Genomic DNA, 57,671 nt, shown 5'->3' with positions numbered 1-57,671 from the left:
AGTAGCCGAAATTATACACGAAAATCCTAAAGCTACGTTTCAAGGCATTAACAAAAAACAAACAGATCAGTTAAAAATTAATACCCAAGGCAATCATAGATCTGTAATCTCTCTTACTTCTAATAATATCAAGTTACAAAGTAATTCTCGTTTTGCTGCCTTTGTAAAACAAAATAATGGAATCACGATGTCATTAGAAAATCAAATAAGAAATAAATATCCTTTATTAAAAGTTGATATTTCTTCAACACAAAAAAACAATTCTTTACTTACAAACATAGAAACACGCGGTGTAATTATTAGAACTTCTAATATTGATGGAACACAAGTACAAAGTGATCCGGAAGTAATTACTTTTGATAAAATCAACGATAGTTTTTATTTCGATACCAAAAATCTGGAAGAAGGTGTATACAGCTTGTTTCTAAATTCAGAAAGTACAGGTAATTTTAAAAGAAGTATTATCTCTGGTTTTGTAGTAGGAGATATTAATAAGGCTTTGACTTTTAATACGGAAGTAAATAAGCCTTTAGATAAAAACGAAAAATCAATAAAATTATCACCAAATTCGGTAAAAAATTATGCTTTACTATCACTACAAGAATATTCTATATCCGATAAAATATCTTTAGCAGTTTACGATATAACTGGCAAAAAAATGAAGAGTTTTGAAGTGAAAGTAACCCAAAATTCAGAATATAATATTTCAGAAAAATTAGAGCAATTATCATCTGGGATATACCTTTTACAGGTAAATCACGAAAAAACAATAAAATTCGTTAAGGAATAGTTTTATAAATATCTAGAAGAAAGGCTGTTGCTAAAATGACACTATTTTGATTTTATCCGTTAATAAAAAACAGATCAAAACTAAGTATCACATTGGCAATGGCATCATTATTTTGTACTTTCGTGCGGTTACAAAACACATCCTATGAAGAAGATTCAAATGGTTGACTTAAAGGGTCAATACGAACAAATAAAAGAACGTGTAGACTCCTCTATTCTAGACGTTATTTCATCTGCTGCATTTATTAATGGCCCTGAAGTACATAGTTTTCAGAAAGAATTAGAGGAATATCTTGATGTAAAGCATGTGATTCCGTGTGCGAATGGAACAGACGCTTTACAAATAGCAATGATGGGATTAAATTTGAAACCAGGAGACGAAGTAATTACTGCAGATTTTACTTTTGCTGCGACAGTAGAAGTAATCGCGTTATTACAGTTAACTCCGGTACTTGTGGATGTAGAAAAAGATTCTTTTAATATTGATCCCGATGCTATACGTAAGGCAATTACTCCTAATACAAAAGCAATCGTACCTGTTCATTTATTTGGCCAGGCTGCCAATATGGATGAAATTATGAAAATAGCAAAAGAACATGATCTATATGTAATAGAAGATAATGCTCAAGGAATTGGTGGTAGTTATAAATTTAATGATGGTAAAGTTGCTAAAACGGGAACTATTGGTCATGTATCTTCTACTTCATTTTTTCCTTCTAAAAACTTAGGATGCTATGGTGATGGTGGAGCTATTTTTACGAATGATGATGATCTAGCACATACCATTCGTGGTATTGTAAATCACGGAATGTATAAAAGATACCATCACGATGTGGTTGGTGTAAATTCTCGTTTAGACTCTATTCAGGCTACAGTACTTAGAGCAAAATTACCTAATCTGGATACTTATAATAATGCTAGAAGAACAGCGGCCAGAAAATATAATAAAGCTTTTGAAGGAATTGAGAATATTATCACCCCAAAAGTGAAAGGAAATAGTTGTGACACTAATGAGAATATAATTTGTGACACTTGCGATTGTCACGTATTTCATCAATATACATTGCGTGTTGTCAATACAGATAGAGACGCGTTAGTACAACACCTTAATGATCAAGGAATTCCTTGTGGTGTATATTATCCAATACCCTTACATAAACAAAAGGCTTATCAAGATGATCGCTATGATGAAGCAAATTTCACAATTACTAATCAGCTTATAAAAGAAGTGATTTCATTACCAATGCATACTGAATTAGATAATGAGCAAATTGATTTTATTACAAAAAATGTTATCGATTTTGTAACGAAATAGACAAAAAAGCTAGTAAAATTAGGTTAGAAAATAATTTTAATCTCTTTTACATATATATAAATAACCCCGTAGTTAATAACTAAATACAACCAATAAATACCCACAATGGATTCACTTTGCATCTGTTATAACCTAGTTGACCATAATAATTTACCTGGAATCCCTCCATTACCAGAAGCGTATATTGTACCTGTTACAAATGACCGATTAGGATATGTAGAAAAACAGGCTACTCCAGCAACATTAAAAAGTTTTGAGATACCATATTTAGAAACAGCTCATGAACAATTGCTAGAAATATGTTCCAGTTTAAAAACAGCTGTTTTAGAACAACAGTTTAGACCCGCTAAAAAAAGAAAAACATTCGGTTTAGCAGACATTCTAAAGGATCCTAAAATTAAAGATGTTGTTATTAATTATGTAAACAATAAACTTTCTGACTTTTATGAGTTAGTTATAAAAAACGAATACTCTGTAATACATAATGCGCAGAGAAAAGATCCGTTTGAAGTACATAGATTATCGATTGGAAAAAGTATCCTCAACCCTATTCTAGAATTTACAAAAACTGATGAAGGAATTGATTATGCCTTTTCGTTAAAAGATGAAGAAAAGGTAATAATCCCTCAAAATCATAGTATTCAAATTTTATTAAACGAACCGTCTTGGATTGTTGTAGACAAATCCATACATCATATTAACAACTTGAATGCCAATAAACTAAAACCTTTCTTTAGCAAAGAAAAGATTACCATTGCTAAGAAACACATTAAAACATATCTAGATAAAGTAATTATTCCTGTTATCAAAAATGTAGATGTAATTGCTAATGGCTTCGAAATTGTGATTCATAAAAACATAGCATCCTACAAACTAGAAATTATCCAAGATTTTATAAAGGAAAATTATGTTGCCAAGGTAATTTTTAATTACGGAGAAGCTAGTTTTGATTACAATAGCAATAAAAAAACATCTTCTGATGTACATTTTGGAGATAACGAAGAAATCCAGATCACCCAAATAAAAAGAGATCCAAAGGCTGAAAAAGAAATAATAGATTTACTAGAGTCTAAAGATTTAAAGGTAAATGCAAACCTTTTATTAGAAACTACAACTTCTAATGATCCTTTAGCAATTTTTAACTGGGTACAGAATCACCATAAAGATCTTGAAAAAGAAGGTGTCGAAATCATCCTTCCAGATTTAGATAATAAATCTGTAAATCTTGATTCACACGAAATCGAGATAAAAAATAAAAAAAAAATGACTGGTTCGATGTCAAAGGAATAGTACAAATTGGTACAAAAGAAATTCCTTTTTCGAAATTTATTAAATACATAAAAGATAATAATCGCTTCTTTCCAATGGATGATGAAACCATTTTCATTATTCCATTGGAATGGATGACTCGTTATAAAAAATTAGCAAATTTCGGAAAAGTAAAAGAAGATAGTATCCTTGTTAACAAAGGAAATTACACACTACTTAAAGAAATCGTTGACCCAGAAGAACTAGAAATAAAGGATACAATTGATTTAAAATATCAATCATCTTCTAAACTAAAAGCTACATTAAGACCATATCAAGAAGAAGGCGTAAAGTGGTTAGTAAAACACCAAGGAAATCATCTGGGAGCTTGTCTTGCTGATGATATGGGACTTGGAAAAACATTACAAACTATTGCAACTCTTGTTTTTTCAAAAGAACAACTAAAAACAGAACAATCAACTCCAAAAACCGTTCGACTAGATCTATTTAGCGATCCCCTAGAAATAAAAACGTATTTAAAAGCTCTAATTGTTTTACCCTCTTCTCTTATTTTTAATTGGGCGCAGGAAATACTAAAATTTGCTCCGCACCTTACTATTACAAAGTACATCGGGAGTGATCGAAAAAAAATAGCTCCTTATTTAGAAACCTATGACATCATACTGACCACCTATACCACTTTAGCTAAGGATATTTCTATTTTACAAAAAACAACATTCACCTATTTAATAACAGACGAAAGTCAGCAGATTAAGAATAAAGAATCTAAAATATTTAAAGCTATTAATGATATTAATGCAACTCATAAAATTTCGCTAAGCGGAACTCCTATAGAAAATTCATTATCTGATCTTTGGTCCCAAATGGAGTTTATCAATCCAGGAATGTTGGGAAGTTTTCCGTTTTTTAAAGATCATTTTAAAATTCCGATTGAGAAATATCAGAACGAAGAACGCATTAAAGAACTAAAAACACTCATAGAACCTTTTATATTAAGAAGAACCAAAGAACAAGTTGCAAAAGACCTTCCTGAGTTATCTGAGCAAATTATCTACACAGAAATGCTTAATGAACAAGAAAAAGCATACGAATCTCAAAAATCAGCTGCAAGAAATCTATTACTAGGTATTGATCCTATTGCCACTAATAAAATACATGTTTTAAACACCTTAACTAAATTAAGACAACTAGCCAACCACCCTAAACTATTAGATTCCACAACAGAAGATTCTTCGTGTAAATTCAAGGATGTTACTTCTTATCTAGAGACCTTAGCTAAATCCCATAAAAAAGCCCTAGTATTCAGCTCTTTTGTATCTCATTTAGAGATCTATCAAACTTGGTGCAAAGCACAAAACATATCCTTTGTTAGTCTTACTGGTCAAACAAAAAACGCTGATAGAGAAAAAATAGTTAATGAGTTTCAGAAAAATGATTCCATCTCTTTATTCTTTATTTCACTAAAAGCTGGTGGAGTTGGTCTTAATCTAACCAAAGCTTCTTATGTTGTTTTATTAGACCCTTGGTGGAACCCATTTATAGAAAAACAAGCTATTGCTCGGGCCCATCGTATTGGACAAAACAACAATGTTATGGTTACTCGTTTCATCACTAAAAATACGATAGAAGAAAAGATTCTTCAATTACAAGAAAGAAAACAGCATCTTTCTGATGAAATCATAGATATCGATACTATACCTGACTATATAGAAAATGATCTAGTAGAATTATTAAGGTAACATTTTACACACACTTAACTTTTTGTAATATCTATACAGGTTAAGTGTCCTTAAAAAAAAGTAAACAAATGAAACGATTTTTTTTAGTTCTCTTAATTATTATAAATCTTTACTCATGTTCATCTCAGGAATCTATAATTCTAGAGAAAAAGAAAATTGATTGGCAACTTTATCCTAAGGTATTTACAGATTCTTCTAAAACTAAATTTAAAGATAGATTTCGTTATTCCGAAAATGTAGACATGTTCGAAATCACTTATCTAAGTGATGGGCTAAAAATTCAGTCTTTCGCTTCAGTTCCCAAAGGAGACGAGAAATATCCAGTTATTATCTACAACAGAGGAGGGAATAGAGATTTTGGTAATTTAAATGTATCCTGGGCGGCCATAAGGTTTTCAAAATTAGCAAGTGAAGGTTATATTGTAATTGGCTGTAATTATAGAGGATCAGGTAAAAGTGAAGGAATGGAAGAATTTGGAGGAAATGATATAAATGATGTCTTAAATTTATCTAAAGTAATTAAAGAGCTACCAAAGGCAGATACAACACGTATTGGGATGTATGGTTGGAGTCGAGGCGGAATGATGACATATATTGCTCTTACCAAAATGAACAATATAAAAGCGGCTTTTACCGGAGGCGCAAAGTCTGATCTGAGAACAATCGATAGACCTAATATGGAAAAGGGTGTTTATGCTGAGTTAATTCCCAATTATCATCAAAACAAACAAGCTGAACTAGAAAAAAGATCAGCAATAGTATGGGCAGATAAATTCTCTACTAAAGTTCCTATTTTATTATTACATGGTAATGCAGATTGGAGAGTAAAATCAACCAATTCCTTAAAACTAGCTTTAGAATTTGAAAAACATCGAATACCTTATAGATTAAAAATCTATGAAGGAGCAGATCATGGTATCAGTCAGTTTAAAGAAGAAAGAGATCAAGATATAATCGATTGGTTTAATAAATATTTAAAAGGCAACGCAGCATTACCTGATATGAAATTTCATGGTAAATAGCCATTATTACCAACCTATATTTCTAAAAGAAATCATAATCTATTAATCAATTAGATTAATTTATTTTAAATTGTTCATCTGATAATATACACAAACAATTTCACTCAATTTATTAGCTTATGAAATTCTTTTACACTTTACTTTTTGTTTTAACGAGCATTACAATTACTGCACAAGACACATATCTGCATTGCGGAAAATTAATTGATAGTAAAACTGGAAAAATTCTTCCTGAAAGAACCATTGTGGTTTCTGGAAACAAAATAAGCAAGGTAGAAATCGGTTATACAGAGGGAGATAGCAATGATATAATTGTTGATCTCAAAGACAAAACAGTTATGCCGGGACTTATCGATATGCATGTTCATATGGAGAGTGAATCCAATCCGAAGGCATATTTAGAACGTTACACCCATAATGATGCAGATGTTGCCTACAACTCTGTAGGATTTGCCGAAGCTACTTTGTTGGCAGGATTTACTACTGTAAGAGATCTTGGAGGAAGCGGTGTAAACATCTCTTTAAAAAAAGCAATTGCTCAGGAAAAAATAATAGGTCCACGAATTTTTACGGCCGGAAAAATTATTTCTAGTACTGGAGGACATGGAGATCCCACTAATGGAAGTAAAAAATCTATTATAGGAGATCCAGGACCTAAAGATGGTGTTGTAAACGGCGTAGAAGATGCTAAAAAAGCTGTAAGACAACGTTACAAAAACGGAGCAGATCTTATTAAAATAACTGCCACAGGAGGTGTATTAAGTGTTGCTAAAAGTGGTTCTAACCCTCAATTCAAACTAGAAGAAATAAAAGCAATTTGCGAAGCCGCTAAAGACTATGGATTTCATGTTGCGGCTCACGCACATGGTGATGAGGGTATGCAACGTGCTTTAAATGGTGGAGTAACGACCATAGAACATGGGACTCTAATGAGTACTAAAACAATGGATCTAATGAAAAAAAAGAAAGCTTATTTAGTACCTACGATTACCGCTGGTAAAGAAGTAACCGAAAAAGCAACAATTGATGGGTATTATCCAGCCATTATTGTTCCCAAAGCATTAGAAATAGGTCCAAAAATTCAAAATACATTTAAAAAAGCTTATAAACGAGGAGTACGAATTGCATTTGGTACCGACGCAGGAGTTTTTAAACACGGCCAAAATGGAAAAGAATTTGGATATATGGTTGAAGCCGGAATGCCAGCTATAACAGCTATACAATGTGCAACTATCGTTAATGCAAAAGTATTAAACATGAGTAAAGAATTAGGGCAAATAGCTCCAGATTTTATAGCGGATATAGTTGCAGTAGACAAAGATCCTAGAGATGACATCAAAACTATGGAAAATGTAGTTTTCGTTATGAAGAATGGTAAAATCTATAAGCAATAGTTCTTTACAACTATAAATTATTAAAAAAGATATATCTCAAATAAAAGTGAAAAAAATATCACAGTACATTATTCTAGGAATTATTGTCTTATTTGGGGTATTCTATTTATATACAAAATTTTCGGCAGCAGAAAAAGGAGATTTAGCTCCAGATTTTGAAACGACTCTTATTGATGGCACTCCTTTAAATTATCAAATCTACAAGGAAAATATGTACTGTTGGATTTTTGGGGTTCTTGGTGCGGTCCCTGTCTTAAAGAAAGTCCTGAACTGGTCGCAATCTATAAAAAACATGATAACCAACTTACTATAGTTACGGTTGCTCTTGAAAAGAATCTAAAGTCTTGGAAAAAAGTGGCTGATAAATTTGGGTATACATGGAAGAACCAAATTGTAAATCAAAATCGTTTTGTTTTATTATCTGATATTGCAAGAAAATATGGTGTTTCAGAAATTCCAGCTAAATTTTTGATCTCCCCAAAAGGGGAGCTTATGGGAACTTATACATTTGAACAAATTGATTATTTATTATCAAACTCCATTAACAATTAATACAACTATTTTTAACCTCTTATCTATTAATATAAAAATATCCCGCTCTATCTTTTGCTCCAGTTATGTTCAATACATAATAATAGGTCCCCTCAGGCAGTTCTGATTTTTGAGAAATTGTGACTCTACCTTCAGAAATACCAGCAAAGTTTTGATTTTCATGATATGCTTTCTTCTGAAAAACTAATACTCCCCATCGATTATATATAAATAATTCGTTATCCGGAAAATTTGATAATCCCTGAATCTTAAAGGTATCATTCATTCCATCTCCATTAGGTGATACAGCAGTAAAAATTTCTAAATCTCCATCTAATAATCTATTTGATGATCCAAAAGTTAATACTTCATAATCATCCGGGATAATTGCTTTAGAAGAAATTTCACCTTTGTTTACATCACCAAACACTGAGGTATTTCCTAAATTAACCCACTTACGAAGTTCTTTACTCCAACCTACCACTCTTAAATCGTTAAGATCTCCAACTAATGTAGGTATATTACTATTACTATCCCATGTTAGAGTAACTCTAGTTTCATTACTACCATCTAAATCCCAAAATTCGAAAATACTTACACCAAATAATAAATCTTCATACATCTCAGTATCAAAGCTATCAACAAAAAAATTTGGCGTATTAGGGTTTTCAAAAAAGTACGCAGCTCTGGAGCCATTACTAGCAGCTTCATTCTCAATTTTTATAGGTCTTAACCTAAAATCATCACCTACAGGAAAAGAAAAATCTAAGTTTCCATTTAAAGTAGCATACCCATCGACATACCTATCATCATGTTCTCCTAAATATGGAGCATCATTTATATAGTCTAATGAAACACTTTTCTCATCTCTATCAGTTATTACTCTACCATTTACAAATTCTTGAAAGTTAGTAACCCCTACGCCGATTTCTAAAACCAAATCATCTTTAACATCGATTTCTAAATCATGAAATACTGGTTCGTTATTTCCAGAAACTGTTAAACTATTATCGTTATAAAATCCTGTCTTTCCTGCGTTATTGTCAAACTCTCCATTATTCATAACATTTATATGAAAACCTATCTGAGCGGTTGAATGAATTTGAACATTACCGAAATTATGAAAAGCCTCTTGAGTAAATCCAGAAAAGCCAATTAAAGTGATTATTATAATTCTTAAATACGACATTTACTTTGGGTTTTTGTATTCGTTACCGTAAATATAATTTGAGAAGTCCCATAAAAACCTTGGAGCCAGATAGGATGACATTTTATACCCGCGAATGGAAAAATACCTCTGTTAAGTCGTTATATGTTCGTTAAAACGGAATAAGTATCGTTCAATGGAAGTTATTAACCGATGAATAGAACTGTGAAGTAAAAAGTATTATTTTAAATTAGCAGAATAGAACTTTTAATAGATAAAAAAGCTCTATTCATTCAGTATTAAATTATTATTGTATGCAATGTAACATTATCAAACTAGCAGTCATTTTTTTTTCGTTTATTAAACTAATATCTGCTCAAGAATCAAATCTTGTCGTTTTCGAAAACCTGATTGATAAAGAATGGAAAGCTATTGGTACTTGGGGAGATGGAACGGCATTTAAACAAGAAACGATATTTAAATTTGATCTTAACCGTACAATTGTCATAGCAAAATCAAAAGGATTTACAGATAAAAAACAAACTAAATATGGTTCGCGAAATCATGGGATACGAAAATTTGATCAGGAAACCAATACCATTAAATTTTGGGAGTTCGATATCTTCGGAGGTGTTACTAAAGGAATTGTTATAGTTGATGGAAAAAATATTTTATACCAGTATCAATATGGGAGTTCATTGGTAACTGATATGTGGGAATATGTAGATAATAACACTTATAATTTTAAAGTCGGAAATTATGTAGACGGGAGCTGGAAACAGATATATCTAGAGACTCAATTTAGAACCGAAAAAATCAAAAAAAAGTAACTAAAAACAATTTTTAAATTAAGTATTATCAATAAAAAACCTCGAAAACTATTTAAATTTTCGAGGCTTTCTTATAATTCTTTTATATTAAATAGATGCAGAAATAGTTTCCATAGATCTATCTACTTTTTTCACTAATCCCGATAGTACTTTTCCTGGACCAACCTCTGTAAATGATGTTGCTCCATCTTTCATCATATTCTGCACACTTTGTGTCCATTTTACAGGAGCAGTTAACTGAGCAATCAAATTCTTTTTGATTTCCTCAGGATCAGTCACTGCAGTTGTAGTCACATTTTGATATATAGGGCAGTTTGGTGTATTGAAAGTTGTTTCTTCTATTGCTGCTGCTAACTCTTCTCTAGCAGGTTCCATTAAAGGTGAATGAAAAGCACCTCCAACCGGTAATACTAAAGCTCTACGAGCACCTTTTTCTTTCATAAGCTCACAAGCCTTTTCTATAGCTTCTACTTCTCCAGAAATAACTAACTGACCAGGGCAATTATAATTTGCAGCCACTACAATACCATCAATTTCTTCACATCCATTTTCTACTACCTCATCATCTAACCCTAAAACGGCAGCCATTGTAGAAGGTTTTAATTCACAAGCGCTTTGCATCGCTAATGCTCTCTTAGAAACTAATCTAAGTGCATCTTCAAAATTTAATGTTCCGTTAGCCACTAAAGCAGAAAACTCACCAAGAGAATGACCTGCTACCATATCTGGTTTAAAACTATCTCCTAATACTTTACTTAAAATTACCGAATGTAAAAATATCGCCGGCTGAGTAACTTTTGTTTCCTTTAACTCATCAGCAGTACCTTCAAACATGATTTTAGTTATTTCAAAACCTAAAATATCATTGGCTTTATGAAAAAGTTCTTTTGCAATTTCTGAATTCTCATATAAGTCCAGTCCCATTCCTGAAAATTGAGCCCCTTGACCTGGAAAAACATATGCGTTCATGTACTGTGTCTTTTAAAATTTTAACAAAAGTAAGTATAAATACCAAGAGTAATTAACTTAAAAAATGTTTTTAAATAGCCTATTTGATTTTAAAACTTCTAAAGAAATCTACTTTCCTGGTTTTAGAAATGGATAACTTTTTTCCATCGTCCATTACGACAAACCCTCCATCAGACTTACTAATACGAGTGATGTGATCTTTATTGATTAAACTAGAGTTGTGTATCCTTAAAAAACCAAAACTCTCCAGCAAATACTCATAATATTTTAAATTCTGCGAAGCCAAAATATGTTTATTATTATTTAGTGTCAATTGAGTATAACTTCCATCTGCTAAACAATATAAAATCGAACTTATGGAAACAATTTCATAGCCATCAAAGGTGGGAATAGATATTTTATTAAACTTATCTTTTTCTAACTTAAGTTGCTCTATCAGTTCTTTTGCATTATTAGCAAAATATCTTCTCTCCAAGCCTTCTAAAAGTCTATTGATAGCTTTTTTAAAGTCATCAATATCGATAGGTTTTAAAAGATAATCTAGTGCCATATACTTAAAAGCTTCTAGCGCATGATTATGTGCAGACATGAAAATTATCTCAAAATCAATTCTTGTAAACTTTTCTAAAAACTCGAAAATACTTCTAGTACCAATCTGAATGTCTAAAAATGCTACATCAATTGTATATGATTTCAATAGAGTCTGGGCCTCTTCGAACGTTTGTGCAGTACCTATAATTTCAATTTGCGGATAGAATGTTACTAGTAAAGATTGTAAATTTTCTATACCGTTCAATTCATCATCTACTATAATGGCATTAATTATTTTTGTCATACATATTCTTTAATGGCAGAATTAATATACTTCTAGTTCCTTTTACCTCATTATTTTTATCACAGAGATCTTCAAAATAATATCTAGCATCCTTATACCCTGATTTTACCAGTATGTCTATTCGTTGTTTTGTATTAATCGAAGTAATTCCGATAAAACCTTTTGGCTTAGACATTTTTATTTTTTGAGCTTCTTTTCTTCCAATTCCATTATCTTGTACAATAATTTTTAAGTTACTATTAAATGGTTCTATTGTTAAAGAAACATGGCCTCCATCTGGTTTATTACTAATACCATGAATTATGGAATTTTCTATGATAGGTTGTAAAATCATTGCAGGAATATAGGGGTTCTGTTCTTCGATATTGCAATCTACCTTTAATGTAAAATCCAGTTTATTTCTGAATCTTATTTTTTCTAAATCTACATACACTCTAATAAGGTCTAATTCCTTTTGTAACCTGATAAACGAATCATTCGAATTATCAAGAATTAACCTAATTGATTGAGAGAACTTACTTAGGTAGTTATATGCACTAAACTTATCTGATTTTAATATCGAGTTTTGCACTCCATTTATCGTATTAAAAATAAAATGAGGGTTCATTTGAGATCTCAAAGCGAATAATTTCATCATAGAAATCTGCTTCTGCTTTTCTACCAAATACACTCTATTGCGATATACATATACTACAATCATTCCTATAATTGCTATTAAAACAATACTTACTATCCAAATGATTCTTTCTATATCCGATTCGAATTCTTTTTTATCTTCTGCTTTCTCTTTTGATAAAGAAGCATAAGCAACATCTTTTTGTTCAATTACTTTAGAAGATTCTATTTTTGAAATTTGTTCAGAAAAATTCTCATCTAATAATTTAGATTCGAGTGAATTAAACTTTTCATAATACAAAAGTGCTTCCTTATAGTTTTCCGTTTTTTTATGATATCTACATAAGTCTTTATAGGCATCAATAATCGCTGTCTTTATTTCGTACTCTTCTGCAATTGACAAAGCTTTATTAAGATTATATTCTGCTTTCTTATAAGCTCCTATATCAAGATACACATTGCCTAAAGTACGATAGGTTTGTCCTACTCTACTATCAAACAATTTATCTGGTTTAATTGCTAAAGATTTTTTGGCATAGACAAGACTAGAGTCATACGCTTTTACTTTATAATAGTTAAATGCTAGATTGTTATAACATGTCCGTCTTTGATTATAATACGTCAGATTATCGTCTAGAATTTCACTTAATATCTTCTTATACAATACAATTGCATTTTCAAAATTTTCTAATTGAGTTTCTATTACTGCTAAATTTATATAACTAGTAATTTCTCTATCTTTTTCACCCAATAATATTGCAACTTCTAATGCTTCAGAGAATATATCTACTGATCTATCATTTTTATTTAGCTTAGAGTATAAAATTCCCAATCTATTTAATGACTTATGTTTTTCTACAGAAGGTTCTTCATCTTTAAAAAAGTAATATGCTTCCATTAGATTGCTCAATGATTCTTTATAATCACTTTTTCTTTGAAATAATAACCCAATGTCTGATTGAATATCTGCAATTAAAAAATAATCCTTCTCATCATTTGCAATACGTTTAGCTCTATTAAAATAATTATACGCTAAATCCGCATCTTCCGAATACATATAAATGACACCTAATCGTTTTAGACTACGCGCATATAAACCATAATCCTTATGTTCTAAGGATAATCTCTTAGAAACTTCTGCATATTGTAAGGAAGTATCCATATCTACATCCTTGTAATACAAACTAAGATGATAAGATGCTCTAGCCTGTTCAACATCTTCACAAATGGTATAAATAGTTAACAAACTATCTTTTATCCCACCATTTTTATTAGTTTGGGTTTGCGATACTGTTACTAACCTAAAAAGTAAAAAAAACCAACATATATTTTTATTATACAATTTCAACTTGATAGCATAAGTTTTTCATCCATAACTGTGTTTTTTTTGAATACTACTTTAAAATAGATAAAGCAGATAATTTTAGTAATTACCTGCTTGATTAACTGTATTTTGGTTAAATCTATTGCGAATGATTTTATTCTTTATAAATTTTAATAGTTTTTTGGTCTCCACTAATCTTAGAATATATACTTATCAAATACATCCCTTTAGGAAGATCTTCTATAGCAAAAGTCGATTTGACATCATCGGTTTTGGATTGAAATGACTTAAGAATTTTCCCCTCTAGGTTTATAACCTTAATAGAAAGTGATTCATTTTTTATATGCTCTATAAAAAATGAATTCGATATCGGGTTAGGATATATTTCTAAGGCCTCCATTGTTGTCTCTCCATTTCGGTTTTGACCACAAGGAAGGTTTCCAAAATCAAAATTTCCATTACAATATAACCATTCTGAAGAACCACATCCTGTTCTACTAGAATAATCTTCTGTTTGATACAAAGTATCACAAATTTTAATCCAATCGATATAGGCATTTAAGTCACAAGAACTATTATCATCATTTACAAAAGCTATCTTAATATTTTGACCTTCCTTATAATTGACATAACGATACACTTCTATATCATTAGTTAAAATAAACTGAGCTACCGATTCATTGTCCAAAAGTATTTCTATTTGCTCGCCAGAGCAATTTCCTTTTGCTCCTACTTCTAAAACTTGAGTGACAGTATTTCCCGAAACGCAATCAATATTTGGCTTATTTAGGTTACCTAATCGATTGTTCCAATCTCCTCCAACCGAAGTTATATAGACCTGAAACTGATATTTATCTATTCCTAAAGGAGTGTTTTCTGGTATAAAAACCGGAATATCGATAGTTCCTAAGCCTTCCGAAACTCTAATCCTATTAGTTTTATAAACAGTATAAGGGCTAGAATCTAATTGAAAAACAATGGATATATCTCTATTCTCTTTTGCTTCATATGATACTGTGATATTTATTTCCTGCCCAACGACGACTTCATTAGGAACTAATGTAGAAACAATCATATCATCAAATGTATTTATTGTTCCTTGAAACTCCTTAGCTCCTATATCAATTGATCCTCCTATAATAGTTCCAAATCCTACATTAACGCCTCTATCGATAGCGGGACTATTAGATTGAAGATTCATATCCTGAACTGGAAAATTATTATTTTCGGTAGGAGTAAATAATTTTGCAGAAGCTCCATTGATATTAAACGGATTCGATGTAGTTGCTAGTAGGATAGTTTGTGATTCACTTAATGCTTGAATGTTTTTTAATTTTGGATTTACAATAAAATCATTAGAATTTATCGGCTCTGGATTACCAGTTATGTTCCAATGTATATTTTGATCATAGGTTATATTTTCGTCCTGATATCTAGATATTGTAGTTTTTGAATCATTAGAATTATATAAAATATTATTCTTTACACGGGCATTTTTAACTCTTCCTATCGATAATTGAGAATCTCCAACAGCAATCGGATATGCAGGATTAGATATACGTGTACTTTGTGCATTATCAAATAAAGTATTGTTGTATACATCAACATTGTCACTAGAGAACACATTAATTCCTTGCCCTCCATTACCATAACAAATATTCCCTATTAATAGTGTTCTACTATTATATGGAACTCCGTTTTCTTTTTGATCTTGGATGTGATCATCAACAATGATTCCATTACCATCCGTAATTCTGTTACCTCCTCCTAAAAAACCTCTAAGATTCACATTATATCTAGAAACATTATTTTTATAGATAATTCTATGATTTGGATATTCTGGAAAGCTACTAACATCTAAATTTGCTGGTTGATATGACGAAATTCCACTATTTCCATTCTGACTTCGAAACGCACAATGTTCCACTAAATTTCCTTCTATTAAAACGACTTCTGATCCACCAATAGCAATTCCATTTCCGGGAAAATCATGTACATAATTATTACGAATAATAATATGATGCGAGCCGTTATCTATTCCAATAGCTCTTCTTGCCCTCCAAAGCTCCAAACCAAAAGAAGGATTATCTATCATTCCTTTCACATCTTGATTAGCAGGAACAAATTCTAAGTTTTCTATAATTACATACGAAGACCCTAACATATCAATTCCTTTTACTGAAGCTGAAACTATTGTAGGTAATTTTCCTTGTGCATCAGGTACTCCGGAAAAAGTTATGTATTTTCCTTCGGATCCAGATATAGACATAAATATTTCGCTCCATGGACTATCATTCCCACCCGTATATATTCCTGATAGAATTCTTACAGTATCACCTTCATTTACAGAATTTACTGCTTTCTGAATTGATTTAAATGCTACATTTTGATCTAGTCCTGAGTTATTGTCATTCCCGTTTTGAGAACTCACATAATATGTTTTTTGTGCACTTGCAAAGAATCCAACCAACACACTTAACATTATTATTAATTTCATTTTTTTCATAATATTATTCTATAAACAATGGATATACTTAGTGTAAAAAAGAAATATCAAGTACAATTACTTGATATTTCTTTTCAGTTTAATTAATGATTATCTATAAGGATTTTTTTGGTCTCTTTTGTTTTAGTAGTCAAGTCGTACAACTTTAGTATATACAAACCATTATTTAGGTGATTTGTTAAAATGATACTCGTATTAGATACATTATTTTCTTCATAGACCTTTTTACCTATCATATTATAAATTACTACTGTATATTGTTCAGAGCCTTTTATAGTAATCTTGCTATCAGTTACAGGGTTAGGATATATCTCAAAAGTGTTCTGAATACTCTCATCCGGAGTTTTATTATCACAACCAAGAGCGCCGAAATCGAAATTACCATCACAAAATAACCACTCCGAATTTCCGCAACCTGTTCTGGAAGCAATATCTTCCGTTTGATATCTTGTAGCACATACTTTTATCCAATCTATATAAACATTTTTATCGCAATCGTTTATGTTGCCATCATTTATAAAAGCAACTTTTATATTCTCATTATTTTTATATCCTTCATAAGTATATACTGAAATATTCGTGTTAAGAGACCATTCAGATACTTTTTTGTTGTCAATTAACAACTGAATTTTTTCGCTTCCACAGTTTCCTTTCGCTCCTATTTCAATAGTTCCTACTTGATTTGAATTAGCTCCGTTTCCAAAATTAATGTAACCATTACAGTGAATTGCTTGTGTAAAACTTCCTCCACCACAACTTACCTCCCAGGCACCTGTATTTTCTTCCCTAGATTCTGCCTGGATTCTTTCTCCATTGATTTCTAACCAATCGATTTCTACATCTCGCCCAGTATCATCATTGATAAAAGCGACTTTAAAGTTTCCTGAAGTCTCTGGAACTGACAAACTATAATTAGCAAAATTATTAGTAAGCGTTATAGCATTATCAATTCGCACATCATTATAGCGTACTTCAATTTTCGAATTATTAGTTCCTTTTGCTCTAACTATAATATTGTCCGGATTATCAACATTATCAATACAATCAATATTTACTTTAGAGATAGTATGTAATCTTTCATTCCAATCCCCACCTTGTGGTGCCATAAAAACTTGAAATTTGTAATCATTATAAGCTACAGGAGTATTTGCATCAATAGGAACTTCTAATTCTATAGTATCTGTCCCTTCTTGAACATTTGTTCTTTTTGATCCATAAACGGTATACGGGCTTCTGTTCAATTGAAAAACGACTACAAGATCTCTATTAGTACTCGAAGAATACTCTATTTCAACAAAAGCTTTTTCTCCTTTCGCAACTTGATCAGGAGTTATTAAAGACTTGATCATATCTTCATCAGTTCCTCCTGTATCATCACAAGATGACGGAGGTGTATTTACAGTCCTAAAGTGATCCCTGTTCCATTTCCCTTCTGCAGTAAGATCATTATTATAATTCCAATTACCATTTGGACTAGCCGATCTATTAAGGGATGAACTAATTTCGTTTTTATTACTTAATGACCACTTACAATAACTAATATCATTATTATCCATCCATTGTTCCCAACGGTTCCACTCGGCAGCATCTAGATTGTTATTAGGTCCATAATTAGTTCCAACTCTTCCACATTCAGTCATAAACAATGCTAAGCCTTTATTAATTGCATAATTACCCTTATCTCTCAATGATTGTTTATGCGCTCCGGCATATGCATGTATCGTATAGGCTATATTACTTACTGGTTTATTATTAATATCTACGGTCAAAGGATTGTCTGCTGCTATGTCTACTCGTTGCGAATAAAAAGGCGTCCCTACTACTATAATATTATTGGGGTCATTTGCTCTTATCTCCGCTATTACTTCTCTAGAATAACTTTTTATCTCGTTCCAAGTACCAACTGCATTTCCATAATCTCCAATAGGTTCATTCCAAATCTCATAGATAATATTAGGATATACTCCATACTCCTTAGACATTTGTCTAAAAAAAGTTTTAGCTTGTTCTTTATAATTAGGATGGGCATGAAAATCTATTACCACATAAATCCCATGTTCAATAGCAGCATCTACAACTGATCTAACCTGATTTACAGAACCAACAGGATCATCTATATAATCTCCACCCCCTCCGCGAACACCCATAGCAGCTCTTACTATTTCTACTTTCCAATCATCCCTTAACCATTTTAATGCATTGCTATTCCAATATTCGCCTCCTTCCCATTGATGCCAGAAATAACTCATTCCTTTCAACTGAGTATTTCTATTACATTTATCCTTTATTTTCGTTCCCTCTACTCTTAATTGTCCGTGTCTTTCTACAATTGTTTGGGCTGACAACTGAAATATCGTGAATAGCATCATTACGATCATTAATAGGTTTGTTTTTCTCATAATAAAGATTGATTTGTGTTAGACCTCTAAAATAAAAGCTAAAACGATCGGTAGAAATGCTCAATTTGATGAACGACCATTCTCAATCAATGGTTGACCTCTATTAATTTGCAGTGCGTTTTTATTAAAAAAGAAAAGAATACTAAACCATTCCTTAGGAATATTTTTTAAGTATTGATTGAATTTGTGGTAAATAAGAATCTCCAAATAAATTAAGATGCACTAATAAATAGTATAATTGCCAAATTTCCATTCTTTTTTTCCAACCATCTATTAATGGGAAAATGTCATTATAAACCTCAAACAATTCGTGTTCAAAACCTCCAAAAAGATGCATCATTGAAATATCCATTTCTCTAGGAGCATAAGCCACTGCTGGATCTATTAAACAAGGAAAACCATTAATATCAATCATAAAATTACCACTCCACAGATCTCCATGTATTAAACTAGAAACTTCATCCGAAATTTCGTTTTCAATAGCAACATAAAAACTATCCAAACTCGAAAAAGAAAAACCTCTTTTAATAGCCATTTCGAATTGTGGTTGTAATCGCTGAGTTATATAAAACTCTGAAGCAGAAGAATATTTGGAGTTATATTGTGGTAAACTTCCAATGTAGTTATCACCTTCAAAACCAAAATAGGGTTTACTTTGCTTATGTAAATTTGCTAGTCGTTCACCGAATATTGACCAAAAATCTGGAGTTTTATTTCCAGACTTTATATATTCTAAAAGCAAAAAAGATACATCAGCATCTTTACCAAACAACAGCACCTCAGGTATTTTAAATATAGTAGCATCTATCAATTCTTGTAAGCCCCTTGCTTCTGCTTTAAACATTCCAGGAAATTTAGACACACTATTCACTTTAACCACCATTTCTCTATTATTTGTGGTTAAAGAAAATACTTCATTGATATCTCCGCCGGATAAAGATTTAGTAGAAATGATTCTCTCAGAAAGAAGATTTTCTAGATGTTTTATGAGTCTTTTTGACAACAAACCAAAAACTCTTACTTCTTATTATAGGTCAAATATGTAAATGCATATTCATGTCGCTCATCTGCACCATGAAGCTCTTTTTTATCAACAGTCCATTTCTCAATATCGATTTCTGGAAAAAAAGTATCTGCTTCGAATACCCCATGAACTCTTGTAAGTTCAATACAGTTAGAATATTCCATTCCAATATCATAAATCTCTCCACCACCAATAATAAAAGGCTGTGGATCATCTTTAGCTATTTTTAAAGCTTCTTCCATAGAATGAACTACAATAGCTCCTTCTGGCTTATAATTTTGATTTCTAGTTATTACAACATGTACACGATTTGGTAATGGTTTTGGAAATGATTCAAAAGTCTTTCGACCCATAATAATATGATGTCCAGTAGTTAATTGTTTAAAACGTTTAAAATCATCCGGTAAATGCCAAACCAGATCATTATCTTTTCCTAACGCATTGTTTTCTCCTGCCGCCGCAATCATTGTAATTATTTGGTCTTTCTTAGATACTACAGGCGCCTCAATAACTTTTGATTGTTGTTGTTTAATAAATTCTTCTTTCTTTTTAACCAATTCATCTTTTGGATACATCTGATCAACATCCTTCTGAATCAATGCTATTTCGGCTTTTTGTTTAGCAATCAATCGTTCCATCTGCTTACTTGTCCATTCCGTACCCATAAACTTGTGAAATAACCATACATTACAAAAGTGTAATACCAACAAAAATGCCCAACAAACTACGGCTATCAAACACCAGTCAATACCAAAAAAAGTAATCTCCTTACCAATTCCGACTAATAGGTTTAGAATAATCAAAAACACCGATCCAACTAAAAATACTATAAAATGCTGAAATAGTCTTTTCTTTTGAACAATCCGTTTACGAGCATATTCATATAATTCGCGCTGTACAGGATCAATTTGTGGAGTTTCTTTTCTTTTTGAAAACATTTTAATAGTACCTTAGTAATGCTTGATTAATTATCAAAGTAAATATAAAGGTTTTACCAAAAAACCGTAAAATAACTTATGAAGAATTTAAAAAAAGAATTTCCCGTATTATCTCAAAACACATATCTTAACACGGCCTCCTCCGGCTTATTATATGATTCATTATTAGACTATAGACAGGAGCATGATCTCGATTTTCTCATTGGAGGAAGTATGTTTAGGGAACATCAAGAAAAACTTTTAAATTCAGTAAGGACATCAATTGGTTCGTTTTTAGGCTGCAAATCAGAAAATACTGTATTAACACCAAATTTTTCTTTAGGTTTTAATACCATATTAAACGGGTTAGAAAAAAATAAAAAAGTACTTCTTTTAGATGAAGATTATCCTTCTATAAACTTTTCTGTAATAAATAAAGGGTTTAATGTATGCTATGCTAAAGTGAACACCTCGTTAGAGGAAAATATCGAAAAAGCTATCGCTAAATATAACCCTACTGTTTTTGCTTTTAGCTTAGTACAATACATTAGCGGTATAACAATAAATCTTGAATTCCTTAAGAAATTAAAACTAAAAAATCCTGATCTTTTAATAATTGCTGATGGCACACAGTTTTGCGGAACTAGAGCTTTTGATTTTGACACTTCAGGAATTGATATTCTTGGATGTAGTGGGTACAAATGGTTATTAGGAGGTTATGGCAACGGATTTTTATTATTTAAAGAAGGCATTCTTAATAAAACAACACCGGATACTTATAAAAAAGCTTCCTCAACTGCTAATTATGATCCTTCATACACAAATCTACAAGCAAGATATGAATGCGGACATTTGGACACCTATAACTTCGGGAGTTTACAGTTTTCTTTGGAATTTTTATCCAAAATTGGTCTTCCTAAAATTGAAGAAAACATACAAGAACTAAAAGAGTACACAAAAACAAAATTAGCCTCCTTAAACTTATTAGAAACTGATGTAATAGAGAGGAATGATCATAGCTCTATTTTTAATATAAAAGGAGATCAAAAATTATATAATACACTAAGGGAAAGAAATATAATCACCTCTCTAAGAGGAAATGGAATACGAATAAGTCTGCATTTTTATAATACTATCGAAGATATTGACACCCTATTAACCTACCTATAAAACCTTTTCATGACACGTGCATTATTTCTACACTAGTTGTAGAAATAGTATAAATAAATATTGGGTTAAAATATGTAATCAGCGATTCTCATTCAGGTTTTAAAAATGGTATGATTTTTTGAAGTAAATAAACAATTATTGCAGAACTGATTACCAACCACAAAGTTATAACAGATAACTACAAATTAGTACTAACCAAATATTGCTTTAATATATATAAATATACTAGCAAAGAAGTACCTTTCTTGTTATAACGATATAACCATATAGATTGCTCAATTTTCTTAAAACGTAACACAAAATATCATGAAAAAACTTAACTTATTACTCACCCCTTTATTTTTATGCATTGCTTTTTTAACTACTTCCCAAGAAGTACCGATATCTAATATCGAATCAAACGATATAATTGCTAAAGTTATAGGAAAAGAAGATAAAGTATTACACATGTCTGCTAATCTAGTAGTAGATGAACCAGAAGATTTATTTGTTTATATTGATAGAGCAAAAGCAGCTGGAGCGAATACTGTTCTATATTCTGATTCTAAATTAAATACGTATGGACTAGAAGGGACTGCAGGGTCTAGATGGGATGAGCGAATCCAAGTATTGGTTGATGGAATTAAAGAAAGAGGAATGAAATTACATTTCATCACTATTTCCATGGGATTTGCAGGTTCACTAATAGCATCTAACCCTAATTTAACTACTGGATATCCTATTGAAGAACAAGAATTAAAAGCTATAGATGGCGAACTTAGACCTATTAAATCTTCTAATCTAATTAATGGAGATTTTGAAGACTTTGATGGAAACAAAGTTCTGCAATGGAAATTTCAAGATGCAATCGGAGAACGAACTTTTATTGACACCAATATTAAAAAAAGCGGTAATGCTTCTTTTAGAGCAGAAGCTACTAACAATGAAGATTCTAGAATTTTTACAGTTTTTGATGTGAAACCATTTCATCAATACACATTAAAAGTTTGGATCAAGACCGAAAATCTAACTGCAAGAAACTTAGCAGCATTAATTAGAGATGAAAATAATAAGGACCGTACTTTAACAAATTTACATATATCTCTTCCAAATGATAACGGAGGTAGAAAATATTACAATAGTCCTAATAACTTAACTACAGAAGATTGGGAAGAAATACGTATTGGATTTAACAGTTTAAATGCTACTGAAGTTAATTTAGCATTAGCGGTCTTTGGAGGTCAACAAGGTACAATTTGGTGGGATGATTTAGAAATTATTGACTCTCCAACTCTTAACTGGTTAAATCGAGAAGATTTACCAACATCTCTAAAACATAATAATGGACAAACACTTACATTTGGAGCTGATGTAGCTCCAATATCAGATGATCAACTTGGTGTTTCTGGATTTTCTGGAGCTTTCGACACGCAACATTTATCACCTAAAATACTCATTAGCAGTACTACAAATATAAAAGAAGGCGATATAGTAAAAATAAGCGGATATCACGGACTTCCAACCGCAAGTGGACAAGTATCCGCTTCTTGGAATCATCCCGAAATATATAGTAGAATGCGAAGAATTCATCAAAAACTAAGTAATGATTTTGAACCTGACGGCTTTTTATTGAATTATTCTGAAATAAGAACAGGAGGATGGGAACCTTTAGATACTCAAATCGGAAATTCTGGTGCTGCCTTATCAGCTAGTATCCAACGATCTTTTAAAGATCTTTTTGAAGTTGCGCCAGATGCAGCATATTATTTTTGGAGTGATATGATTGATCCAGAGCATAATGCCATTGCAGATTATTATCAAATTAATAATACCCTAGATCAGTCTTGGGTTAGCGTAGATCCAAATAAAGTTATACTTGCAACTTGGTGGGAAGGTCAAAAAATTATAGATAAAGGTACAAAATCGCTCAAGTTTTTCTCTGATCTAGGCTTTAAACAGATTGTAGGAGCATTTTACGATGCAGATGTTGAACTTAACTTTAATCAGTGGCAGACAGCAGCCCAAGATACAGAAAACATCATTGGATCTATTTATGCTACTTGGGTTAAACCTCGTAATTATACACAAATAGAAAATTTTGGTTCCCTTTGGTGGTCACAAAATCAAGCAAACGATGAAATCGTATCTATAGATGGTCCTGACACAATTTCTCCTGGTGGTACCGGAATAATAAATTTAGAGTATTCAGCATCGGCAACTAGAGATATTATTGTTTCCTTGCAACTTAATAGAGCTCCGTGGACTAACTATGGTGTTAAAATCACTACAGTTCCCGCAGGAACAAATAATATAGAAATTGAAGTTGTAGTAAATGAAGATATACCAATAGCGGATAACGATTATAAATGGTTATCCTATATAGTTCCAGAAAATGAAAATTGGAATAACCGTTTTGATGATCTTCAAGAAATTAATATTAGCGCTATAAATAATGACACAGAAATAGATATTAGTGGAACACTATGGAGATTAGAAAATAAAGCTACCAAGCAATGGATAAGAACTAGAGGATGTTCGAATGATTATAGTGAAATCACGCCATTAGTAATGACTTCAACCAATAATACTGGAAATTGCACAATCTTTGAATTCATACCAACAGATGAAGGATATTACTATCTACAAAACAAAGGAACAAATGGAAGATATCGTCCAAAAAATTGTAGTAATACTGCCAATGATTCTATCGAAATAGTTCAGGTAAGCTCAGCTTCTTTTGGCTGGTGCGAGCAATGGAAATTAATAGAAACGGATGAAGAAGGGTATTTTAGAATCCAAAATAGACAAACAAACAACTGGATAAGATCCAAAGGTTGTTCCGCTAATATTGACGAATCTATTGCAATCACACAGGTATCACAGGGCTACACAGGCAACTGTACCAAATGGAAACTAATTGATACTAGTAATAATCAAATTAACAGAGATTTTATAGACACTAATATAGATGATATAAAGCTATTCCCAAATCCGGCCAATAGCGAAATATCCATTCAAAAATCTACAAGTAATACAAACGAAATTGTAGCTATTAATATTTATGACTTACAAGGAAGAAAACAACTAACGGTTGATTCTCAAAAACTCATAAGTAATGGAAACAATATTGAGGTATCACATTTAACCACTGGTATGTATATATTATCAGTTGACTATCATAAAAAAGAAACTCAGAATTTACAATTCATGATAAGTCATTAATATTTTTCTCTAAGTTTATGTAATGGTTTAACTTCTAAGAATTACTGTAGAATTATAATACTAGTTTAGGTTAAAGATACTACATCGTTATCGTTAATATTTAATTGTTAATTGTTCATTAAATTATTGAAAATCCGAGAGTTTACACTTTTATTTTTTAATGTTTTGTGGTAATTTCCCTTAAATTTTATTAACCAAGAATTAATTTTAAACTAAAATTATGGCAATAACCAAACAATACTTAAAGTCAAAACCTATCTGTAAAGTTACTTTTTCTGTTCCGGCAAAAGAAGCAACTAATGTTTGTGTGGCTGGAGAATTTAATGAATGGAATACTGAAGCAACGGTATTGAAAAAGTTAAAAAATGGTACATTTAAGGGGACTTTAGATCTTCCGAAAGATCAAAAGTTCGAATTTAAATATGTGGTAGATGGTCAATGGACCAACGAAACTGAAGCAGATGGATATCAATGGAACGATTTTGCTGCTGCAGAAAATAGTTTATTGGTTCTTTAACTAACATAATTTTAATTGGGGTTGTAGTTATTATTCTACAACCTCAATACCTTTCCAAAATGCAACGTAACCTTTTATTTGCTTAGCAAGGTCACTTGTTTCTGGATAAAACCATGCCGCATCTGTATTTTCCTTGCCATTTACAGTTACTGTATAATAAGATGCAACTCCTTTCCAAGGACAGTTGGTATGCGTTTCACTTGATTTAAAAAACTCCTTTTTAATAGCTTCAGGAGGAAAATAATGATTATTTTCAATCACTTTGGTATCATTGCTTTCTGCAATTATTTTATTATTCCATATTGCTTTCATAACTATTTTATATGCTTTTTTTTAGATCTAAATTATCTATTCTGATTTCTTGAACACATAATTCTTATAATATTTATTTTCATCTGTAAACGATTTACTTATCTCTAATCCAGATTCTTCTGCAAGCCATTTTACTGTATCATCATCATACTTCTGAGAAATCTCTGTATGAATACTTTCCCAAGCTTCAAAGTGAACCTGTATCGATAAACAATCAATATCAACTGTTTGCTTTTTAGTACTTACTAGATAACTTTTAGCGGTTCCGCTTTCTGGATCATACACTTCCCAATGAGTAAATGCATCCAAATCAAAATTACCTCCTAGCTCTTTATTGATTCTAGCCAAAACATTCTTATTGAACGCGGCCGTTACACCAGATTTGTCGTTATAAGCGTCTAAAACTTTCTGAGGATGCTTCTTTTGATCGAATCCCATAAAAATAAGATCATCAGGATGCATGACAGCGTTTAATTTTTTCAAAAACTGAATCGCTCTAGGATGTAAAAGATTACCAATATTAGAGCCCAATACCATAATAACTTTTTTACGATCACTAATATGCTGCAATCTATCTAACACTTCAAAATATTCTCCTATCTGACCTTGTACACTAAGACTAGGTAACTCTTGTTCTAGATTAGAAACCAAACCATCAATTGCATTTTTACTAATATCTATGGGATGATACGTAACCGGATATTCTTTTTCGAGCAGTTCTCTTAATAAAACTTTTGTTTTCTTTCCATCGCCCGCACCAAGTTCTACCAGATCAAATCCTTCTTTATCAGAATCAAAACTTTTTAAAATATCGGCCTTATGTAACTGAAAAATATTAAACTCTGCATTAGTTAAATAATACTCTGGCAAGTCCATAATCTGCTGAAACAACTTATCACCTAATTCGTCATAAAAAAATTTGGAAGATAAATATTTAGGAAAAGCTGTTAGTCCTTCGTTTACTTCTTTGCCGAAAGCACAAAGCAATACATTTTGATCTTTAGAATTCATGTAATGGGGTTATTTATTTTTTACTAGTCGCAATCCATTAAATTGCCATCTTAGTTGAGGGTGAAAAAAATTACGATATGTAGGTCTTGTATTATTATTAGGAGTAGCCACAGAACCTCCTCTAAGCACTTTCTGATTTACCATAAATTTTCCGTTATACTCGCCAAGAGCTCCAGGAGCTTTACTATAGTTAGGATAAGGCAAATATGCACTTTCAGTCCACTCCCATCTTATCCCCCAATCAAAAAACTGTTGAGATGCTTCCCATTCAAATTCTGTCGGAAGACGCTCTCCTTTCCATTGAGCAAATGCAAAGGCTTCATAATATGATATATGAGTAACAGGAGCTTCTAAATCCAATTCTATTAATCCCCTCAATGTATACTGAGAATATCTTTCATCTATATTATGCCAATAAAGCGGTGTCTTAATATCATTTGAATTAATCCAATCCCAAGCTTCTGCATGCCACAACAAACTATTCTTATACCCTTTATCATTTATAAAATCAAGGTACTCCCGATTAGTTGTCAAATTATTGGCAATATGATACTCCTCAATAAACACTTTATGTGAACTAAGTTCATTATCATAACAAAATCCTTCTCCCTTATAACCAATCTCGTACAACCCTTCATTAATCTTATGATATCCAGTTGAAGGATTTACTTTCGGATTCTCATTAAACGTATCATTATATTTTGGTAATAACGGATTGTTACCTAGAATATATTTTATATCCGTTAATAATAACTCTTGATGTTGTTTTTCATGATGAATACCAATCTCCACAAGTGCTCTAATCTCTGTATTATCATTATCTTCTAAAAATGAATACAAACTATTAGTTACATAGTCTCTATACTCATAAACTTCACTAACCGTAGGTCTAGAAAGATTACCTCTATTAGTTCTTATAACTCGTTTCCCTACACTTTCATAATAACTATTAAAAACATATGCAAAATCATTATGAAATCGAGTATAATCCGTTTTGTATTTAGCAAGAATAAACTCTTCAAAAAACCAAGTAGTATGTCCTAGATGCCATTTTGGTGGAGAAACATCAACTATGGGTTGAACAACATAATCTTCTGTTTGAAGGGGGGCACAAATTTCTTCTGTATGAGATCTTGTAGCTAATAAAGAAGAAAGCAAATTATCAGTAATTACCATAAAAAAAGAGCGTATTCGATTTACGAATACACTCAAATTTAATGATTTTTATTATTTCACTAATTGATAATAGAGTTAATCCAATGTTAAAAACACAAATATCTATTTTGGTTTAATGAAAGTAATAGGTGCTTCATATGCAATAGCAATTGGTTTCTTACCCCACTTTCCAGGTTTCATTTTAGGAATAGCTCTAATAATTCTAACAGCTTCCCTTTGTAAATGTCTATGACCTCCTTTAACATCAATGACTTCAGACTTACCTTTATTATTAATTATAAATTCTACAGTAACTGTTCCTTCCAATCCATCTTTTTCAGCGATTTCGGGATATCTGAAATTTCGAATAATATGGTTTCTTAGGTTATTATCAAAACACTTTACAGGGCTCTGTCTTGATTTTTCACAGCCCGGCCATATAGGAGTAATCCCTTTTTCATTAGCGTTATCTTGAGACAGGATAACATTATCCTGAGCAAATAAAAAGGTGGAACATAAAATTGTTGCAATAAGTAGTAGTTTTTTCATAGTATTCAGTTTAAGTTTTGGGGGGTTAAACTGCAACTGCACCTTTAATATGAGGGTGCGGATTATAGTCTTCCAGTATGAAGTCATCAAAAACGAAGCCAAAAATATTTTCTACCTTAGGATTGATCCTAATAGTTGGTAATTTTTTAGGAGTTCTAGACAACTGTAATTCTAATTGTTCTTTATGATTATTATAAATATGAGCATCTCCAAATGTATGTACAAACTCTCCCGCTTCATAACCGCAAACTTGCGCCATCATCATTGTAAACAAGGCATAAGAAGCTATGTTAAATGGTACTCCTAAGAAAATATCAGCACTTCTTTGATATAACTGACAAGATAATTTCCCATTAGCTACATAAAATTGAAAAAAGGCATGGCAAGGAGGCAATGCGGCTTTTCCATTCGCCACATTTTCCGAAAAAGATTTAGATGTATCCGGCAAAACACTAGGGTTCCACGCAGATACCAACATTCGTCTACTATCTGGATTATTTTTTAAAGCTTCGACGATTTCTTTAATTTGATCAATTTCATCTCCATTCCAATTACGCCATTGATGTCCATAAACTGGTCCTAAATCTCCATTTTCATCTGCCCATTCATTCCAAATACGAACTCCATTTTCCTGTAGATACTTAACATTTGTATCTCCATTTAAAAACCATAATAGCTCGTGTATAATAGACTTTAAATGAAGTTTCTTGGTAGTCACCATTGGGAAACCTTCGCTCAAATCAAAACGCATTTGATATCCAAAAACACTTTTGGTTCCTGTTCCCGTTCTGTCTTCCTTTTCATTTCCATTTTCTAGCACATGACGTACCAGATCCAAATATTGCTTCATACTCCCTTACTAACTTTCTTTTTGAGTTTGTTAAAATTATACTAATTTCTGTCAAATATACAAAAAATAGGTTTTGAGATATCGTTTAATGCGTAGATTATGAAATACTTGTAAAATCTAATCCACAATTACATTTTTAACAAAAAAATCTATCTTATTTTATCCGATAATCATTCCGGCGATAGTGGCTGATAAAAGTGAAGCGATCGTACCACCTATTAAAGCTTTCATTCCAAACTCTGATAATGTTTTTCGTTGTCCAGGTGCAAGAGAACCAATCCCTCCAATCTGTATTCCAATTGATGCAAAGTTTGCAAAACCACATAACATATACGTAGCCATGATTACTGATTTATTATAAGTCAAATGTGTCACGTTTGCTACATTTTTTAAATCGGCTAATTGTATATAACCAACAAACTCACTAGCAGCTAACTTAATACCGAGAAGTTGTCCCATTAAAGCGATGTCTTCTTTTGCAACTCCAATTAACCACATTAATGGTGCAAAAATATAGCCCAAAATAAGTTCAAGAGATAAACTTTGGTATGCTGTGTTTGATGCAATCCAAGTATTAACAGATGTTATATCTCCGACCCAACCTAACATACCATTAAGCATTGCAATAAAAGCCACAAATACTAACAACATAGCTCCAACATTTACTGCCAGTTTCAAACCTTCAGTTGTTCCATTTGCAATAGCATCTAAAATATTAGATCCTATTTTTTCTGAAGAAACATATACATCGGTATTAATTTCTTCTGTCTGTGGAAATAATATCTTAGAAATAATAATCGCTCCTGGTGCAGCCATTACAGATGCAGCCAACAGGTGTTTTGCAAATTGCAATCTCAAAATCGGATCGTCTCCTCCCAAAAAACCTATATATGCTGCTAATACAGCTCCCGCAACAGTTGCCATACCACCGATCATAACCAATAGCATTTCGGATTTATTCATTTTTTCTAAGTACGCTTTAATCAATAAAGGCGCCTCTGTTTGACCTAAAAAAATGTTACCAGCTACACTTAAACTTTCTGCTCCTGATATCTTTAGCGCTTTAGTTAATAACCAGGCAAGTCCCTTTACTACCTTTTGGATGACACCTAAATAAAATAATAATGAAGTTAAAGCCGAAAAGAATATAATAGTGGGTAATACTTGAAAAGCAAATATAAAACCAAAAGTATCCATATCAACAACCAAACCTTCAAACAGAAATTTACTTCCTGCCCTAGTAAAGTCTAATACACTAACAAACAGGCTTCCTACCCATTCGAATATTGTTTGAACAAACGGAACTCTCAAAACCCCAATAGCAATAACTAACTGAAAACAAACACCTAGGCCAACTGTTTTCCAATTAATTGCTTTTCTATTACTACTAAATAGAAATGCAATAGCTAGTAAGACAATCATTCCTAAAACTCCTCTCCAGAAACTCGAAAAAGAAAAACCTTGATTAGGAATTAGTTCACTATTTGTTGGTACAGGAGCAACGTCGGTTATTTCCTTTTTAGGAATAAAAGAATATATCACATCTCTTTTAGATAAAACTAAAGTAGAATCTGTAGTACTTCGAATTTTATATTTTATAATAGAGTCCTCTGCGGTATCAGGAAAAAACAACAACACATTACCTTGAGCAAGGTAATCACCTTTAAGATTTTCTAATCGATTATTAAACTTATAAGAAAACAAACCTTCTTCTAAATTTAAATAATCGTTGTCTCCAACTTTAAATATATTATCAGAGGCTCCTTCAACATTCTTTAGAATCCATTCTTTTTCTATAGACTGTGCTGATAAAATAGTAATAGTAAATAATGATAGTAGGAGAAATAGTAGTCCTTTTTTCATATAATTAGAAAGTAATAATATATTATTTCGGAATATGTGATAAACGTCTTCAAAACTAACCTCGTTTTGAAATTTCATCTCTTATTCTGGCTGCCAATTCATAATCCTCATTGCCAACAGCTTGATCCAACATGCGATTTAATTCTTCGAGAGATAAATCTTGATAACTAGTTTCTTTACCTACCATTTCTACATCATCTGAAACTAATTCATCTACAAGTAGACTTTCAGCAGCATCATCATCTTTCTTAGGATTTACCTTAAGATAAATTCCCGCTTGATCCAAGATGTTTTTATACGTAAAAATAGGCGCTTGAAAACGCAATGCAAGTGCTATGGCATCACTCGTTCTAGCATCTATTATCTCTTCGATCTTATCACGCTCGCAAATAATACTTGAATAAAAAACACCATCCACTAACTTATGAATGATTACCTGTTTAACCACTACATCAAATCGATCAGCGAAGTTTTTAAATAGATCATGAGTTAATGGACGAGGAGGTTTAATCTCCTTTTCTAAAGCAATTGCTATGGATTGTGCCTCGAATGCACCAATAACAATTGGTAATTTTCTTTCTCCATCTACCTCGCTTAAAATTAATGCATAGGCCCCATTTTGGGTTTGACTGTAAGATATTCCTTTTATGTTCAGACGAACTAAACTCATAGTAATTTTCAATAAAAAAAAGGCTGTTTGAACAAATGGACTTTACCTGAGTTCAAACAGCCCTTGATTGGGCACAATTTATGAAAATTATGCGTTATTCGCCTTAAATTCCTTTAATTTTTCAATTAACTGAGGTACTACCTCAAAGGCATCACCAACAATACCATAATCTGCAGCCTTAAAGAAAGGTGCTTCAGGATCATTGTTTATTACTACTTTTACCTTACTAGAATTAATTCCTGCAAGATGTTGAATTGCTCCAGAAATCCCAACAGCAATATATAAGTTGGTAGCTACAGGCTTTCCTGTCTGTCCTACATGTTCACCGTGAGGTCTCCACCCCATATCACTTACGGGCTTAGAACAAGCAGTAGCGGCTCCAAGAACATCAGCTAACTCCTCTATCATTCCCCAATTCTCTGGTCCCTTAAGACCTCTACCTCCAGAAACCACAACTTCTGCATCTGCAATAGATACTTTATCCGTTGCCTTATCTACTGATGTTACATTAACACCAAAATCTGCATCCGATAATGATGGATCAAAACCTTCTGCTGCCGCAGCACCTTGAATTTCTTTTAATCCGAATGCGTTATTAGATAATCCTACTATTTTTACATCTGTAGAAATCTCCGTAATATTAAACGCTTTATTCGTAAAAGCTGTTCTTTTTACAGTAAAAGGAGCTACATTTTCAGGTAATGCAACAACGTTAGAAGCATATCCTGCATCAAGATTAACAGCTAACATAGAAGCTAAAAACTTACTATCCGCACTAGAACTAACTACTACAACTTTTGCTCCTTCTTTTTCCGCCGCTTGCTTCAATGAATCTGCATATGCTTTTGCACTAAACGTAGCTAGCTTATCGTTTTTAATTTCTAAAACTTTATCTACTCCATATGTTCCAAGATCACTACTATTCTCCACGTTAACGCTAACTGCGGTAACAGTAGTACCTAGCATATTTGCTATTTCTTTTGCATAGGATGCAACCTCAAAAGCAGCTTTCTTAAATTTGCCTCCTTCACTTTCTGTGTATACTAAAACTGACATATATACTGTTTTTTTTATATTGAATCTAATACCATTATTATGATAGTAGACATTCTTTAAAATTATTATATTGCTTTAGCTTCGTTATGTAATAACTCAACTAATTGACCTACATTATCAGGAGAAACCAAAGTTACATCTCCTTTTGGAGCTGGTTTCTCGAACTTAACAGCTTTTGTTTCTTGTGTAGCCTCTATAGCTTCTATAACGGTAAGCGGTTTTTTACGAGCCATCATAATTCCTCTCATATTAGGAATTCGAAGATCACTTTCTTCTACCAACCCTTTTTGACCACCAACTACAAGTGGTAATGTAGTTGTCGAAGTTTCTTTTCCTCCATCAATCTCACGAACTGCAGTGGCAGTATCTCCTTCTATCTCTAATCCAATACAAGTATTTACAAAATTAGCTCCTGTTAGGGCAGCTAACATACCTGGCACCATACCTCCATTATAATCAATAGATTCTCTTCCTGCAATTACAAGATCATATCCCCCATCTTGCACAACTTTAGCCAGTTGCTTTGCCACATAAAAACCATCTGTAGCTTCTGTATTAACTCTAATTGCATTATCTGCTCCAATAGCTAAAGCTTTTCTTAAAGTAGGTTCAGTTTCAGCTCCTCCAACATTTACAACATCAACAGATGCACCTTGTTTTTCTTTAAACCACATAGCGCGTGTTAATCCAAACTCATCATTAGGATTAATTACAAACTGTACTCCATTTGTGTCAAACTTTGTATCTCCTTCAGTAAAATTAATTTTAGAAGTAGTGTCCGGCACATGGCTAATACAAACTAATATCTTCATTTTATATAGGTATTTTTTGAGAATTTAATAATAAAAGCGAAGGTACAAATAAAATGTCGAATTTACTATGCATGCATAGTAAATTTTTCAATTTTCAATGATTAGTAAAAGGTATTAATTGCTACTTTTGCCTTTCGTGTAGCACAAAAATAATTATTTTAGAAATGAAAACGATACAATTCAGAGAAGCAATTTGCGAAGCAATGAGCGAAGAAATGCGCCGAGATGAATCTATTTATCTTATGGGTGAAGAAGTAGCTGAGTACAATGGAGCTTATAAAGCTAGTAAAGGTATGCTTGATGAGTTTGGCCCAGATAGAGTTATTGACACTCCAATATCTGAGCTAGGTTTTTCTGGTATAGGGGTTGGTAGCGCAATGAATGGTAATCGTCCGATCATAGAATTTATGACTTTCAACTTTTCATTAGTTGGAATTGACCAAATCATTAATAACGCTGCAAAAATGCGTCAAATGAGTGGTGGACAATTTAATATTCCTATCGTATTTAGAGGACCTACTGCATCTGCTGGACAATTAGGTGCTACACACTCTCAGGCTTTTGAAAACTGGTTTGCAAATACTCCAGGACTAAAAGTAGTAATCCCTTCTAACCCTAAAGACGCTAAAGGTTTATTAAAATCTGCTATCCGTGATAATGACCCAGTTATTTTCATGGAAAGTGAGCAAATGTATGGAGATAAAGGTGAAGTACCCGAAGGAGAATACACAATACCACTTGGTGTTGCAGAAACTATTAGAGAAGGTGCTGATGTAACAATCGTGTCTTTTGGTAAAATTATTAAGGAAGCCGTAAAAGCTGCAGATGAACTTGCGAAAGAAAACATCACCTGCGAAATTATAGACCTTAGAACTGTACGCCCTCTAGACTTGGATGCTATTTTTACTTCAGTAAAAAAGACAAATCGACTTGTTATTCTAGAAGAAGCTTGGCCATTAGCAAATATCGCATCTGAAATAACGTATCAGGTTCAATCTAATATTTTTGATTATTTAGATGCTCCTGTCATAAAAATAAATACAGCTGATACCCCAACACCTTATTCACCGGTTTTATTTGAAGAATGGTTACCAAACAGTAAAGATGTTGTTAAAGCTGTCAAAAAAGTAATGTATAAATAAAAGGAACCCTTTTTCTTTGCGTCTGATAGATTTTTAAATTTTGATTTGCTGCATCATAAAAGTTGGCTCGAAATTTGATGAAATATCACAAGTTTACAAACGTCAATTTTTAGGGCACTTTGAAATTTTGAGTTTATATATTTAAAAATGTTTTGTGTTAAGCTCTATAATCAAAAGCTTAACACAAAACATTTTTGAATTTGTAAAATATAAGAGGTAGGGTTTTTATATATTGATGTGTTTTAGATAGAGCAACATTAAATTGATACTATAGAATTAGGTTACAACATACTAATTGACTAATAAAAAAAGGGCTTAATTGCTCCTTTTTGATTTTTTAAAATCAAATTAATTTAATGATGCTAATCATAATTATTTAAAAATATTAGATGAAATATTGGGTTTTAGGGTTATTATTTTTTGCTTTTAGCAACTCCTTCGTTTTCGCACAAACTAAAGTAAGTGGTTATGTTTATGATAGTAATAAACAATCCGTTCCATTTGCAAACATTGTTTTCGTAAATTCAACTATTGGAACTATTACGGATGAAAATGGTAAATTCTATATGGAATCTGATCAAAATCACAGTAGTATTAAGGTATCTTTTATTGGTTTTGAAACAAAAACAATAAAACTTTCTAAACGCACCACTTATAACATGGAAGTTGTTTTAGAAGAAGAGGCGGCCTCATTAGACGAAGTTGTCATTTATAAAGGAAAGACTTCTAAAAAAAATAACCCAGCTATAGATATTCTTCGTAAAATTTGGGATAATAGAAGAGAAAATGGTGTTAAAAAGTTTAAGCAGTATAATTATGATAAGTACGAAAAACTTGAATTCGATCTAAACACCATTGATAGCGCTCTAGTTAATAGTAGAATTTTTAATGGTATGGAATTTATTTTCGAAGATATTGATACTTCGAGAATTACCGGTAAAACCTACCTCCCTATCTTTCTTAACGAAGCAATTTCTAAGGTATATGGTGATAATGAGTTAAACGAACTTAAAGAGGTTTTAAAAGGTAATAAAAATGCAGGTTTTAGCGATAATCAAACTCTTATAGCATTCGTAAAAGATTTATATTCTGATTACGATATCTATGACAATTATCTAAAGTTTTTTGACAAAAGTTTTACCAGTCCTCTTTCTAGAACTGGGATCAATGTATATAATTACGTCTTATCAGACAGTGCTTACATAGGAAACAAATGGTGTTATAACATTATCTACTATCCTAGAAGAAAAAATGAACTTACTTTTAAAGGAGATTTTTGGGTAAATGACACTACTTGGGCAATCAAAGAAATCAACCTAGAAGTTACCAAAAGTGCTAATATTAACTGGGTAAAAGACTTATACATCGAACAGGAATTTGATGTTCTTAATGATTCCATTTTCCTTATTACCAAAGATTATTTTCAATCAGATTTTGCTTTTAATAAAAAGGAGAAATCTAGGGGAATGTATGGTAAAAGAACTACCCTTTATGATAATTACAAATTTGACCAAAAGAAAGATAAAAAATTCTACCAAAGCCAAGTAGACCCTTATAATCAAGATATTTATAATAGAGACGATTCTTTTTGGACTAACGCCAGAATGGAAGATCTGAACAAAGACGAACAAAAAGTATACAAATTACTAGACACCCTTAGAACAGTAAAAGCTTTTAAAAGACTTTATAACGTAGGTACCATATTAGCTACAGGTTATGTAGAATTTAATGGATGGGATTTTGGTCCTTTATTCTCTACAGTGGGATATAATACGATTGAAGGGTTTAGATTAAGAGCTGGAGGTCGCACGTATTTTACTGCAAATGATAGATGGAGGATAGAAGGATATGGAGCTTACGGTTTTAGAGATAATAAGTTTAAATACGGAATTTCTGGAAAATATCTAGTAGACAGAAAGTCAAGATTAATAGTTTCAGCTGGAAATCGAAGAGATGTAGAACAATTAGGAGCCAGTCTAACTAACACAAACGATGTCGAGGGACGAAGTTTAGCCTCTTCATCGATAGTTGCCACAGGTGATAACAGTAGATTAACATCAATTAACCTATCGGCTTTTTCGATGCAAATAGAACCACGAAAGAATTTCACTATAGGAGTCACTGGATCATATAGAACATTAAAACCAGCAGATGATGATTTATTTAGTCTTGACTTTTTCGATCCTGAAACTGGTGAAATAAAATCTGAAATTAAGCAAGCAGAAATAGCTACTACGCTGGCCTATTATCCAGGACGTAAAACAACCGGATACGGTGTAGATAAAATAACAGTAAACGATGGCGACTATGCACAATTATTCCTTAATTATTCTTTAGGACTAGATCATATCTTAGAAAGTGATTTTGAGTATCAAAAACTTCAATTCTTCTATAGGCAACCATGGAATATTGGTGGTTTTGGTGTTCTTAGTAGCTCTTTAGAAGTAGGTAAAACGTTTGGAGAAGTACCTTTAGGACTGCTAAGTGTTGTACCTGGTAATCAGACATACTTATCAATTCAAAATACATTTCCGTTATTAAATTTTTACGAATTTGTTACAGATACTTATGCCGCTGTACATATTGAACATAATTTTAATGGTAGAATTTTTTCTAGAATACCGTTACTTAGAAAATTAAATTTACGAGAACTTGTTGGCATTCGAGGAGTTTGGGGTGAGTTATCTGATGAAAATATCGCACTAGATGCCTCTGGTTTCTTACAAACTGTAGGAGCTCCGGATGAAGAAATCTACTGGGAATATAGTGTTGGAGTTGGAAATATCTTTAAAGTATTCAGAATTGATTTTCACTTTAGAGGAAATTACTTCGATAACCCTGATGCCCGTGATTTTGGAGTAACAGGATCTTTCGGGTTCTATTTCTAAAAGAGATAAATTCTATATGATTTAATCTCTTTTATCAAGCTTTATATTTTTGCTTATTTATTTTATAAACTGTACTATTATTTTTACGAAAAGGTTTAAGGTTACCGTAACATTAAATATTAGCACAAAAATCTGTTATTTTTGGTTATAAATTTTAACCAAACCCTTGTAATACTTATATTTGCCGCCCATAAAAATGAGAATAATAATATGAGCGCAGCAAATCGCGATAGTTTCGATGTACTAATCGAAATTCCAAAAGGAAGCCGAAATAAATACGAATACGATTTTGATATAAAAAAGATCCGCTATGATCGCATGATCTTTTCTTCTATGATGTATCCAGCAGATTATGGATTTATCCCAGAAACTTTGGCATTAGATGGTGACCCACTTGATGTTCTAGTATTGGTAACAGAACCTACATTTCCTGGATGTGTAATAGAAGTTAAACCAATAGGTGTTTTTCATATGACGGATGAAAAAGGTCCAGATGAAAAAATCATTTGTGTACCTGTAGCAGATCCTATCGCTAGTCGTTTAGCCGATCTAAAAGAAATGAATCCACACCTTATAAAAGAAATAGAACATTTCTTCCAAGTATACAAAGATTTAGAAGAGAAAAAAGTAGATGTTGGTGGCTGGGGAAATATAGATGAAGCCAGAGAAATTATCAAAGCCTGTGTAAAACGTTTTGAGGATATGCCAAATAAACCAAAAGGTTTATTCAGTATTCACTAAAGTCCATACAAAAAATAAATAAAAGCGCAATATTTTGTAAAGAATATTGCGCTTTTTCTTTTTAGCTTTATTTTACTACATTTAGTGACTAATTAACTAAAAATACATTTAATGGAATCAAATATGATTTATATGCCAATTGTTTTGGCATTACTAGGGCTTATTTATATGCTGGTTAAAAAATCTTGGGTAATGAAACAAGATGCCGGTGATGGAAAAATGAAAGAAATTTCAGATCATATATACGAAGGAGCCTTAGCTTTCCTAAATGCAGAGTATAAATTACTTGCAATATTTGTAGTAATAGTAAGTGTATTACTTACTATTGTATCTTTTGTAGTACCAACTACTCATTGGTTAATTGTTATTGCTTTTATATTTGGAGCGGTTTTCTCTGCATTTGCAGGTAATATAGGGATGAAAATTGCTACCAAAACCAATGTAAGAACTACACAAGCAGCTCGTAATAGCTTACCAAATGCGCTAAAAATTTCCTTTGGTGGAGGTACAGTAATGGGTCTTGGTGTTGCAGGTTTAGCAGTTTTAGGATTAACTGCTTTTTTCATTGTCTTTTTTCATTATTTTATGGGAGGACAATGGACCAACACATCTGATATGACTGTTGTTCTGGAAACTTTAGCAGGATTCTCCTTAGGAGCTGAATCTATTGCTTTGTTTGCTCGTGTTGGTGGAGGAATTTACACAAAAGCTGCTGATGTAGGAGCAGATTTAGTTGGAAAAGTAGAAGCAGGGATCCCGGAAGATGATCCTCGTAATCCCGCTACAATTGCGGACAATGTTGGAGATAATGTTGGAGATGTTGCAGGTATGGGTGCAGATTTATTTGGTTCCTATGTAGCCACAGTATTAGCGGCAATGGTATTAGGTAATTATATCATTAAAGATATGGGAGGAAATATTGTCAGTGAAGGGTTTGATGGTATTGGACCTGTTTTATTACCTGTTGCAATAGCAGGAGCTGGAATTATTATTTCTATTATCGGAACGATGCTTGTAAAAATAAAAAGTAACGATGCTAAAGAAGCCCAAGTTATGGGAGCTCTTAATATCGGAAACTGGACATCAATCGCATTAGTAGCTGCATCTTGTTTTGGTCTATGTACATATATGCTTCCTGAAACCATGAAAATGGAATTTTTCGGAGAAGGTTTAATAGATATTTCTGCAATGCGGGTATTTTACGCTACATTGGTTGGTCTTTTTGTAGGAGGAGTAATTTCTGCCGTTACTGAATATTATACAGGTTTAGGCAAAAAGCCTATATTAGAAATTGTACAAAAATCAAGTACTGGAGCAGGAACTAACATTATCGCTGGTCTAGCTACTGGTATGATTTCGACTTTTTCTTCTGTCTTATTATTTGCAGGAGCTATTTGGGCATCTTATGCTTTTGCTGGATTTTATGGTGTAGCTATGGCTGCATCTGCTATGATGGCTACAACGGCAATGCAATTAGCAATTGACGCTTTTGGACCTATTGCTGATAATGCAGGAGGAATTGCAGAAATGAGTGAACAAGAACCAATCGTAAGAGAGCGAACTGATATTTTAGACTCAGTAGGAAACACGACAGCCGCAACTGGAAAAGGATTTGCTATTGCATCTGCAGCGTTGACTTCCTTAGCTCTATTCGCTGCATATGTAACATTTACAGAAATTGACGGAATCAACATCTTTAAAGCACCTGTATTAGCCATGTTATTTGTTGGTGGAATGGTACCTGTAGTATTCTCTGCTTTAGCGATGAATGCTGTAGGAAAAGCAGCAATGGAAATGGTATATGAAGTGCGTCGACAATTTAAAGAGATTGCCGGAATTATGGAAGGAACTGGAAAACCTGAATATGACAAATGTGTCGCAATTTCTACTAAAGCCTCTTTAAGAGAAATGATGTTACCTGGATTGCTGACTATAGGGTTTCCATTAGCAATAGCTTTTATTCCCATGGTTTTTGGAATGAATAATCAGGCTATAGCAGAAATGTTAGGTGGATATATGGCCGGAGTTACAGTTTCTGGTGTTTTATGGGCTATATTCCAAAATAACGCCGGTGGAGCTTGGGACAATGCTAAAAAATCATTTGAAGCAGGTGTAGAAATAAATGGAGAAATGACTTACAAAGGTTCCGATGCTCACAAAGCAGCCGTAACGGGAGATACAGTTGGAGACCCTTTTAAAGATACTTCTGGACCATCCATGAACATCTTAATTAAATTAACATGTCTAATCGGTCTTGTAATTGCACCTATTCTTGGCGGACACACTTCTGAAACTGCCGTTGCAACCAATGAAATAGAAGTTATAGAAACAACATCTTCTTCTGATAAAATAGGGAAACTAATTCAAGTTGAAATGAATATGGATGGTGATATGGCAAATGCTAGAGTTACCATAACTAAAACTGTCAATGGAAAAACTTCTACCGAAGTAAAAAAACTTAAAGGGACTGAGAAAGATGTAAAAATAAAAATTGAAGAAATTAAAGCTTCAATAAAATAATATTTAAAGCTATTTAATAAAAAACCTCGCTATTTAGCGGGGTTTTTTATCTTTATATTGCAGCATAATTACAATTATAATGTTCAAAAAAAAACCATTACGAATTAATTCTTACTTAGGATATGGAACTACAAACAGATTAAGGGCAACTGGAAGAGCACTAGAAAATGAGAATGTCAATTTCGATGGAAATACAGGAACTTTCAAAACATTACGAAACATTTATCGACAGTTCGAAAGTGATGAAATTAGAAAAGCGCATATCGATCTAAAATTATCTAATGGACAAAAATACACTACAACCACGGATGCCGAAGGATACTATAATTTTGACGAAATTATATCAAACTCTAATGAATTACTAAATAAAGAAGGATATATTAATTATATAGTTTCCTATCAAACTACAGGTAACAAGAATGTAATTCAATCAAATATCTTTAAGGGAAAAATGTTAGTTCCTTCTAAAAAAGCTTCTTATGGTATAATCAGTGATATTGATGATACAATTCTGCATACTGGTGTAGCATCTATCTTAAAGTGGCGAGTAATTGCAAACACTTTTTTTAAAAATTTTGATAGGAGACTGCCGCTTGAAGGAACTGTCCAATTTTATCAGAAACTTAAACTAGGTAAAGCCAAAAAATCAACTAATCCAATTTTTTATGTTAGTAATAGCCCTTGGAACTTATATGATTATTTAACCGCTTTTTTAAAAAAACATTACTTCCCAGAAGGACCTATTTTATTAAGAGATTTTAGAACACCCTTTGACAAAACACCAAAACCAACGGCTCCACATAAACAGTCAGAAATTTTAAATATCCTAAAAATATATCCTAATTTAAAGTTCATACTTATTGGAGACAGTGGCGAAAAAGATGCACATATTTATACAGAAATAGCAGGACAATTTCCCGACCGAATATTAGCAATTTATCTGAGAAGTGTTAATCACAAGAGAAAAGAAAAAAGAATCATGGATATTATTAATTCTTTTACCATAACTCCTATCCTACTTGTTCACTCATCACAAGAAGCGGAAGAACACGCAAGAAAACATGGGTTTATAGATTAGTTTTTCAAACTTCTAACTTCCGATGTCAAAACCATCATTGCATCCTGTAATTGTTTAATACTTGCAGTATCAGAATTTGCATCAATATTAAAACTCAGTTTACTGTTCACTTCCCAAACCTCTACTATTTGATGTGTTTGGATTGTAAATGGTAAGTAATCAGTGTTTAGAGAAATTAACGTCAATACCGAAGAATCTTCATTCTTTCTAACTTTCTTTACCACTACACTATCCTGTAAAACTACAACATACAAAGCATTACTACTCAATTCTGAAAGACTATTTATAGCTTTTCCAATAACCCATTCTTTAGGCTCCAAAACAGGCAACATACTATCTCCTTCTACCTGAAACCCTCTATACGTAGCATTCCTATATTCTGGCAATGGTATATCAAACGCAGGTAATTGTTGATACCAATCCACATCCTGAACGTTATGCGGATAACCAGCTGCCGCCTTTACATTTACAAGAACAATATTTTCATTATTCTCCGAATCCACGGTAACAACCTTAGGTGTAACATCACCATTATGTAACTGAATTCTCTTTTGATCACTCTCGCCAAACAACCATAAAGGATTCACTCCAAACTCCTGAAGTAATTTAGAAACTACTTTTCCTGAAATCTTTGTTTTTCCTCTTTCTATATCCGCAGTAGAATTTTTAATATTCAAAATTTTAGCAAAATCAGATTGTGTAAAATGATTTTCCTCACGGATTGATTTAAAGCGTTGAATGGTTTGGTTAGTTAAATTATCCATACAACTATTATTTATTTATTAGCATACATTTCGGTTACTCCGGTTAGGGATAATTATGTAACAAATATACTGTTTTTTGGAATAATTCCAATTTTAACACTATTTCATTTTTATTTTATTGGAATAATTCCATAAATTTGGAAAAATTACTAGTCAACTATAATCTTATGAGATCACAAATTGTATTACATCAACCGGAATCAGAAAAAATCATTAAGTATTCATTAAATAATTCTATCCCAGCAACAGAAGAACTTTATGAGGGTTTAACCAAAAAAGGATTTTATTTCATTAGGAATCATAAGGTTGGCAATTATATTTTTGACTTTTATTGTCCTGTATTAAAAATTGCTATAGAAATAGATGGATATGCCCACGAATTTTCTGAAGTATATAGTCAGGATGCTCCTAAAAAATTACACATTCATTCTTTGGGTATAACCGTATTGCGTTTTACAGATTATCAAATCCTTGTTGACATTGAAGAAATATTTAGAGCATTAAAGCACGAAATCAAGACATCCAATCAAAATTCGTATGTCGTTTGATAGAATCACTGAAAAACTATCGATTCTTGCCGATGCAGCTAAATACGATGTATCTTGTGCAAGTAGTGGAGGAAAAAGAGCAAATACGCAAAAAGGATTAGGCAATAATACTGGAATGGGTATATGCCATAGTTATACAGAAGACGGACGCTGTGTATCCTTATTAAAAATTTTACTTACCAATCACTGTATATTTGATTGCGCATACTGTGTTACAAGAAAAAGCAATGACATAAAAAGAGCCGCATTTAAAATCCAAGAAGTAGTCGACCTGACCATAAATTTTTACAGAAGAAACTATATAGAAGGTTTATTTTTAAGTTCTGGAATCTTCAAAAATTCTGATTATACAATGGAACGCTTAGTAGCCGTGGCAAAGAAACTAAGACTAGAAGAGAATTTTAATGGTTACATTCATTTAAAATCAATTCCTGGTGCAAGTGATGAACTTATGAGAGAAGCTGGACTTTACGCTGACCGATTAAGCGTTAACATAGAAATTCCTACAATATCAGGACTAAAACTTTTGGCCCCAGACAAAAAACATGAAGATTTTATAAAACCTATGAGAAAGGTGAAAAATGAAATCATTCGGTATAAATCTGAACGAAAATCGATAAAAAACACTCCTAAATATGCTCCTGCAGGTCAAAGTACTCAGATGATTATTGGAGCGACAGGAGAGAGCGATAGAGATATTATGTATTCTGCAAACTATTATTATCAAAAATTTAATATGCGTAGAGTCTATTACTCAGGTTATATACCAATAACCACGGACAATCGACTACCTTCTATACAGACTGAGGTGCCAATTTTAAGAGAAAACAGATTATACCAAACTGATTGGTTACTTCGCTTTTATGGATTTTCAATCCAGGAATTATTAAACGATCAACATAAAAACCTAGAATTAGATATAGATCCAAAATTGAGCTGGGCTTTACGAAACATGGAAGTTTTTCCGATTGATATTAATACAGCTGATAAAAATATAATTGCTAGAGTACCTGGAATCGGAATGCAATCCGTATACAAAATACTACAAGCTAGAAGCTTTAGAAAATTAGATTGGTCACATCTTAAGGCAATTGGTATCTCTCTAAACAGGTCCAAATATTTTATAACCTGTAATTCTACAAATTTTTTTCATAAAGATATAGCTCCATTAGACTTAAAAAAACTTATTGTGAATTCTTCCAAAAGTAAGCACAATAAATATTTTACAAATCAACTCAGCTTATTTCCTTAAACGTAATACTATGAATCCACAAACTATTTTACAATACGATGGAAGTTTTGATGGATTCCTATCATGTGTTTTTATGATCTATGAACAAAAAATTGATTCGCCAATTATACAAAAACAACAAGAAATAAATAATCAACTATTTACGATTTCCGAAACAATTCATACGGATAAAACTAAAGCAAAAAGAGTCTGGAAAGGGATCAAGGATAAAACCGACATATCACAACAGAAAATTCTTTTCAGGGCATTCTTAAGTGAAATTAAAGGTGTCGAAAACACCATATTTTCTTATATAAAGAATACTTTTAAGGCCACAAATTCTAAATTTATTGATTATAGCAGCAAAGATATTCTTAAAATAAGCCAAGTAGCAAAAATGGTTAGTAGAGAGAAACACCGTATGGAAGCTTTTGTAAGATTTAAAAAAACTAAAGATGAAATCTACACTGCCACTGTAGAACCTGATTTTAATGTACTACCTTTATTAATACACCACTTTACGGATCGCTATGCGGATCAAAAATGGTTAATCTATGATATTAAAAGAGCTTATGGAATATTTTATAACCTTCAGAAAGTAGAGATAATTACTTTAGACTATTTTTCCAAACACACTACTACAATTAACAAAGAATATTATACTAATGATGAGTTGGAATTTCAACAATTATGGAAAACGTATTTTGACAACGTTAATATAAAATCCAGGAAAAATTCAAAACTACATATACAACATCTTCCAAAAAGGTATTGGAAATACTTGATCGAAAAAAACAATATATAAAATAAAATGTTAAATTTGGCGTTCAATAACCCAATTAACTATATCTATCAATTATGAAAAGATTATTTTTAGGAGCAATTGCTCTAACGTTAGCTGTTTCAGTAACTTCTTGTAAAGACACAACAAAAGCAGAAGATGCTGCTAATGAAGCTGTTGAAGAAGTAAAAGAAGCTGCTGAAGAAGCGAAAGAAGCTGCTGGAGAAGCAGTTGAAGAAGCAAAAGAAGCTGCTGGAGAAGTAGTAGATTCAGTAAAAGCTGCTGCTGGAGAAGCAGTAGACGGTGCGGTTGATGCTGCAAAAGATGCTGCTGGTGATGCAGTTGATGCTGCAAAAGACGCTGCTGGTGATGCAGTTGATGCTGCAAAAGATGCAGTAAAAGACGGAGCTAATAAAGCTACTGATGCACTTAAAAAGCAATAATATATAGTCATATATATGTAAAAACCCTTCCAATTTGGAAGGGTTTTTTATTTACTAATCGAACCATTTTACTTTCTCTTCGACTGGATTTCTTTTAGAAGATAACTCATCTTCTTTATCGTAATTACCTATATAAAGAAAACCTAGGCACCTTTCTCCTTCTTCAAGTTCAAAAAACTGGTCTGCATATTTTATTGATACGGGACTACTCCAATAGCATCCAACGTTATTAGCTGCGCATGTAAGCCACATATTCTGGACAGCCATAGCAGTTGCAGCTATTTCTTCCCATTCTGGAACTCGTTCTTTAGCATCTCTTTGCATACATATAGCTATAATAGTATCAGACGCATCACATTTATCTTTAATCTTTTTGACTTTAAATGGCGAAAACTTATCATCTGGTGTGATATCCGTATAGGTATCCGATAAAAAATCCTCGATTATATTTGTAAATATAAAGAAAACAAGCACGATTTTTGGTTAACCTTAAAACAACTACAAACAAATGAAAAGAAAAAACCAAAAGAAAAATTTCGCTTATGGCTGGCAGGATTAGTAATTTAGTATCCTTATATTGTTTGAATTATTAAAACGAATACTCTTAATACGTAGCGAAGGATGAATATCCAAAATGAAATTAACAAAACTGGAGGCTTTACGAATCTTGAACTTTTAGCTAAACAAGTGGTAGAAGGTTTTATTTCTGGAATGCATAAAAGTCCTTTTCATGGATTCTCTGCAGAATTTGCAGAACACAAAGTATACAATAATGGAGAAAGCACGAAACATATTGATTGGAAATTGTATGCAAAAACAGATAAATTATTTACTAAAAGATATGAAGAAGAGACCAATCTTAGGTGTCATATTATCATTGATAATTCTTCTTCTATGCATTATCCTGAGGTTAAAGAACATCATTTAGGTTCACTAAATAAAATTAGTTTTTCGGTGTTGGCAACTGCTTGCTTGATGAACATTCTTAAAAAACAACGAGATGCTATTGGTTTAAGTATTTACAGCAACACTTATGACTATTATTCTCAAGAAAAAGGTAGTGAAAGGCATCACCAAATGCTTTTGAGCAAATTAAGTCAAATAGTATCTTCGACTCCAGATACAAGAAATACCGACACCTATACCTTTTTGCATCAAATTGCAGAAAAAATTCACCGCAGATCATTGATCTTTTTATTTACGGATATGTTTCAAGCTACCTCAAGTCCAGAAAAATTATTTGAAGCATTAAGACATCTTAAATATAATAAACACGAAGTAGTATTATTCCATACTTTCGATAGCACTAAGGAACTAAACTTTGATTTTAATAATCGACCCACTCGATTTATAGATTTAGAAACTGGTGAGCACGTAAATTTATATGCCGATAATATTAAAGAAAATTATCAAAAAGCAGTTGCTTCCTATTTTTATGAACTTAAATTAAAATGTTCTCAATACAAAATAAAATATGTAAAAGCAGATATAACAAAAGATTTTGACAAAATTCTCACAACATATCTTGTTGAAAGACAGAAATTTGCATAAAACAGTAAAAAATAAACTAAAAAAAAATGAAAAAACATTTGCGGGTTTTAAAATGAGGTGTATATTTGCATCCGCAATAAGGCAATGGTCTGGTAGTTCAGTTGGTTAGAATACCTGCCTGTCACGCAGGGGGTCGCGGGTTCGAGTCCCGTCCAGACCGCAAATTGCAAAAGCTTCAACTAACATTGAAGCTTTTTTTTGCAATTAACGAAGTTGTGTTGTCCCACGCCGTTTGCGTGGGTGGTTTAGTAAACCAATGAGAAGCTTTTCCTGAAAACGGAGAGGCTTTTTTTAATTTAATACTATATGTAAGATTCTTAAACTCACAAAATCAAAAACCACAGAATTCTAAAAATCTCTTTTAAAACTTAGAACCCCCTACTACTATATTCCTAGAGAAAAACATATTTGTATAATTATATCAATGTTAAATTTAACAATTGTAGTCTTAATCTTACTAAAATTAAATAAAAAAGATTTAAATATGTTAAAACACACTTTTTTACAGATAAAATGCATAAATAATTTGGTGATAAGCTTTTTTATACTATCTTTACAAGGTGAAAATGAGTTAGTACTTTCATTACCCCCAAGATGAAAGTTTTTATAAAAGTGAGTTTTAATTTTAGAATAAGCCCCTAAATTAAGATGATTTGTGTGAAGAAAAAGAGCGTGGAGACGCTCTTTTTTATTGTTTATTACTAAAACAATTCCCCCCAATGCTCCCAAACTTTATTGATATATAAAATCACAAAAGCTACGGATACTATAAATTTTACGAAAGTACCGGCAAGAAAACCAAGAAAAGAACCAAAAGCTGCTTTTAAAGCCTTAGCAGAATCATTACTGTCTTTTATAAGTTCACCAATAAACGCTCCAGCAAAAGGCCCTATAACAATCCCCAATGGCCCCAGAAACAACAACCCTATGATAAGCCCTACAGAACTCCCTATCATACCATACTTGGTACCGCCAAAATGTTTTGTACCCCAAGCGGGGACTATATAATCAAGGATCCATACTACTAGCGCTATCGCTAGTGTAACACCTAGAAAAGTCCAGTTTTGAGGAACAACATTAGTAAAATGCAATGTCAAAAGACCTATCCAAGAAGTAAAAGGTCCCGGTAACACAGGTAGAAAACTACCAATAATACCTACCAAACATAAAATAAACCCTATTATGACTAACGCTATATCCATAGTAATTTATTAGACTACTAAAAAAGTATATTGTTACTGTAATATTACTTTTTTAATCGAATCCTTAAAGTTGTATTAACATTTGAACCCTTTACAAGATCTAAATTTGTAGGAAAACAAAATACTTTTATCAACTTATTCTACCCCCTGAAATGAAAAAGTGTATTCTTATTACCACAATGACCTTACTTATGGGATTTTTTGCTTATTCTCAAAATAATCCTACAACAATTAAATGTAAAAACAAGATTATTGAACGTGTAAGAAAACATTGTGTATGCAAAGATATAGAACAATATGCTAAAAATAATTATGACGTTATAGCTGTCTCTTCTTATGCACAACCTGGGCTCAATCGGATTTACACAAGGTTTAATATCTCAAATGATGGTCAAATGAACAATATCCAAGTTAAAGGGTTTTCTCCAGAACTAGAAAAAGAAGCTATCAGAACATTGATGTCTTTTCCAGATATAATTCCGGCATCGGATCTATCAACGTCAGTAGTCGATTCTAAAGCATTCTATACCATTCTAATACAATTTGAAGTAAAAAACACCATTACCAACCTATAAATAGAATGCAGTATACCTTACATTGCATTATTTAGTTTTTGAAACCGCAATTGGATAAAATCAAATATCCATAGAAATCATCTATAAAACCCAAGAATAACAATCCGTAGTGAAATTTCCACATTTTTTTTAACTAAAAATTTAGTTAAAACAAAAAAATACATATATTTGCTATTCAACTAAACTATTAGTTGAACAGATATAGTTATCTAAAAAAACAACATTGGGGTTGTCAACTTGAGTCTGATATATTCTTTTAAAATATGAATATTCAGACTCTGGATTGACTAATACCTTAACTGTTTTACTAAAAAAGAAAATATGTTTTATTACCTCCTCCAAATCCTAATATTTCAGCTAATATTTCTTCTGATATATGACATATTACATAAAAAAGATACTTTCTTTAATTGGAATCGTCTATATCTATTGATAGTACCATTTTTATCGTTAGCACTTCCGTTTATAGAGATTGATTTTCTTAATTCTAGCTCCACAGGAGCTTATGTTTCTACTATTGAAAGAACAATTATAGCCTCTACTGAACGCACCCTACTAAATGGAAACGAAACCAATGATATTTATAATATTTCCTCTGAGTCTGTTAATTGGTCATTAATAGTATACTTAATAGGAATAATGATCAGCATAGTAGTTCTTATATTAAAATTCCATAAACTTCATATACTAAGGAATGTTTCTAATATTTCTAAAGCTTTTGACAAAAGAATAATAATACTCCCTAATAGCTCTCACGCATTTTCATTTTGGAATACCATTTTTTTAGGAGATTCTTTAACAGAAGAAGAAAAGAAAAACATTATTTCTCACGAACTAGTTCATGTAAATCATAAACATACCATCGATCAAATCGGTATAGAAATATTAAAAGTATTATTATGGTGGAACCCAATAATTTATATTTATCAAGCTCGGATCACACTACTTCACGAATATATCGCTGACTCCGTTACTATACATAAAGTAAATCAAAGAAATTATATAGAACAGTTACTTAATTCTGCTTTTCAAACAGAAAAAATAACTTTTATCAATCAATTTTTCAATCAATCATTAATCAAAAAACGAATACTTATGCTACAAAAGTCCCAATCAAAATCTATTGCCAAATTTAAATACCTACTATTAATACCAGTCATTACGGGAATCCTTACCTACACTTCTTGTAAAGATGATGGTACATCTAAATCAGAAGACGCTACTATGGTAGAAGGAGAGAGCACTGATATTAATAAAAAAATAGCAACTAGTAATCAGCCTTCATGTCTTAACAAAGGTTCTAAGTATGATTATACGTTAGATAATTACTTAAAAATTACAAATGGAAAAAATGCTGATATAATTGCCAAAATTGTCTCTTTAACTACAAATGAAATTATTAGAACAGCTATAGTTTACAAGTCTCAGACTCATTTTGTTAGAAACATACCTCAAGGTACATATCGAATTGATGCTGTCTATGGAAATCAGTATAAAGAAGAGGAAAAAGATGGTTATTGTTCGGGGAGTTTTGCAACAGAGTTTATTTCCGAAACTGGAGAAGACGTTCTCGATTATAATATTATCATAAATGAAAAAGGGAAAAATGTACCTTCTTATTCTTTAGCATTAGATTTCTTACCTAAAGATTCTAAAAGTAACAATACCGATAACAAAGGAAATGTTAATCAGGAGGAAAAAAAAGGCGAAATTTCTGAAAAAGCAGCAGCAGCTTACAACAATGGGGTCAAAACAAATGATATATCCAAAAAAGAAGCTGAGCCTTATTGTGCAAATTATGATGAATCCAGATATGATTATAAATTAGATAATTATCTAAAATTAACCAATGGAAAAAATACCGAAGTAATCATTGAGATTATTAATTTAAAAACACTGAAAAGTACAAGAACTGTTCATCTGCCTAAGAACACAGAATACTTTGTTAGAAACATTCCAGAAGGCACTTATAATCTTAAAATTGTATATGGAGAAGGTTATAAAAAAGAAGAAAAGAACGAAAAATGCGTACTTTCGTTTACCAACAAAAAAATAGAAGAAGAAGGCCAAGATATCCTTGATTTCAATACAGTTATATCCCCACAAGGTCTTAATGTACCATCATATGCTATGACTTTAGATATGTTGGATGAACATAAACATTGATAGAAAAAATTATAAAACAATTAATATTAAAAGATATGCTTCAATATTGCATCCAAACCATATTATTTCAGTTAATATTTTTATTAGCGTACGACTTGTTTCATAAAAAAGATACTTTTTTTACTGTAAATAGAGTATATCTTTTAGTTACTTCTGTACTTTCTTTAACACTACCCTTCATTAAGGTAAAAAGTATCCAAGAAACAATCCCAGATAACTATGTAGTTAACTTACCAACTGTTTTTATTGGCGAAAGAATTTCTGACAATACAGTGGAAATAGCAAATACCGTTTCTTCTGCATCTTTGCAGATAAATTGGTGGTTAGTTCTTTATACAATCGGAGTTTCTGTAGCTGTGTTCTTGTTTATTAGAAAAATACTAATCATTCGTTCTTTAAAACAAAAATCTTCTAAAGGGATGATCAGTAAATTCCCTGTTAGAATATTACCTGATAGTAAAGATGCCTTTACTTTTTGGAACACTATATACATTGGAAATGAATTATCGGAAACAGAAAAAAACAAAATTCTAATTCATGAGATCGTGCATTTAAAACAAAAGCACACATTAGATCTCATTTGGTTCGAAATAATCAAAATCCTTTTCTGGTTTAATCCTTTGATTTACATATATCACTCTAGAATCATCACTTTACACGAATATATCTCTGATGCATCCGCTATTAGACAATTAGGAAAGAGAGCATATTATGAACAATTACTTAACTCTAATTTCCAGACTAAAAATGTAAAGTTTACTAATAATTTCTTCAATCATAAATTACTTAAAAAAAGAATCATCATGCTTCAAAAAACGAAATCAAAATCCAATGCTAAATTAAAATACTTAGCTATTGTACCGTTATTAGTAGTTATGCTTACATTTACCGCTTTTTCTCAAAAAGCTGTTGCTATTGCAAATATTTCATCTGAAAAAATAACAGATGAGATTAAAGAATTGACTAATTCACTATCTCATGAAAAGGTCGATACTGAGATAGAAACTGAAATTCCTGCTGAAACTAATATTTCTAATAATGAAAAAGAGGTTTCAGATATTATAGAAACTGAACAAACAATAGAAGAAGAAGAAGAAGAAGAAATCCAACAACCAATAAAAACAATTACTAGAGATTCATTATCAAAAGTAGATCAAAAGATTGTTGATAGACTTTTAGAAATTAAAAATGATATTATTCAAAATGGTAAAAGCTTTGCCAGTAGAGCTGTACTATATTCAGAAGACCCTGGATCCAAAGGTAATGGAGGATTATATTTTGTACAAAAAGACACTCCTTTTCATGAAAAATTTAAAGCTATTGCTTTTACCTTAAAAGAAGGTGAAATTTCTGAACCTTTTAGAACCTCTTTTGGATGGCATTTACTAACTGTAGATAAAATAAAAAAAGACGGAGTAGATGTAAGACATATCTTAATTTTAAGAGAACAAAATATCCCTTATGCAGCAGTAGAAAAAGTACCAAAGACACAGAATTGCAAGGATTTAACAAATAATGAAGAAGTAAAAAAATGTGTCTCTGATGAAATCAAACAATTCGTCAATAGGAATTTCAATGTAGACATTGCAGAGTCAATCGGTTTAACTGGAGTAAATCGAATCTTTGTAAGATTTAAAATAGATACTTTAGGAAATATCACAGAAGTTCAATCTCGTGGACCAGCTATCGAATTAGAAGAAGAAGCTAACAGAGTAATTAGTTCTCTACCTAAAATGATCCCAGGAGAGTCGAATGGAGAAAAAGTAAATGTTTTATATTCATTGCCAATTGTTTTTCAGGTACACGGCACCTCCGACCAAGAAGCTGAAAAAAAAACTAAAAAACAGAATATAATTACAGAAGAAAAAGTTCTAACGGAAACATTATCAGACTATGAAAATCATACTATCAAAAATGGATACTATATGGTAGTGAATATTTTTAAACGCCAAAGTTATTTTGAAAAAGGCATCGCAAAATTAAAAAAACAAGGACTTAAACCTAAGCACTTCAGAAACCCAAAAGATTCATACATATACGTATATCTAGAAAGATATGACACTTTAGATGAAGCCAAAACAATGTTAACTTCTGATATGAATGGACAATACACAGGAGATTTATATATATTAAAAATCCAATAATAAACTAAACGTAAAAAATAAATACATAGAGTCAAACAAATGAAACAACTCACCAAAGCAGAAGAAGAAGTAATGCAGCTTTTATGGCAACTTAATGAAGGAAATGTCGCTGCTATTATCGAACAGATGTCAGAGCCTAAACCAGCATATAATACAATCTCTACAATAATTAGAATTCTAGAAAACAAAGAGTTTGTTTCTCATCGTAAAGAAGGGAAAGGATATGTCTACTTTCCGTTGGTAAAAAAGGAGGAGTATAGTAACCAATCATTAAATAAATTAATGAACAATTACTTCAATGGATCTTTTAGAAATATGGTGTCATTTTTTGTAAAGAAAAATGATATGAACATGAAAGATCTAGAAACTATACTTCAGGAAATTAATAAAGATGATAGTAGTAATTCATAAAAGTATAAAATATTTTTTTTACATTTTAATAGCCTTGACTTTTATAAAAGTTGAGGCTCAAGACTCTCAACTAAAAATTGCAGATAGTCTTTATACAATTGGCAACTTTTCTGAAGCAATAAAAAGCTATAAAACAATCGTTCCGAAGGATGACTATATACTTCTAAAAATAGCTAAAGCTCATAAAGCAAAAGGTACTTATAAGGATGCCTTAAATTATTATGAAAAAGTAATTCTAATGAACACAGAATTACTTTCGGCAAAATTAGAATATGCTAAATTACTGATGTCTACTAATCAATTTAAAAAAGCAGATAGTGTATACTCAGACTTGGTTGCTAAACATAATGATAATCCAAATTTCCAATATCGTTTAGGACTCGCCAAGAAAAAATTGAAAGATACTACTGCAATAACATATTTTGAAGAAGCCTTTAGACTAGATAGTACGCATCAGAAAAGTTGTTTTGAAGTTGCAAAACATTATCTTAAAAAACGAAAATACATCAAAGTAGAAGATATTGCCAATAAAGGACTAGCATCTTATCAAGAAAACCCAGAGTTAATTAATGTAATTGCACAAAACTATCTTTTAAGAAAATACTACTCAGAAGCTATACCATATTTCGAAAAACTTATCGAATTAAATCATAATAATGAATTTGTTCACGCTTCCCTAGCCTTATGTTATCATAAGGATTATGAATACAAAAAAGCTATTGAACAATATCTACAGGCCTTAACATTTAATAATCAAGTCCCTTTAAGGTATACTCGATTAGCTCAAGCCTATACTTCTATCAAAAAGTATGATGAAGCACTAACTAGCTTTAAAATGGCATTAGAACTTAAAGATGTTCCTATAGATGAAGATCTATATAATATTGCCATGACCTATAGGCATAGAGAAGAATGGGAAAATGCCATTAAACATATGAAATTGGCAATTAAAGAAAATCCAAATTATCACAATGCACAATACCAACTGGCAACTTTTGCCGATGCCTATTATAAGGATCCTAAAGTAAAGCTAAAGTATTATACTGATTGTTTAAAAAAACTAGAAGCAAGTAACGAAGACAATACATTCATAAACTTTCTTAAACAAACTGTCAATAAAAGGATTAGACAACTCGAACAAGAAATCGAGAAAACTAAAAAAAATATTGAAAAAAAATAAATTTATTTACAAAAGTAAAAAGAGTATTCTTATCACATTGATATTGACCTTCTAAAAAAAAACTTTAATTTTATGCCCACAGAAATACTCTCCAAGTATTTTACAGTTATTAAAATTAATGAATGATTAAGAGGGTTTATTATATATCTATTTTAGTTTTCACACTTTTTTCTTGCGACAATTTAGTTCTCAAAAAAGAGAATCAAAAACAAGTTTTGAAGGAAAAATGGAATGAAATTGACAAAAATCAGGTTGATGAACCTCCTTTATTTGAGGCCTGCAAACATGTTTCTGAAGAAGAAATAGAACGTTGTTTCCATAACACTATAAATGAACAAATAGGAAACTATCTCCAAGATCAAACGATTACAGTAAAAGAACCTATTAACGATACTATCTGGGTTCCTTTACTAATTACTAAAGATGGAGATATTGTTCTTGAAGATTTTTTAGTTCCAGATATTATAACTTCTCAGATTCCAGATTTCAAAGATATCTTAGAAGAAAGTATTGATAACCTTCCCAATGTAGAACCTGCCCATACAAGAAGTACTCCTGTAAATACAAGATATAAACTTCCATTAGTAATTAGTATTAATTAAACTTACATTCCTTAGTTTTGTATAAATTGAAAGCTATTGGAAAGTGAAAAAATAATATTGGGTATTGATCCTGGAACTACCATCATGGGATTTGGTTTGATTAAAGTTGTTAAAAAAAAGATGTCTTTCTTACAGCTTAATGAGTTACAACTTAGCAAATACGATGATCACTACGTGAAGTTAAAACTTATCTTTGAACGTACAATAGAACTCATAGAAACATATCACCCAGATGAAATAGCTATTGAAGCTCCATTCTTTGGTAAAAACGTACAATCTATGCTTAAATTAGGTCGTGCACAAGGAGTTGCTATGGCGGCTGGATTAAGTAGAGAAGTGCCTATCACAGAATACTCTCCAAAAAAAATAAAAATGGCAATTACAGGTAATGGTAATGCTAGTAAAGAACAAGTCGCCAAAATGCTTCAAAGTCTTTTAAAGATCAAAACGCTTCCTAAAAACCTAGATTCTACAGATGGATTAGCAGCCGCTGTTTGTCATTTTTATAATATGGGCCGAGCCGATATTGTAGGTAAAAGCTATACTGGTTGGGCAGCATTTGTAAAACAAAACGAAAAACGAGTGAAGAAATAATAATAATTCAAAAAAAAATAATATCCGATTTAACTCACTCAATTATAACTCTAAAAACTTAAAGTCATCAGCGGTATTTACATACATATTCCATTTTGCAAACAAGCATGTCACTATTGTGATTTCCATTTCTCTACCTCTGGTAAAAAGAGAGATCAAATGGTTTTTGCGTTATGTAATGAAATTAAATTACGAAGATCAGAAATTGATGATCACGAAGTTATAGAAACAATATATTTTGGAGGTGGAACTCCAAGTATATTATCTGTTTCAGCATTAAAATTTATTATTGATACAATTTACGAGAATTACCTTGTTTCTGATGATGTAGAAATTACCATAGAAGCAAATCCTGATGACCTTACCGAAACATACATAAAATCATTAGCTTCTACAGAGGTCAATCGTCTTAGTATTGGTATTCAATCATTTTTTGATGAAGATTTAAAACTTATGAACCGAGCTCATAATGACAATGAAGCTAAGACTTGTTTATCGATAGCAAGTAAATATTTCGATAATATCTCAATTGATCTGATTTATGGTATTCCAGGAATGTCTTCAGAGCGATGGCAAGAAAACTTAAAAATAGCCTTAGATACTAATATTCCTCACATATCAAGCTATGCATTAACTGTAGAACCAAATACAGCACTATCTTCATTTATCGAAAAAGGAGTCATTGCTCCAGTAAAAGATGAACTAGCACAACAACATTTCGATATTTTAGTAGATACCATGGAAAAAGAAGGTTTTGAATATTATGAATTTTCTAATTTTGGAAAACCTGGATATTTTAGTAAAAACAATACTGCATATTGGCAAGGCAAACATTATCTAGGAATTGGTCCTTCTGCACATTCATATAATGGCAAAGAACGTAGCTGGAATATTAAAAACAATATAAAATATATCAAATCGCTACAGGAAAACAAACTCCCAAAAGAAATTGAAGAACTTACCACTACTGACAAATACAATGAATACGTAATGACAGGATTAAGAACTATTTGGGGAGTTTCGCTAAAAAAAGTTGAAGACGATTTTGGACTTACATATAAAGAATATCTACTAAAACAGGCTCAAAAACATCTAGATGAACATCTCTTGTTTCTTGATGAGGATATATTAATTGTTACTAAAAAAGGAAAGTTTTTAAGTGATGGGATTGCAAGTGATCTTTTCTTGTTAAATTTAGGGTAACTAGTTTCTTAAATATAAAAACTAGCATAAGTACAACCTCATGATTACTACTATACAAGATAAAAAACGCTTTTACAAAATAGATCTATCTAAACCTCTAGATATTTCAATTACAT

The 57,671-nt window shown here is 31.7% G+C and carries 51 protein-coding genes and 1 tRNA gene (2 of these 52 cut by a window edge); 32 read left to right on the top strand and 20 right to left on the bottom strand.

The window, feature by feature from the left end:
* The 8 genes from H526_RS0110925 to H526_RS0110900 form a co-directional block, all read left to right on the top strand.
* Positions 1–790: the end of a T9SS type A sorting domain-containing protein gene (locus H526_RS0110925; RefSeq protein WP_027393039.1), read on the top strand. Its footprint begins 1,016 nt before the window's first position; the window shows 790 of its 1,806 coding nt (coding positions 1,017–1,806); its start codon lies off the left edge, out of view; it ends in the stop codon at positions 788–790.
* A 144-nt stretch (positions 791–934) separates the two neighbouring features.
* Positions 935–2,104 (top strand): DegT/DnrJ/EryC1/StrS family aminotransferase, encoded by a 1,170-nt coding sequence (locus H526_RS0110920; protein WP_027393038.1) that lies wholly within the window; start codon positions 935–937, stop codon positions 2,102–2,104.
* 105 nt (positions 2,105–2,209) lie between these two features.
* The gene (locus tag H526_RS30820; RefSeq protein WP_051336108.1) at positions 2,210–3,394 is read left to right on the top strand and encodes an SNF2 helicase associated domain-containing protein; all 1,185 of its coding nucleotides are present in this window, start codon (positions 2,210–2,212) and stop codon (positions 3,392–3,394) included.
* 74 nt (positions 3,395–3,468) lie between these two features.
* Positions 3,469–5,112 carry a DEAD/DEAH box helicase gene (locus H526_RS30815; RefSeq protein WP_051336107.1) on the top strand — a complete coding sequence of 548 codons (1,644 nt, stop codon included), beginning with the start codon at positions 3,469–3,471 and terminating at the stop codon, positions 5,110–5,112.
* Between the two features lie 68 nt (positions 5,113–5,180).
* Positions 5,181–6,134, top strand: coding sequence for an alpha/beta hydrolase family protein (locus H526_RS28900; RefSeq protein ID WP_051336106.1), 954 nt, complete (start codon positions 5,181–5,183; stop codon positions 6,132–6,134).
* 119 nt (positions 6,135–6,253) lie between these two features.
* Positions 6,254–7,528 carry a metal-dependent hydrolase family protein gene (locus H526_RS0110905; protein WP_027393037.1) on the top strand — a complete coding sequence of 425 codons (1,275 nt, stop codon included), beginning with the start codon at positions 6,254–6,256 and terminating at the stop codon, positions 7,526–7,528.
* 46 nt (positions 7,529–7,574) lie between these two features.
* Complete coding sequence (locus H526_RS31755; RefSeq protein WP_155839666.1) at positions 7,575–7,841, top strand: hypothetical protein; 267 nt, start codon at positions 7,575–7,577, stop codon at positions 7,839–7,841.
* Entirely contained in the window at positions 7,748–8,080 is a 333-nt protein-coding gene (locus H526_RS0110900) for a TlpA family protein disulfide reductase (RefSeq protein ID WP_027393036.1), read from the top strand. The genes H526_RS31755 and H526_RS0110900 overlap by 94 nt, the downstream gene beginning before the upstream one ends.
* Before the next feature lie 19 nt (positions 8,081–8,099).
* On the opposite strand, the gene H526_RS0110895 is transcribed toward H526_RS0110900, so the two are convergent.
* Entirely contained in the window at positions 8,100–9,248 is a 1,149-nt protein-coding gene (locus tag H526_RS0110895; protein ID WP_035085243.1) for a T9SS type B sorting domain-containing protein, read from the bottom strand.
* A 272-nt stretch (positions 9,249–9,520) separates the two neighbouring features.
* Between H526_RS0110895 and H526_RS0110890 the strand changes: the two genes are divergently transcribed.
* Positions 9,521–10,036, top strand: coding sequence for a hypothetical protein (locus H526_RS0110890; protein WP_027393034.1), 516 nt, complete (start codon positions 9,521–9,523; stop codon positions 10,034–10,036).
* 87 nt (positions 10,037–10,123) lie between these two features.
* On the opposite strand, the gene fabD is transcribed toward H526_RS0110890, so the two are convergent.
* From fabD to H526_RS30805, 7 genes are all read right to left on the bottom strand, one after another.
* Positions 10,124–11,005 carry an ACP S-malonyltransferase gene (gene fabD, locus H526_RS0110885; RefSeq protein WP_027393033.1) on the bottom strand — a complete coding sequence of 294 codons (882 nt, stop codon included), beginning with the start codon at positions 11,003–11,005 and terminating at the stop codon, positions 10,124–10,126.
* A gap of 79 nt (positions 11,006–11,084) precedes the next feature.
* Positions 11,085–11,840, bottom strand: coding sequence for a LytR/AlgR family response regulator transcription factor (locus H526_RS0110880; protein ID WP_027393032.1), 756 nt, complete (start codon positions 11,838–11,840; stop codon positions 11,085–11,087).
* Positions 11,824–13,701 (bottom strand): tetratricopeptide repeat-containing sensor histidine kinase, encoded by a 1,878-nt coding sequence (locus H526_RS0110875; RefSeq protein ID WP_155839665.1) that lies wholly within the window; start codon positions 13,699–13,701, stop codon positions 11,824–11,826. Before H526_RS0110875 ends, H526_RS0110880 begins: the two co-directional genes overlap by 17 nt.
* A gap of 232 nt (positions 13,702–13,933) precedes the next feature.
* Positions 13,934–16,276: a T9SS type A sorting domain-containing protein gene (locus H526_RS0110870; RefSeq protein WP_162144489.1), complete on the bottom strand. Its 2,343-nt coding sequence runs from the start codon at positions 16,274–16,276 to the stop codon at positions 13,934–13,936.
* A gap of 92 nt (positions 16,277–16,368) precedes the next feature.
* On the bottom strand, positions 16,369–18,684 hold the full coding sequence (locus H526_RS30810; RefSeq protein WP_081415600.1) for a cellulase family glycosylhydrolase: 2,316 nt from the start codon (positions 18,682–18,684) through the stop codon (positions 16,369–16,371).
* A gap of 154 nt (positions 18,685–18,838) precedes the next feature.
* Positions 18,839–19,687, bottom strand: coding sequence for a fructosamine kinase family protein (locus H526_RS0110860; RefSeq protein ID WP_245591202.1), 849 nt, complete (start codon positions 19,685–19,687; stop codon positions 18,839–18,841).
* Between the two features lie 14 nt (positions 19,688–19,701).
* Complete coding sequence (locus tag H526_RS30805) at positions 19,702–20,646, bottom strand: dihydrofolate reductase (protein ID WP_051336103.1); 945 nt, start codon at positions 20,644–20,646, stop codon at positions 19,702–19,704.
* A 78-nt stretch (positions 20,647–20,724) separates the two neighbouring features.
* Between H526_RS30805 and H526_RS0110850 the strand changes: the two genes are divergently transcribed.
* The 3 genes from H526_RS0110850 to H526_RS0110840 all read left to right on the top strand — a co-directional run bounded on the left by H526_RS0110850 (position 20,725) and on the right by H526_RS0110840 (position 25,513).
* Positions 20,725–21,795 carry an aminotransferase class V-fold PLP-dependent enzyme gene (locus H526_RS0110850; RefSeq protein ID WP_027393027.1) on the top strand — a complete coding sequence of 357 codons (1,071 nt, stop codon included), beginning with the start codon at positions 20,725–20,727 and terminating at the stop codon, positions 21,793–21,795.
* A 306-nt stretch (positions 21,796–22,101) separates the two neighbouring features.
* Positions 22,102–24,996, top strand: coding sequence for a T9SS type A sorting domain-containing protein (locus H526_RS0110845; RefSeq protein ID WP_027393026.1), 2,895 nt, complete (start codon positions 22,102–22,104; stop codon positions 24,994–24,996).
* A gap of 220 nt (positions 24,997–25,216) precedes the next feature.
* A complete protein-coding gene (locus tag H526_RS0110840; protein WP_027393025.1) occupies positions 25,217–25,513 on the top strand; it encodes an isoamylase early set domain-containing protein in 297 nt (98 codons plus the stop codon).
* A gap of 30 nt (positions 25,514–25,543) precedes the next feature.
* Here H526_RS0110840 and H526_RS0110835 read toward each other — a convergent pair whose 3' ends face one another.
* The 9 genes from H526_RS0110835 to H526_RS0110795 all read right to left on the bottom strand — a co-directional run bounded on the left by H526_RS0110835 (position 25,544) and on the right by H526_RS0110795 (position 33,791).
* Entirely contained in the window at positions 25,544–25,825 is a 282-nt protein-coding gene (locus tag H526_RS0110835) for a DUF427 domain-containing protein (RefSeq protein ID WP_027393024.1), read from the bottom strand.
* Positions 25,826–25,861: 36 nt separating this feature from the next.
* Positions 25,862–26,836, bottom strand: coding sequence for an L-histidine N(alpha)-methyltransferase (egtD, locus tag H526_RS0110830; RefSeq protein ID WP_027393023.1), 975 nt, complete (start codon positions 26,834–26,836; stop codon positions 25,862–25,864).
* Positions 26,837–26,845: 9 nt separating this feature from the next.
* Entirely contained in the window at positions 26,846–28,012 is a 1,167-nt protein-coding gene (gene egtB, locus H526_RS0110825) for an ergothioneine biosynthesis protein EgtB (RefSeq protein WP_027393022.1), read from the bottom strand.
* A gap of 102 nt (positions 28,013–28,114) precedes the next feature.
* Entirely contained in the window at positions 28,115–28,540 is a 426-nt protein-coding gene (locus tag H526_RS0110820; RefSeq protein WP_027393021.1) for an energy transducer TonB, read from the bottom strand.
* A 25-nt stretch (positions 28,541–28,565) separates the two neighbouring features.
* Positions 28,566–29,390, bottom strand: coding sequence for a thymidylate synthase (locus H526_RS0110815; RefSeq protein WP_027393020.1), 825 nt, complete (start codon positions 29,388–29,390; stop codon positions 28,566–28,568).
* Between the two features lie 159 nt (positions 29,391–29,549).
* Positions 29,550–31,253, bottom strand: a complete 1,704-nt coding sequence (locus H526_RS0110810; protein WP_027393019.1) for a NupC/NupG family nucleoside CNT transporter — start codon at positions 31,251–31,253, stop codon at positions 29,550–29,552.
* Positions 31,254–31,308: 55 nt separating this feature from the next.
* A complete protein-coding gene (locus H526_RS0110805) occupies positions 31,309–31,923 on the bottom strand; it encodes a bifunctional nuclease family protein (protein WP_027393018.1) in 615 nt (204 codons plus the stop codon).
* Positions 31,924–32,010: 87 nt separating this feature from the next.
* On the bottom strand, positions 32,011–32,979 hold the full coding sequence (locus H526_RS0110800) for an electron transfer flavoprotein subunit alpha/FixB family protein (protein WP_027393017.1): 969 nt from the start codon (positions 32,977–32,979) through the stop codon (positions 32,011–32,013).
* A 65-nt stretch (positions 32,980–33,044) separates the two neighbouring features.
* Positions 33,045–33,791, bottom strand: coding sequence for an electron transfer flavoprotein subunit beta/FixA family protein (locus tag H526_RS0110795; protein ID WP_027393016.1), 747 nt, complete (start codon positions 33,789–33,791; stop codon positions 33,045–33,047).
* A 164-nt stretch (positions 33,792–33,955) separates the two neighbouring features.
* Between H526_RS0110795 and H526_RS0110790 the strand changes: the two genes are divergently transcribed.
* From H526_RS0110790 to H526_RS0110770, 5 genes are all read left to right on the top strand, one after another.
* The gene (locus H526_RS0110790) at positions 33,956–34,933 is read left to right on the top strand and encodes a pyruvate dehydrogenase complex E1 component subunit beta (RefSeq protein WP_027393015.1); all 978 of its coding nucleotides are present in this window, start codon (positions 33,956–33,958) and stop codon (positions 34,931–34,933) included.
* Positions 34,934–35,322: 389 nt separating this feature from the next.
* Positions 35,323–37,821 carry a DUF5686 and carboxypeptidase-like regulatory domain-containing protein gene (locus tag H526_RS0110785; RefSeq protein ID WP_027393014.1) on the top strand — a complete coding sequence of 833 codons (2,499 nt, stop codon included), beginning with the start codon at positions 35,323–35,325 and terminating at the stop codon, positions 37,819–37,821.
* Between the two features lie 210 nt (positions 37,822–38,031).
* Positions 38,032–38,562, top strand: a complete 531-nt coding sequence (locus H526_RS0110780; RefSeq protein ID WP_027393013.1) for an inorganic diphosphatase — start codon at positions 38,032–38,034, stop codon at positions 38,560–38,562.
* 111 nt (positions 38,563–38,673) lie between these two features.
* A complete protein-coding gene (locus H526_RS0110775; RefSeq protein ID WP_027393012.1) occupies positions 38,674–41,082 on the top strand; it encodes a sodium-translocating pyrophosphatase in 2,409 nt (802 codons plus the stop codon).
* Positions 41,083–41,161: 79 nt separating this feature from the next.
* On the top strand, positions 41,162–42,160 hold the full coding sequence (locus H526_RS0110770; protein WP_035085238.1) for an App1 family protein phosphatidate phosphatase: 999 nt from the start codon (positions 41,162–41,164) through the stop codon (positions 42,158–42,160).
* On the opposite strand, the gene H526_RS0110765 is transcribed toward H526_RS0110770, so the two are convergent.
* Entirely contained in the window at positions 42,157–42,924 is a 768-nt protein-coding gene (locus tag H526_RS0110765) for an XRE family transcriptional regulator (RefSeq protein WP_027393010.1), read from the bottom strand. The two genes, H526_RS0110770 and H526_RS0110765, sit on opposite strands and share 4 nt — an antisense overlap.
* Positions 42,925–43,091: 167 nt before the next feature.
* Here H526_RS0110765 and H526_RS0110760 point away from each other — a divergent pair, with 167 nt between their 5' ends.
* The 4 genes from H526_RS0110760 to H526_RS28890 are packed head-to-tail and all read left to right on the top strand — an operon-like array spanning position 43,092 to position 45,927.
* On the top strand, positions 43,092–43,472 hold the full coding sequence (locus H526_RS0110760; RefSeq protein ID WP_027393009.1) for an endonuclease domain-containing protein: 381 nt from the start codon (positions 43,092–43,094) through the stop codon (positions 43,470–43,472).
* Complete coding sequence (locus H526_RS0110755; protein WP_027393008.1) at positions 43,462–44,724, top strand: putative DNA modification/repair radical SAM protein; 1,263 nt, start codon at positions 43,462–43,464, stop codon at positions 44,722–44,724. The genes H526_RS0110760 and H526_RS0110755 overlap by 11 nt, the downstream gene beginning before the upstream one ends.
* A 10-nt stretch (positions 44,725–44,734) precedes the next feature.
* Complete coding sequence (locus tag H526_RS0110750; protein WP_027393007.1) at positions 44,735–45,508, top strand: TIGR03915 family putative DNA repair protein; 774 nt, start codon at positions 44,735–44,737, stop codon at positions 45,506–45,508.
* 53 nt (positions 45,509–45,561) lie between these two features.
* Positions 45,562–45,927, top strand: a complete 366-nt coding sequence (locus tag H526_RS28890; RefSeq protein WP_051336102.1) for a hypothetical protein — start codon at positions 45,562–45,564, stop codon at positions 45,925–45,927.
* 54 nt (positions 45,928–45,981) lie between these two features.
* Here the strand turns inward: H526_RS28890 and H526_RS28885 are convergent, their stop codons facing one another.
* Positions 45,982–46,401, bottom strand: coding sequence for a nitroreductase family protein (locus H526_RS28885; RefSeq protein ID WP_051336101.1), 420 nt, complete (start codon positions 46,399–46,401; stop codon positions 45,982–45,984).
* Positions 46,402–46,548: 147 nt separating this feature from the next.
* Here H526_RS28885 and H526_RS0110735 point away from each other — a divergent pair, with 147 nt between their 5' ends.
* Both H526_RS0110735 and H526_RS0110725 read left to right on the top strand, forming a co-directional pair.
* A complete protein-coding gene (locus H526_RS0110735) occupies positions 46,549–47,478 on the top strand; it encodes a DUF58 domain-containing protein (protein ID WP_027393006.1) in 930 nt (309 codons plus the stop codon).
* 86 nt (positions 47,479–47,564) lie between these two features.
* Positions 47,565–47,638, top strand: a tRNA-Asp gene (locus H526_RS0110725).
* Positions 47,639–48,179: 541 nt separating this feature from the next.
* Here H526_RS0110725 and H526_RS0110715 read toward each other — a convergent pair.
* Complete coding sequence (locus H526_RS0110715; RefSeq protein WP_027393004.1) at positions 48,180–48,680, bottom strand: DUF456 domain-containing protein; 501 nt, start codon at positions 48,678–48,680, stop codon at positions 48,180–48,182.
* Positions 48,681–48,832: 152 nt separating this feature from the next.
* On the opposite strand from H526_RS0110715, the gene H526_RS0110710 reads away from it, so the two are divergent.
* The 9 genes from H526_RS0110710 to H526_RS0110670 form a co-directional block, all read left to right on the top strand.
* Complete coding sequence (locus H526_RS0110710; protein WP_027393003.1) at positions 48,833–49,255, top strand: hypothetical protein; 423 nt, start codon at positions 48,833–48,835, stop codon at positions 49,253–49,255.
* A gap of 321 nt (positions 49,256–49,576) precedes the next feature.
* Positions 49,577–51,421, top strand: coding sequence for a M56 family metallopeptidase (locus tag H526_RS30800; protein WP_081415597.1), 1,845 nt, complete (start codon positions 49,577–49,579; stop codon positions 51,419–51,421).
* A 35-nt stretch (positions 51,422–51,456) separates the two neighbouring features.
* Entirely contained in the window at positions 51,457–53,565 is a 2,109-nt protein-coding gene (locus H526_RS30795; protein ID WP_155839664.1) for a peptidylprolyl isomerase, read from the top strand.
* Positions 53,566–53,604: 39 nt separating this feature from the next.
* Positions 53,605–53,976, top strand: coding sequence for a BlaI/MecI/CopY family transcriptional regulator (locus H526_RS0110695; RefSeq protein WP_027393002.1), 372 nt, complete (start codon positions 53,605–53,607; stop codon positions 53,974–53,976).
* Positions 53,957–55,156, top strand: coding sequence for a tetratricopeptide repeat protein (locus tag H526_RS0110690; protein WP_027393001.1), 1,200 nt, complete (start codon positions 53,957–53,959; stop codon positions 55,154–55,156). Before H526_RS0110695 ends, H526_RS0110690 begins: the two co-directional genes overlap by 20 nt.
* Before the next feature lie 122 nt (positions 55,157–55,278).
* Positions 55,279–55,758 (top strand): hypothetical protein, encoded by a 480-nt coding sequence (locus tag H526_RS0110685; RefSeq protein ID WP_027393000.1) that lies wholly within the window; start codon positions 55,279–55,281, stop codon positions 55,756–55,758.
* A gap of 36 nt (positions 55,759–55,794) precedes the next feature.
* On the top strand, positions 55,795–56,352 hold the full coding sequence (gene ruvC, locus H526_RS0110680) for a crossover junction endodeoxyribonuclease RuvC (RefSeq protein ID WP_027392999.1): 558 nt from the start codon (positions 55,795–55,797) through the stop codon (positions 56,350–56,352).
* A gap of 66 nt (positions 56,353–56,418) precedes the next feature.
* Positions 56,419–57,555 carry a radical SAM family heme chaperone HemW gene (gene hemW / locus H526_RS0110675; protein WP_027392998.1) on the top strand — a complete coding sequence of 379 codons (1,137 nt, stop codon included), beginning with the start codon at positions 56,419–56,421 and terminating at the stop codon, positions 57,553–57,555.
* Between the two features lie 40 nt (positions 57,556–57,595).
* Positions 57,596–57,671, top strand: the start of a protein-coding gene (locus H526_RS0110670; protein WP_027392997.1) for a cyclase family protein. Its footprint extends 677 nt past the window's final position; only the first 76 of its 753 coding nucleotides appear in the window; the start codon lies at positions 57,596–57,598; its stop codon lies beyond the right edge, outside the window.

It is taken from the genome of Aquimarina latercula DSM 2041 (assembly GCF_000430645.1).
GTDB classification, from domain to species: Bacteria; Bacteroidota; Bacteroidia; order Flavobacteriales; family Flavobacteriaceae; genus Aquimarina; species Aquimarina latercula.
Note: the sequence above shows the minus strand (reverse complement) of the source record. Positions and strands in the feature narration are given on the sequence as shown.

Excerpts from the sequence above, each read along its gene's own strand:
- H526_RS0110920 (WP_027393038.1), top strand. The coding sequence starts at position 935 with ATGAAGAAGATTCAAATGGTTGACTTAAAGGGTCAATACGAACAAATA.
- H526_RS30820 (WP_051336108.1), top strand. The coding sequence starts at position 2,210 with ATGGATTCACTTTGCATCTGTTATAACCTAGTTGACCATAATAATTTA.
- H526_RS30815 (WP_051336107.1), top strand. The coding sequence starts at position 3,469 with ATGGATGATGAAACCATTTTCATTATTCCATTGGAATGGATGACTCGT.
- H526_RS28900 (WP_051336106.1), top strand. The coding sequence starts at position 5,181 with ATGAAACGATTTTTTTTAGTTCTCTTAATTATTATAAATCTTTACTCA.
- H526_RS0110905 (WP_027393037.1), top strand. The coding sequence starts at position 6,254 with ATGAAATTCTTTTACACTTTACTTTTTGTTTTAACGAGCATTACAATT.
- H526_RS0110895 (WP_035085243.1), bottom strand. The coding sequence starts at position 9,248 with ATGTCGTATTTAAGAATTATAATAATCACTTTAATTGGCTTTTCTGGA.
- H526_RS0110890 (WP_027393034.1), top strand. The coding sequence starts at position 9,521 with ATGCAATGTAACATTATCAAACTAGCAGTCATTTTTTTTTCGTTTATT.
- fabD (WP_027393033.1), bottom strand. The coding sequence starts at position 11,005 with ATGAACGCATATGTTTTTCCAGGTCAAGGGGCTCAATTTTCAGGAATG.
- H526_RS0110880 (WP_027393032.1), bottom strand. The coding sequence starts at position 11,840 with ATGACAAAAATAATTAATGCCATTATAGTAGATGATGAATTGAACGGT.
- H526_RS0110870 (WP_162144489.1), bottom strand. The coding sequence starts at position 16,276 with ATGAAATTAATAATAATGTTAAGTGTGTTGGTTGGATTCTTTGCAAGT.
- H526_RS30810 (WP_081415600.1), bottom strand. The coding sequence starts at position 18,684 with ATGAGAAAAACAAACCTATTAATGATCGTAATGATGCTATTCACGATA.
- H526_RS30805 (WP_051336103.1), bottom strand. The coding sequence starts at position 20,646 with ATGTTTTCAAAAAGAAAAGAAACTCCACAAATTGATCCTGTACAGCGC.
- H526_RS0110850 (WP_027393027.1), top strand. The coding sequence starts at position 20,725 with ATGAAGAATTTAAAAAAAGAATTTCCCGTATTATCTCAAAACACATAT.
- H526_RS0110845 (WP_027393026.1), top strand. The coding sequence starts at position 22,102 with ATGAAAAAACTTAACTTATTACTCACCCCTTTATTTTTATGCATTGCT.
- H526_RS0110840 (WP_027393025.1), top strand. The coding sequence starts at position 25,217 with ATGGCAATAACCAAACAATACTTAAAGTCAAAACCTATCTGTAAAGTT.
- H526_RS0110835 (WP_027393024.1), bottom strand. The coding sequence starts at position 25,825 with ATGAAAGCAATATGGAATAATAAAATAATTGCAGAAAGCAATGATACC.
- egtD (WP_027393023.1), bottom strand. The coding sequence starts at position 26,836 with ATGAATTCTAAAGATCAAAATGTATTGCTTTGTGCTTTCGGCAAAGAA.
- egtB (WP_027393022.1), bottom strand. The coding sequence starts at position 28,012 with ATGGTAATTACTGATAATTTGCTTTCTTCTTTATTAGCTACAAGATCT.
- H526_RS0110820 (WP_027393021.1), bottom strand. The coding sequence starts at position 28,540 with ATGAAAAAACTACTACTTATTGCAACAATTTTATGTTCCACCTTTTTA.
- H526_RS0110815 (WP_027393020.1), bottom strand. The coding sequence starts at position 29,390 with ATGAAGCAATATTTGGATCTGGTACGTCATGTGCTAGAAAATGGAAAT.
- H526_RS0110810 (WP_027393019.1), bottom strand. The coding sequence starts at position 31,253 with ATGAAAAAAGGACTACTATTTCTCCTACTATCATTATTTACTATTACT.
- H526_RS0110805 (WP_027393018.1), bottom strand. The coding sequence starts at position 31,923 with ATGAGTTTAGTTCGTCTGAACATAAAAGGAATATCTTACAGTCAAACC.
- H526_RS0110800 (WP_027393017.1), bottom strand. The coding sequence starts at position 32,979 with ATGTCAGTTTTAGTATACACAGAAAGTGAAGGAGGCAAATTTAAGAAA.
- H526_RS0110795 (WP_027393016.1), bottom strand. The coding sequence starts at position 33,791 with ATGAAGATATTAGTTTGTATTAGCCATGTGCCGGACACTACTTCTAAA.
- H526_RS0110790 (WP_027393015.1), top strand. The coding sequence starts at position 33,956 with ATGAAAACGATACAATTCAGAGAAGCAATTTGCGAAGCAATGAGCGAA.
- H526_RS0110785 (WP_027393014.1), top strand. The coding sequence starts at position 35,323 with ATGAAATATTGGGTTTTAGGGTTATTATTTTTTGCTTTTAGCAACTCC.
- H526_RS0110780 (WP_027393013.1), top strand. The coding sequence starts at position 38,032 with ATGAGCGCAGCAAATCGCGATAGTTTCGATGTACTAATCGAAATTCCA.
- H526_RS0110775 (WP_027393012.1), top strand. The coding sequence starts at position 38,674 with ATGGAATCAAATATGATTTATATGCCAATTGTTTTGGCATTACTAGGG.
- H526_RS0110770 (WP_035085238.1), top strand. The coding sequence starts at position 41,162 with ATGTTCAAAAAAAAACCATTACGAATTAATTCTTACTTAGGATATGGA.
- H526_RS0110765 (WP_027393010.1), bottom strand. The coding sequence starts at position 42,924 with ATGGATAATTTAACTAACCAAACCATTCAACGCTTTAAATCAATCCGT.
- H526_RS0110760 (WP_027393009.1), top strand. The coding sequence starts at position 43,092 with ATGAGATCACAAATTGTATTACATCAACCGGAATCAGAAAAAATCATT.
- H526_RS0110755 (WP_027393008.1), top strand. The coding sequence starts at position 43,462 with ATGTCGTTTGATAGAATCACTGAAAAACTATCGATTCTTGCCGATGCA.
- H526_RS0110750 (WP_027393007.1), top strand. The coding sequence starts at position 44,735 with ATGAATCCACAAACTATTTTACAATACGATGGAAGTTTTGATGGATTC.
- H526_RS28890 (WP_051336102.1), top strand. The coding sequence starts at position 45,562 with ATGAAAAGATTATTTTTAGGAGCAATTGCTCTAACGTTAGCTGTTTCA.
- H526_RS0110735 (WP_027393006.1), top strand. The coding sequence starts at position 46,549 with ATGAATATCCAAAATGAAATTAACAAAACTGGAGGCTTTACGAATCTT.
- H526_RS0110715 (WP_027393004.1), bottom strand. The coding sequence starts at position 48,680 with ATGGATATAGCGTTAGTCATAATAGGGTTTATTTTATGTTTGGTAGGT.
- H526_RS0110710 (WP_027393003.1), top strand. The coding sequence starts at position 48,833 with ATGAAAAAGTGTATTCTTATTACCACAATGACCTTACTTATGGGATTT.
- H526_RS30800 (WP_081415597.1), top strand. The coding sequence starts at position 49,577 with ATGTTTTATTACCTCCTCCAAATCCTAATATTTCAGCTAATATTTCTT.
- H526_RS30795 (WP_155839664.1), top strand. The coding sequence starts at position 51,457 with ATGCTTCAATATTGCATCCAAACCATATTATTTCAGTTAATATTTTTA.
- H526_RS0110695 (WP_027393002.1), top strand. The coding sequence starts at position 53,605 with ATGAAACAACTCACCAAAGCAGAAGAAGAAGTAATGCAGCTTTTATGG.
- H526_RS0110690 (WP_027393001.1), top strand. The coding sequence starts at position 53,957 with ATGATAGTAGTAATTCATAAAAGTATAAAATATTTTTTTTACATTTTA.
- H526_RS0110685 (WP_027393000.1), top strand. The coding sequence starts at position 55,279 with ATGATTAAGAGGGTTTATTATATATCTATTTTAGTTTTCACACTTTTT.